This is a genomic window from Amycolatopsis bartoniae, assembly GCF_014191255.1.
Taxonomy (GTDB): domain Bacteria; phylum Actinomycetota; class Actinomycetes; order Mycobacteriales; family Pseudonocardiaceae; genus Amycolatopsis_E; species Amycolatopsis_E bartoniae.
On sequence record NZ_JACHWH010000001.1, the window covers coordinates 1 to 54,915 of the forward strand.

General features: G+C 70.5%; 60 protein-coding genes (1 of these 60 only partly in view). 37 read left to right on the top strand and 23 right to left on the bottom strand.

Features of this window, described 5'->3' with window-relative positions:
* The 5 genes from FHX82_RS00005 to FHX82_RS00025 all read left to right on the top strand — a co-directional run.
* Positions 1-480, top strand: a 480-nt coding sequence (locus tag FHX82_RS00005; protein WP_183176405.1) for a DUF4097 family beta strand repeat-containing protein, incomplete at its 5' end; no start/stop codon positions are given.
* A 169-nt stretch (positions 481-649) separates the two neighbouring features.
* On the top strand, positions 650-2,503 hold the full coding sequence (gene dnaK, locus FHX82_RS00010; protein ID WP_145939113.1) for a molecular chaperone DnaK: 1,854 nt from the start codon (positions 650-652) through the stop codon (positions 2,501-2,503).
* Complete coding sequence (gene grpE / locus FHX82_RS00015; RefSeq protein ID WP_145939112.1) at positions 2,500-3,210, top strand: nucleotide exchange factor GrpE; 711 nt, start codon at positions 2,500-2,502, stop codon at positions 3,208-3,210. Before dnaK ends, grpE begins: the two co-directional genes overlap by 4 nt.
* A 30-nt stretch (positions 3,211-3,240) precedes the next feature.
* The gene (gene dnaJ / locus FHX82_RS00020) at positions 3,241-4,413 is read left to right on the top strand and encodes a molecular chaperone DnaJ (protein WP_145939111.1); all 1,173 of its coding nucleotides are present in this window, start codon (positions 3,241-3,243) and stop codon (positions 4,411-4,413) included.
* On the top strand, positions 4,413-4,844 hold the full coding sequence (locus tag FHX82_RS00025; protein ID WP_145939110.1) for a heat shock protein transcriptional repressor HspR: 432 nt from the start codon (positions 4,413-4,415) through the stop codon (positions 4,842-4,844). The genes dnaJ and FHX82_RS00025 overlap by 1 nt, the downstream gene beginning before the upstream one ends.
* 205 nt (positions 4,845-5,049) lie before the next feature.
* Here FHX82_RS00025 and FHX82_RS00030 read toward each other — a convergent pair whose 3' ends face one another.
* Together FHX82_RS00030 and FHX82_RS00035 are read right to left on the bottom strand one after the other, a co-directional pair.
* Entirely contained in the window at positions 5,050-5,748 is a 699-nt protein-coding gene (locus FHX82_RS00030; protein ID WP_183176406.1) for a dienelactone hydrolase family protein, read from the bottom strand.
* A 7-nt stretch (positions 5,749-5,755) separates the two neighbouring features.
* Positions 5,756-6,928: a globin domain-containing protein gene (locus tag FHX82_RS00035; protein WP_183176407.1), complete on the bottom strand. Its 1,173-nt coding sequence runs from the start codon at positions 6,926-6,928 to the stop codon at positions 5,756-5,758.
* Positions 6,929-7,261: 333 nt separating this feature from the next.
* Here FHX82_RS00035 and FHX82_RS00040 point away from each other — a divergent pair, with 333 nt between their 5' ends.
* From FHX82_RS00040 to FHX82_RS00080, 9 genes are all read left to right on the top strand, one after another.
* A complete protein-coding gene (locus tag FHX82_RS00040; protein WP_145937234.1) occupies positions 7,262-7,717 on the top strand; it encodes a MarR family winged helix-turn-helix transcriptional regulator in 456 nt (151 codons plus the stop codon).
* Positions 7,718-7,789: 72 nt separating this feature from the next.
* The gene (locus tag FHX82_RS00045) at positions 7,790-8,353 is read left to right on the top strand and encodes a dihydrofolate reductase family protein (protein WP_145937235.1); all 564 of its coding nucleotides are present in this window, start codon (positions 7,790-7,792) and stop codon (positions 8,351-8,353) included.
* Between the two features lie 69 nt (positions 8,354-8,422).
* Positions 8,423-11,023, top strand: a complete 2,601-nt coding sequence (gene clpB, locus FHX82_RS00050) for an ATP-dependent chaperone ClpB (RefSeq protein ID WP_145937236.1) — start codon at positions 8,423-8,425, stop codon at positions 11,021-11,023.
* Positions 11,024-11,136: 113 nt separating this feature from the next.
* Positions 11,137-11,826 (top strand): TtfA family protein, encoded by a 690-nt coding sequence (locus FHX82_RS00055; protein WP_145937237.1) that lies wholly within the window; start codon positions 11,137-11,139, stop codon positions 11,824-11,826.
* Positions 11,823-12,587 (top strand): SDR family NAD(P)-dependent oxidoreductase, encoded by a 765-nt coding sequence (locus FHX82_RS00060; protein ID WP_145937238.1) that lies wholly within the window; start codon positions 11,823-11,825, stop codon positions 12,585-12,587. The genes FHX82_RS00055 and FHX82_RS00060 overlap by 4 nt, the downstream gene beginning before the upstream one ends.
* Before the next feature lie 28 nt (positions 12,588-12,615).
* Positions 12,616-13,164: an orotate phosphoribosyltransferase gene (gene pyrE, locus FHX82_RS00065; RefSeq protein WP_145937280.1), complete on the top strand. Its 549-nt coding sequence runs from the start codon at positions 12,616-12,618 to the stop codon at positions 13,162-13,164.
* 97 nt (positions 13,165-13,261) lie between these two features.
* Positions 13,262-13,651: a DUF2784 domain-containing protein gene (locus FHX82_RS00070; RefSeq protein WP_183176408.1), complete on the top strand. Its 390-nt coding sequence runs from the start codon at positions 13,262-13,264 to the stop codon at positions 13,649-13,651.
* 14 nt (positions 13,652-13,665) lie between these two features.
* A complete protein-coding gene (locus FHX82_RS00075; RefSeq protein WP_145937239.1) occupies positions 13,666-14,319 on the top strand; it encodes a TrmH family RNA methyltransferase in 654 nt (217 codons plus the stop codon).
* 9 nt (positions 14,320-14,328) lie between these two features.
* Positions 14,329-15,321 carry a glycoside hydrolase family 76 protein gene (locus FHX82_RS00080; RefSeq protein ID WP_145937240.1) on the top strand — a complete coding sequence of 331 codons (993 nt, stop codon included), beginning with the start codon at positions 14,329-14,331 and terminating at the stop codon, positions 15,319-15,321.
* Here FHX82_RS00080 and FHX82_RS00085 read toward each other — a convergent pair.
* Positions 15,293-16,309, bottom strand: a complete 1,017-nt coding sequence (locus FHX82_RS00085; protein WP_145937241.1) for a LacI family DNA-binding transcriptional regulator — start codon at positions 16,307-16,309, stop codon at positions 15,293-15,295. The genes FHX82_RS00080 and FHX82_RS00085 overlap by 29 nt on opposite strands.
* A gap of 120 nt (positions 16,310-16,429) precedes the next feature.
* Here FHX82_RS00085 and FHX82_RS00090 point away from each other — a divergent pair, with 120 nt between their 5' ends.
* From FHX82_RS00090 to FHX82_RS00120, 7 genes are all read left to right on the top strand, one after another.
* Positions 16,430-17,446 (top strand): substrate-binding domain-containing protein, encoded by a 1,017-nt coding sequence (locus tag FHX82_RS00090; RefSeq protein WP_145937282.1) that lies wholly within the window; start codon positions 16,430-16,432, stop codon positions 17,444-17,446.
* A complete protein-coding gene (locus FHX82_RS00095; protein WP_145937242.1) occupies positions 17,443-18,432 on the top strand; it encodes an ABC transporter permease in 990 nt (329 codons plus the stop codon). Before FHX82_RS00090 ends, FHX82_RS00095 begins: the two co-directional genes overlap by 4 nt.
* Complete coding sequence (locus FHX82_RS00100; RefSeq protein ID WP_145937243.1) at positions 18,429-19,229, top strand: ATP-binding cassette domain-containing protein; 801 nt, start codon at positions 18,429-18,431, stop codon at positions 19,227-19,229. The genes FHX82_RS00095 and FHX82_RS00100 overlap by 4 nt, the downstream gene beginning before the upstream one ends.
* Entirely contained in the window at positions 19,226-20,059 is an 834-nt protein-coding gene (locus FHX82_RS00105; protein ID WP_145937244.1) for a PfkB family carbohydrate kinase, read from the top strand. Before FHX82_RS00100 ends, FHX82_RS00105 begins: the two co-directional genes overlap by 4 nt.
* Positions 20,056-20,691, top strand: coding sequence for a nucleoside/nucleotide kinase family protein (locus FHX82_RS00110; RefSeq protein WP_145937245.1), 636 nt, complete (start codon positions 20,056-20,058; stop codon positions 20,689-20,691). Before FHX82_RS00105 ends, FHX82_RS00110 begins: the two co-directional genes overlap by 4 nt.
* On the top strand, positions 20,688-21,428 hold the full coding sequence (locus FHX82_RS00115; protein WP_145937246.1) for an SDR family oxidoreductase: 741 nt from the start codon (positions 20,688-20,690) through the stop codon (positions 21,426-21,428). Before FHX82_RS00110 ends, FHX82_RS00115 begins: the two co-directional genes overlap by 4 nt.
* 116 nt (positions 21,429-21,544) lie before the next feature.
* Positions 21,545-21,958, top strand: a complete 414-nt coding sequence (locus FHX82_RS00120) for a VOC family protein (protein WP_145937247.1) — start codon at positions 21,545-21,547, stop codon at positions 21,956-21,958.
* A gap of 327 nt (positions 21,959-22,285) precedes the next feature.
* Here FHX82_RS00120 and FHX82_RS00125 read toward each other — a convergent pair whose 3' ends face one another.
* The 4 genes from FHX82_RS00125 to FHX82_RS00140 all read right to left on the bottom strand — a co-directional run bounded on the left by FHX82_RS00125 (position 22,286) and on the right by FHX82_RS00140 (position 27,049).
* On the bottom strand, positions 22,286-22,975 hold the full coding sequence (locus tag FHX82_RS00125) for a DedA family protein (RefSeq protein ID WP_145937248.1): 690 nt from the start codon (positions 22,973-22,975) through the stop codon (positions 22,286-22,288).
* Positions 22,976-23,085: 110 nt separating this feature from the next.
* Positions 23,086-23,907, bottom strand: a complete 822-nt coding sequence (locus FHX82_RS00130; protein WP_145937249.1) for a YceI family protein — start codon at positions 23,905-23,907, stop codon at positions 23,086-23,088.
* Entirely contained in the window at positions 23,904-26,528 is a 2,625-nt protein-coding gene (locus FHX82_RS00135) for an MFS transporter (RefSeq protein WP_145937250.1), read from the bottom strand. Before FHX82_RS00135 ends, FHX82_RS00130 begins: the two co-directional genes overlap by 4 nt.
* Complete coding sequence (locus FHX82_RS00140; protein ID WP_145937251.1) at positions 26,525-27,049, bottom strand: MarR family winged helix-turn-helix transcriptional regulator; 525 nt, start codon at positions 27,047-27,049, stop codon at positions 26,525-26,527. The genes FHX82_RS00135 and FHX82_RS00140 overlap by 4 nt, the downstream gene beginning before the upstream one ends.
* A 224-nt stretch (positions 27,050-27,273) precedes the next feature.
* On the opposite strand from FHX82_RS00140, the gene FHX82_RS00145 reads away from it, so the two are divergent.
* Genes FHX82_RS00145 through FHX82_RS00160 form a run of 4 tightly spaced genes read left to right on the top strand, consistent with a single transcriptional unit; the run spans position 27,274 to position 29,848 of the window.
* Positions 27,274-27,699 (top strand): PPOX class F420-dependent oxidoreductase, encoded by a 426-nt coding sequence (locus tag FHX82_RS00145; RefSeq protein WP_145937252.1) that lies wholly within the window; start codon positions 27,274-27,276, stop codon positions 27,697-27,699.
* A 55-nt stretch (positions 27,700-27,754) separates the two neighbouring features.
* The gene (locus FHX82_RS00150; RefSeq protein WP_183176409.1) at positions 27,755-29,146 is read left to right on the top strand and encodes an FAD-binding oxidoreductase; all 1,392 of its coding nucleotides are present in this window, start codon (positions 27,755-27,757) and stop codon (positions 29,144-29,146) included.
* A 31-nt stretch (positions 29,147-29,177) separates the two neighbouring features.
* A complete protein-coding gene (locus tag FHX82_RS00155; protein WP_183176410.1) occupies positions 29,178-29,450 on the top strand; it encodes a type II toxin-antitoxin system Phd/YefM family antitoxin in 273 nt (90 codons plus the stop codon).
* Positions 29,450-29,848: a type II toxin-antitoxin system VapC family toxin gene (locus tag FHX82_RS00160; protein ID WP_145937254.1), complete on the top strand. Its 399-nt coding sequence runs from the start codon at positions 29,450-29,452 to the stop codon at positions 29,846-29,848. Before FHX82_RS00155 ends, FHX82_RS00160 begins: the two co-directional genes overlap by 1 nt.
* Here the strand turns inward: FHX82_RS00160 and FHX82_RS00165 are convergent.
* From FHX82_RS00165 to FHX82_RS00190, 6 genes are all read right to left on the bottom strand, one after another.
* A complete protein-coding gene (locus FHX82_RS00165; RefSeq protein ID WP_145937255.1) occupies positions 29,845-30,549 on the bottom strand; it encodes a DedA family protein in 705 nt (234 codons plus the stop codon). The genes FHX82_RS00160 and FHX82_RS00165 overlap by 4 nt on opposite strands.
* A gap of 43 nt (positions 30,550-30,592) precedes the next feature.
* On the bottom strand, positions 30,593-30,889 hold the full coding sequence (locus FHX82_RS00170) for a hypothetical protein (RefSeq protein WP_145937256.1): 297 nt from the start codon (positions 30,887-30,889) through the stop codon (positions 30,593-30,595).
* A gap of 5 nt (positions 30,890-30,894) precedes the next feature.
* Positions 30,895-31,926 (bottom strand): FAD-dependent monooxygenase, encoded by a 1,032-nt coding sequence (locus FHX82_RS00175; protein ID WP_145937257.1) that lies wholly within the window; start codon positions 31,924-31,926, stop codon positions 30,895-30,897.
* On the bottom strand, positions 31,919-32,176 hold the full coding sequence (locus FHX82_RS00180; RefSeq protein ID WP_145937258.1) for a hypothetical protein: 258 nt from the start codon (positions 32,174-32,176) through the stop codon (positions 31,919-31,921). The genes FHX82_RS00175 and FHX82_RS00180 overlap by 8 nt, the downstream gene beginning before the upstream one ends.
* Positions 32,177-32,259: 83 nt before the next feature.
* On the bottom strand, positions 32,260-33,384 hold the full coding sequence (gene nagA / locus FHX82_RS00185) for an N-acetylglucosamine-6-phosphate deacetylase (protein WP_145937284.1): 1,125 nt from the start codon (positions 33,382-33,384) through the stop codon (positions 32,260-32,262).
* 53 nt (positions 33,385-33,437) lie between these two features.
* Positions 33,438-34,010, bottom strand: coding sequence for a SigE family RNA polymerase sigma factor (locus FHX82_RS00190; RefSeq protein ID WP_145937285.1), 573 nt, complete (start codon positions 34,008-34,010; stop codon positions 33,438-33,440).
* Between the two features lie 134 nt (positions 34,011-34,144).
* On the opposite strand from FHX82_RS00190, the gene FHX82_RS00195 reads away from it, so the two are divergent.
* Entirely contained in the window at positions 34,145-34,420 is a 276-nt protein-coding gene (locus FHX82_RS00195) for a YciI family protein (protein ID WP_145937259.1), read from the top strand.
* Positions 34,421-34,436: 16 nt separating this feature from the next.
* On the opposite strand, the gene FHX82_RS00200 is transcribed toward FHX82_RS00195, so the two are convergent.
* Positions 34,437-35,312 carry an SDR family oxidoreductase gene (locus FHX82_RS00200; protein ID WP_145937260.1) on the bottom strand — a complete coding sequence of 292 codons (876 nt, stop codon included), beginning with the start codon at positions 35,310-35,312 and terminating at the stop codon, positions 34,437-34,439.
* Between the two features lie 51 nt (positions 35,313-35,363).
* On the bottom strand, positions 35,364-36,293 hold the full coding sequence (locus FHX82_RS00205; RefSeq protein ID WP_145937261.1) for an aldo/keto reductase: 930 nt from the start codon (positions 36,291-36,293) through the stop codon (positions 35,364-35,366).
* Positions 36,294-36,346: 53 nt separating this feature from the next.
* Between FHX82_RS00205 and FHX82_RS00210 the strand changes: the two genes are divergently transcribed.
* Entirely contained in the window at positions 36,347-37,174 is an 828-nt protein-coding gene (locus FHX82_RS00210) for an LLM class F420-dependent oxidoreductase (RefSeq protein ID WP_145937286.1), read from the top strand.
* A gap of 65 nt (positions 37,175-37,239) precedes the next feature.
* Complete coding sequence (gene fbaA / locus FHX82_RS00215; RefSeq protein WP_145937262.1) at positions 37,240-38,268, top strand: class II fructose-bisphosphate aldolase; 1,029 nt, start codon at positions 37,240-37,242, stop codon at positions 38,266-38,268.
* Here the strand turns inward: fbaA and FHX82_RS00220 are convergent.
* Complete coding sequence (locus FHX82_RS00220; RefSeq protein WP_145937263.1) at positions 38,243-39,361, bottom strand: hypothetical protein; 1,119 nt, start codon at positions 39,359-39,361, stop codon at positions 38,243-38,245. The genes fbaA and FHX82_RS00220 overlap by 26 nt on opposite strands.
* Positions 39,362-39,461: 100 nt before the next feature.
* Between FHX82_RS00220 and FHX82_RS00225 the strand changes: the two genes are divergently transcribed.
* The gene (locus FHX82_RS00225) at positions 39,462-39,875 is read left to right on the top strand and encodes a DUF3151 domain-containing protein (RefSeq protein ID WP_145937264.1); all 414 of its coding nucleotides are present in this window, start codon (positions 39,462-39,464) and stop codon (positions 39,873-39,875) included.
* A 19-nt stretch (positions 39,876-39,894) separates the two neighbouring features.
* Here FHX82_RS00225 and FHX82_RS00230 read toward each other — a convergent pair whose 3' ends face one another.
* A complete protein-coding gene (locus FHX82_RS00230; RefSeq protein ID WP_145937265.1) occupies positions 39,895-41,118 on the bottom strand; it encodes a lipase family protein in 1,224 nt (407 codons plus the stop codon).
* Positions 41,119-41,185: 67 nt separating this feature from the next.
* Here FHX82_RS00230 and FHX82_RS00235 point away from each other — a divergent pair, with 67 nt between their 5' ends.
* The gene (locus tag FHX82_RS00235) at positions 41,186-41,836 is read left to right on the top strand and encodes a TetR/AcrR family transcriptional regulator (RefSeq protein ID WP_145937266.1); all 651 of its coding nucleotides are present in this window, start codon (positions 41,186-41,188) and stop codon (positions 41,834-41,836) included.
* A gap of 119 nt (positions 41,837-41,955) precedes the next feature.
* Positions 41,956-43,806 (top strand): FAD/NAD(P)-binding protein, encoded by a 1,851-nt coding sequence (locus FHX82_RS00240; RefSeq protein ID WP_145937267.1) that lies wholly within the window; start codon positions 41,956-41,958, stop codon positions 43,804-43,806.
* On the opposite strand, the gene FHX82_RS00245 is transcribed toward FHX82_RS00240, so the two are convergent.
* Both FHX82_RS00245 and FHX82_RS00250 read right to left on the bottom strand, forming a co-directional pair.
* Entirely contained in the window at positions 43,781-44,407 is a 627-nt protein-coding gene (locus FHX82_RS00245; protein WP_145937268.1) for an HNH endonuclease family protein, read from the bottom strand. The genes FHX82_RS00240 and FHX82_RS00245 overlap by 26 nt on opposite strands.
* Before the next feature lie 80 nt (positions 44,408-44,487).
* Positions 44,488-45,168 (bottom strand): hypothetical protein, encoded by a 681-nt coding sequence (locus FHX82_RS00250; RefSeq protein ID WP_229880744.1) that lies wholly within the window; start codon positions 45,166-45,168, stop codon positions 44,488-44,490.
* Between the two features lie 41 nt (positions 45,169-45,209).
* Between FHX82_RS00250 and FHX82_RS00255 the strand changes: the two genes are divergently transcribed.
* A complete protein-coding gene (locus FHX82_RS00255; protein WP_145937269.1) occupies positions 45,210-46,496 on the top strand; it encodes an adenylosuccinate synthase in 1,287 nt (428 codons plus the stop codon).
* Here the strand turns inward: FHX82_RS00255 and FHX82_RS37940 are convergent.
* Entirely contained in the window at positions 46,489-46,929 is a 441-nt protein-coding gene (locus FHX82_RS37940) for an OsmC family protein (protein WP_373308623.1), read from the bottom strand. The two genes, FHX82_RS00255 and FHX82_RS37940, sit on opposite strands and share 8 nt — an antisense overlap.
* Here FHX82_RS37940 and FHX82_RS00265 point away from each other — a divergent pair.
* Complete coding sequence (locus tag FHX82_RS00265; RefSeq protein ID WP_145937270.1) at positions 46,816-47,727, top strand: LLM class F420-dependent oxidoreductase; 912 nt, start codon at positions 46,816-46,818, stop codon at positions 47,725-47,727. The genes FHX82_RS37940 and FHX82_RS00265 overlap by 114 nt on opposite strands.
* On the opposite strand, the gene FHX82_RS00270 is transcribed toward FHX82_RS00265, so the two are convergent.
* Complete coding sequence (locus FHX82_RS00270; RefSeq protein ID WP_145937271.1) at positions 47,720-49,372, bottom strand: Na+/H+ antiporter; 1,653 nt, start codon at positions 49,370-49,372, stop codon at positions 47,720-47,722. The genes FHX82_RS00265 and FHX82_RS00270 overlap by 8 nt on opposite strands.
* A 69-nt stretch (positions 49,373-49,441) precedes the next feature.
* A complete protein-coding gene (locus FHX82_RS00275) occupies positions 49,442-50,968 on the bottom strand; it encodes a DHA2 family efflux MFS transporter permease subunit (protein ID WP_145937272.1) in 1,527 nt (508 codons plus the stop codon).
* Positions 50,969-51,655: 687 nt separating this feature from the next.
* Between FHX82_RS00275 and FHX82_RS00280 the strand changes: the two genes are divergently transcribed.
* Positions 51,656-51,910: a helix-turn-helix transcriptional regulator gene (locus FHX82_RS00280; protein WP_183176411.1), complete on the top strand. Its 255-nt coding sequence runs from the start codon at positions 51,656-51,658 to the stop codon at positions 51,908-51,910.
* A gap of 9 nt (positions 51,911-51,919) precedes the next feature.
* On the opposite strand, the gene FHX82_RS00285 is transcribed toward FHX82_RS00280, so the two are convergent.
* Entirely contained in the window at positions 51,920-53,017 is a 1,098-nt protein-coding gene (locus tag FHX82_RS00285) for a glycerophosphodiester phosphodiesterase (protein WP_145937274.1), read from the bottom strand.
* 109 nt (positions 53,018-53,126) lie between these two features.
* Between FHX82_RS00285 and purD the strand changes: the two genes are divergently transcribed.
* The 3 genes from purD to FHX82_RS00300 all read left to right on the top strand — a co-directional run.
* Complete coding sequence (gene purD / locus FHX82_RS00290) at positions 53,127-54,386, top strand: phosphoribosylamine--glycine ligase (RefSeq protein ID WP_145937275.1); 1,260 nt, start codon at positions 53,127-53,129, stop codon at positions 54,384-54,386.
* Positions 54,387-54,469: 83 nt separating this feature from the next.
* Positions 54,470-54,853: a PE domain-containing protein gene (locus FHX82_RS00295; RefSeq protein ID WP_145937276.1), complete on the top strand. Its 384-nt coding sequence runs from the start codon at positions 54,470-54,472 to the stop codon at positions 54,851-54,853.
* Positions 54,837-54,915: the 5' end (the start) of a DUF3558 domain-containing protein gene (locus FHX82_RS00300; RefSeq protein ID WP_145937277.1), read on the top strand. Its footprint extends 503 nt past the window's final position; the window shows 79 of its 582 coding nt (coding positions 1-79); its start codon is at positions 54,837-54,839; its stop codon lies off the right edge, out of view. Before FHX82_RS00295 ends, FHX82_RS00300 begins: the two co-directional genes overlap by 17 nt.

Below are 54,915 nucleotides of genomic sequence, written 5' to 3' on the forward strand. Positions count from 1 at the left end.
ACGTCGGTCCACGAGCGCTACCACTACAGCGGCTCCCGGCCCGGCCCGGCGTACCGGCTGGAGGGCGGGCAGCTGGTGCTCGGCGGCTGCGGGCACGACTGCACCGTGGACTACGAGGTGATCGTGCCACGGAACACGAAGGTCGGCGGTACCTCGCGCTCCGGCGACGTGCTCCTCGACGGCGTGGCGGGCGCGGACGTCTCCACGAACTCCGGTGACCTCAGGGTGCTCGCCCCCGCGGGTCCGGTGCACGCCGACGCCAACTCCGGCGACATCGACATCACGCTCGCCTCCCCGCAGGACGTGAAGGCGGACGCCAACAGCGGGGACGTCAGGGTCGTCGCCCCCGGCAACGGGTACCGCGTGGTGGCGCACGCCGACTCGGGCGACGAGCGGATCTTCATCCCGACCGATCCCGCGGGCCCGCACCTGCTCGATCTGCAGGCCGACAGCGGGGATGTCGAAGTCCGCTCCGCCTGACGGGAACAACCCGGCGAGGCCCGTCGTTGGGACAGTCAGAAAGGTTGAGCGTCCCCGGCTCAAGTCTCCTTGACGGCGGCCGGAAGCACGAGATACAACTTGAGCGAGACCCGCTCAAGGCGGGCGCGACACCGCAGCTCAAGCAGCGTATATCAGGAGGAGAACCACCATGGCGCGAGCGGTCGGCATCGACCTCGGCACGACCAACTCGGTCGTCGCCGTCCTTGAGGGCGGCGAGCCGACGGTCATCGCCAACTCCGAGGGTTCCCGTACCACCCCGTCGATCGTCGCCTTCGCGAAGAACGGTGAGGTGCTGGTCGGTCAGCCCGCCAAGAACCAGGCGGTCACCAACGTGGACCGCACCATCCGGTCGGTCAAGCGGCACATCGGCACCGACTGGAAGACCGAGATCGACGGCAAGGCCTACACCTCCCAGGAGATCAGCGCCCGCGTGCTGATGAAGCTGAAGCGGGACGCCGAGGCGTACCTGGGCGAGGAGATCACCGACGCCGTGATCACCGTCCCCGCCTACTTCGAGGACGCGCAGCGGCAGGCCACCAAGGAGGCCGGCCAGATCGCCGGCCTGAACGTGCTGCGCATCGTCAACGAGCCCACCGCGGCGGCGCTGGCGTACGGCCTGGACAAGGGCGAGAAGGAGCAGACCATCCTGGTCTTCGACCTCGGTGGTGGCACCTTCGACGTCTCGCTGCTGGAGATCGGCGAGGGCGTCGTCGAGGTCCGCGCCACCAGTGGTGACAACCACCTCGGTGGTGACGACTGGGACCAGCGCATCGTCGACTGGCTGGTGGACAAGTTCAAGGCCAGCCACGGCATCGACCTGACCAAGGACCGGATGGCGCTGCAGCGCATCCGCGAGGCGGCGGAGAAGGCCAAGATCGAGCTGTCCAGCTCGTCCAGCGCCAACATCAACCTGCCGTACATCACGGTCGACGCGGACAAGAACCCGCTGTTCCTGGACGAGACGCTGTCGCGCGCGGAGTTCCAGCGGATCACCAACGACCTGCTGGAGCGCACCCGCCAGCCGTTCAACAACGTCATCCGCGACGCGGGCATCTCGGTCGGCCAGATCGACCACGTGGTGCTCGTCGGTGGTTCCACCCGCATGCCGGCCGTCTCCGACCTGGTCAAGGAGCTGACCGGCGGCAAGGAGCCGAACAAGGGCGTGAACCCGGACGAGGTCGTCGCGGTCGGCGCGGCGCTGCAGGCCGGTGTGCTCAAGGGTGAGGTCAAGGACGTCCTGCTGCTCGACGTGACCCCGCTGTCGCTGGGCATCGAGACCAAGGGCGGGGTGTTCACCAAGCTGATCGAGCGCAACACCACCATCCCCACCAAGCGGTCGGAGATCTTCTCGACGGCGGACGACAACCAGCCGTCGGTGCAGATCCAGGTGTTCCAGGGCGAGCGCGAGATCGCGGCGCAGAACAAGAAGCTCGGCATGTTCGAGCTGACCGGGCTGCCCCCGGCCCCGCGTGGCGTCCCGCAGATCGAGGTCACGTTCGACATCGACGCCAACGGCATCGTGCACGTGACGGCGAAGGACCTCGGCACCAACAAGGAACAGTCGATGACCATCACCGGTGGCTCCGCGCTGCCGAAGGAGGACATCGAGCGGATGGTCAAGGACGCGGAGGAGCACGCGGAGGAGGACCGCAAGCGCCGCGAGGAGGCCGAGACCCGCAACCAGGCCGAGACGCTGGTCTACCAGACCGAGAAGTTCGTCAAGGACAACGACGACAAACTGCCCGAGGACATCAAGGGCAAGGTCAAGACCGCGATCGACGAGGCGAACGAGGCGCTCAAGGGCACCGACACCGCCAAGATCAAGGAAGCGATCGAGAAGCTGAACACGGCTTCGCAGGAGCTCGGCACCGCGCTGTACGCGAACGCACAGCAGGCGCAGGGCGGCGAAGCGGGCGCGACCGCCGGCGAGGGCGGTGCCTCGTCGGCCAAGGCCGATGACGTGGTGGACGCCGAGATCGTGGACGAGGACGAGAAGAAGTGACCGGAAAGCACTCCCGGGAGACGGGCGAACAGGACATCCAGGTCGCCGAGCCCCTGGTGGTGCGGGACCGGCGCAAGATCGACCCGGAGACGGGTCAGGTGCGCCGTCCCGAGGCCGAGCCGGTGCCGGAGGAGGCCGTCGAGGCGCCCTCCTCCGGGCCGAGCCTCGGCGAGTCCATTGTGGACGAGGCGGTAGGCGTCCAGTCGGACGTGGAGAAGGAGCTCGCCGAGCGGACCGCGGACCTGCAGCGGTTGCAGGCGGAGTACGCCAACTACCGCAAGCGGGTCGACCGCGACCGGGAGGCCGTGGTCCTCGGGGCCAAGGCTTCGGTGGTGAGCGACCTGCTGCCGCTGCTGGACGACCTGGAGCGGGCCGAGCAGCACGGTGACCTCACCGGCGCGTTCAAGGCGGTGGCGGACAAGCTCGTCGCCGGCCTGCAGCGAGCGGGTCTCGAACCGTTCGGCAGCGAGGGTGACGCCTTCGACCCGAGCGTGCACGAGGCGGTGCAGCACAGCACCTCGCCCGACGTGAGCGGGCCGACGGTCACCACGGTGCTGCGCCGCGGCTACCGCTTCGGCGACCGGGTCCTGCGCGCGGCGCTGGTCGGGGTCACCGACCACGAGCCGGACGCGGCGCCCGCGGCCGAGGCACCGGTCGAGGGTGAACTGCCGGTGGAGCAACTGTCGGATGAGCAGCAACAGCAGTAACGGATCGACGAGGGAAGGAGGGGACGTCCGGTGAGTGCACGGGAGTGGATCGGCAAGGACTTCTACCGCGAACTGGGCGTCTCCTCTGACGCGTCGCAGGACGAGATCAAGAAGGCCTACCGCAAGCTGGCCAGGGAGAACCACCCGGACGCCAACCCGGGCAACGCGGAGGCCGAGCAGAAGTTCAAGTCGGTGTCCGAGGCGTACGGCGTCCTGTCGGATCCGGCGAAGCGCAAGGAGTACGACGAGGCGCGGCGGCTGTTCGGCAGCGGCGGCGCGGGCGGCTTCGGGTTCCCCGGTGCCGGCGGTTCGGGCACGTTCGACATGGGCGACCTGTTCGGGCAGGGCGCCGGTGCGAACGCGGGCGGCTTCGGTGGTCTTGGCGACATCCTCGGCGGCCTGTTCGGCCGCCGAGGTGCGGCGGGCGCCACCAACACCCGTGCCCAGCGCGGCGCGGACGTGGAGACCGACGTCCGGATCGACTTCGCCGAGGCGGTGAAGGGCGCGACCCTGCCGCTGCGGCTGTCGAGCCCGGCGACGTGCAAGACGTGCGGCGGCAACGGCGCGCGCCCGGGCACGAGCCCGCGCGTGTGCCCGGTGTGCGCCGGTTCGGGTCTGGTGAGCCGCAGCCAGGGGGCCTTCGCCTTCTCGGAGCCGTGCCGGGAGTGCCGGGGCCGCGGCAAGATCATCGACGACCCGTGTCCCGAGTGCGGTGGTGAGGGTGTCAGCACCCAGACCAGGACGCTGACGGTCCGTGTGCCGGCGGGGGTGGACGACAACCAGCGGATCAGGTTGGCGGGCCAGGGCGAACCGGGCCGGGGCGGTGCCACCGCGGGCGACCTGTACGTGCGGGTGCACGTCACGCCGCACCCGGTGTTCGGCCGGTCGGGCAATGATCTGACGATCACGGTGCCGGTGAGCTTCCCGGAGCTGGCGCTGGGTACGACGATCACGGTGCCGACGCTGGAGGGGAAGGTGTCGGTGAAGGTGCCGCCGGGCACTGCGAGCGGCAGGGTGCTGCGGGTGCGCGGCAAGGGCATCCAGCGCCGCGACGGCGGTCAGGGCGACCTGCTGGTCACCCTGCAGGTGGCCGTACCGTCCAAACTGGACGGAACGGAGAAGCAGGCACTCGAAGCGTTCGCGGAGATGTCCGCGAAGCACGACCCCAGGCCGGAAATCACTGAGATGCTCAAGGAGCGGTGATGACTTTCGGTGGGCTGCCCTCCGGGGCCGACGAGGACACCCCGGTGTTCGTGATTTCGGTGGCGGCGCAGCTGTCCGGGCTCCACGCCCAGACGCTGCGCACCTACGACCGGCAGGGCCTGGTCTCCCCGGGCCGCTCGCCGGGCGGTGGCCGCCGTTATTCGATGCGGGACATCGCGCTGCTGCGTGAGGTGCAGCGCCTGTCGCAGGAACACGGGGTCAACCTGGCCGGCATCAAGCGCATCATCGAACTGGAAAACCAGGTCGACGCGCTCCGTTCGAGGGTGCAGGAGCTCACCGAAGAGCTGGCCGCCGCCTACGCGGCAGCGGAACAAGCAGCCGCAGCGGTCCACGCCAGCTACCGCAAGGACCTGGTACCAGTAAGGCGGGAAACCGCACTGGTGGTGTGGAAACCAAAGCGCAGCCGGTAACCAGAACACAAACAGGAACCCGGCAGCGCAAACGCACCCACCACCTCCCCCACACCACCCCCTCCCCCGATACAAAGCCGCCCTTACGGTCGAGACGCCGGGTCAAGGCACGCTTTCCCGCCTTGACGCGGTGTCTCGACCGTAAGACACTTCGGCCATCGGGGGAACCCCCAACGCAAGCCGCGTTAGCGCCCGCCCCGCCCCCTCACCGCAAGTACCGCCCAAAAAACCCCAACACCCGCCGCCAAGCGTCCTCACTGGACTCCCGGTGATACCCCACCCCGGCAACCCGGGCAAGCACGTTCAACGGCCCAAGGTGCAGCTGATTGGCAAAGGAATGCCCAGCCTCGGGATACTCCTTCACATCATGTGGCACCCCGCGCGCGGACAACTCCCGCTCCAACCGCTCAGCCGCCCCACGCAACGACGGATCCCGCCGCCCGAAACTGGCCACCACAGGGCAAGCACCATCCAATATGGACAGATCTGCGGGCAACGGCCCGTAGTACGGTGCGGAGGCATCGAACCCCTGCGTGGCCCCGACGAGCGCGAAGCCCCCACCCATGCAGAACCCGACGACGCCTACCTTCCCGCTGCAATCCCCCCGAGCGGCGAGCAAGGCCCGGGCAGCGGAGATGTCCTCGAAAGTCCGCCCACGCCCGGCGGACAGATCACGAAAAACCGACCGCACACACCGAAAGAATCCACCCCGCGAATACAGATCCGGGCACAACGCCACGTACCCGGCCGTGGCGAACCGATCGGTGATGTTGCGGGCGTCCTCGGTCAGCCCGATCGCGTCGTGCACCACGACCACCCCGGGCCAGGGCGGCTCTCCGGAGACCTCTCGCTGCGGAAGCGCCAGGTAACCGTCGATCACGCCATCCGCGACAGGAATCTCCACGGCGCCCTCAATCGATCGTGAACGGGTCGTACCGGATCTGGTCCAGGGCCGTCCCCGCCACGAGCATCCGCGACACCGTCGCCCGGATCATCGCCGGAGACCCCGACACCAGCACGTCGTGCCCCGGCCAGGCGCCGTGGCGCGTGACGACGTCCGCCAGCGTTCCCTGCTCGCATCCCGCCACACCCGGCCCGCGCTCGATCACCGGCGTGACCGTGAGCCAGGGGTTGCACGAGGCGAGCATCCGCAGCCCTTCCAGCGCGTACAGGTCCTCGCGGGTCCGCCCGCCGTAGAACAGCCGCACGCGCGGGTTGTCCCCCCACTGCTGCAGGTTGTCGAGCATCGCCTGCAGCGGCGTGACGCCGGTGCCGCCCGCGATCATCAGCACGTCCCGGCCGGACTCGCGGTCGACGTGCAGCCGTCCCAGCGGCGGCCCGAACCGCCACACGTCGCCCTTCTGCGTGTGGCTCACGATCGCCCGGGACACCCAGCCGCCGTCGACCGCGCGGACGTGGAACTCCAGCGAGCCGTCCTCGCGCGGCGCGTTCGCCGGAGAGAGGTACCGCCACAGCCGCGGCCGCTGCGGCACCTCGACGCTCACGTACTGCCCCGGCCGGTACGGGATGGGCTCGTCGGGCTCGACGCGCACCATCGCGAGGTCCCAGCTCAGCCGCCGGTGGTCGGCGACCACGGCCGACCAGCTGGGCGGGTTCGTGTCGGTGGCGGCGGCCTCCTGCATCTGCCGCGCGATGATCGTGAACGCCTCCGCCCAGGCCCGCTCGACGTCGGGGGTCCAGTCGGGGCCGAGCTGGGCGCGCATCGCCGCGAGCAGCGCGGTGCCGATCGCCTCGTAGTGCTTGGGGATGACGCCGAACTTGCGGTGGTCCCGCCCGAGCTGCCGCAGGAACGGCACCAGGTCGTCGGGCTGGTCGACCATCTGCACGACGTGCACCAGCGCGCGCACCATCCGGTTGCGCTGTACCTCCATGTTGATGGGGAAGAAATCGCGGGTGGCCGGGGCCAGGGTGAAGAGCATCCCGTAGAAGAACTGCGTCACTTCCGGTAAGTACGGCTCCGCCTTGGCCCAGGAATCCTGGATCAGCCGCACCATGGCGGTGACGGCTGGAGGCGCCTCCCGGTGCACGGACCGGGGGACGGGACTGACGGGGTCTGCGGTCATCTGTTTCGAGGTGCTCCGGGGGTGCGCGGCGGTGCTCGGACACGATTATTCACGAACGCGCAATAGCACGGGTTCGGAGCGCAGGACCTGGCCAGAAGCGTCGTCACTGCGTGAAATGATCACGAATATTCCACCCCATTCGGTCAGGGCTAATCCGGAAAGGCGGCCAAGATTAGCTCGAAGAGTAACCGCTTCGCGGCGTTCCGCCCGCACAGTTGCTCCGTCCGGGTGGTATGAGCTGCCACGTCAGAGTGGCGCGGCTCACGCTTTCAGCCGTCGCCCTGGGTAACTACTCCTCGTATATTTGTATGTGACAACCAATCAGGAGGCGGCATGAGCCTGAGCGAGCACGCCGGGATCGAACTGCTGCACCAGCTGCGTCTCGCGGGCCAGCTGCAGCACGCGTGGGTCACCTCCTCGTTGCAGCACGACCAGCCGGGACTGCACCCGGCCGCAGCGATGCTGCTGAGCGACCTCGCCCAGCACGGTGAGTCCCGGCCGTCGGAGCTGGCCAAGCGCAAGATGGTCGACGTCTCGGTGATCAGCAGGCAGATCGCGCAGCTGGTCGCCGCCGGGCTGGTCGAGCGCCGTCCGGCCCCCGAGGACGGCCGCGCCGCGCTGGTCAGCTTGTCCGAGCAGGGCAGGACGGAGCTGAAACGCTGGCGCGAGAAGCACGTCGAATTCGTCCGTACCGCACTGGCCGACTGGACCGAGGACGAGGTGATCTCCCTCAGCGAGCGGCTGGCGGCGATGAACGAGGCGCTGCGGGGAGCCGTCGAGGGCCGCTGATCCGGGTATTTCCCCGTGTCGCGGAGGCGGCCGGACGGGCAGGATTGGGCGGGCAACCGAGAGGAGCCCACCATGGCCCGACTGGTCTACACCGGAATCGCCTCGCTCGACGGGTACACCGTCGACGCTGAGGGCAAGTTCGACTGGGCCGAGCCCGACGAAGAGGTGCACGCGTTCGTCAACGACCTCGAACGCCCCCTCGGCACCTACCTCTACGGCCGTCGCATGTACGACACGATGGCCGTCTGGGAGACCGAACCGGCGCTCGCCGAGCACGCGCCGCTGATGCGGGACTACGCCGCGATCTGGCAGGCCGCCGAGAAGATCGTCTACTCACGCACGCTGACCGAGCCCCGCACCACTCGCACCCGCATCGAGCGGGAGTTCGACCCCGAGGCAGTCCGGAAGCTCAAGGAGCAGTCGGACACCGATCTGGCGATCGGCGGTCCGGAGCTCGCCGCGCACGCCATCCGGGCCGGGCTGGTCGACGAGTACCACCTGTTCGCCAACCCCGTCGTGGTCGGCGGCGGCACGTCGTTCCTGCCCTCCGGCGTGCGCCTCGACCTGGAGCTGGTGGACGAGCGGCGCTTCACCGGGGGTGTCGTGTACTTCTGCTACCGAACTCGTCAGGGTTGAGCGGAACACACTCAACTTTTCTGACGTTGTACCTGGCGAGAACACAGGCTTTTCGACATGGAGAGTGGGATGGACGCTTTCAACCCGACGACGAAGACCCAGCAGGCGATCTCGTCGGCGGCGCAGGCGGCGACCGTGGCGGGCAACCCGAGCATCGCACCGGCGCACCTGCTGGGGGCCTTGCTCGCCCAGGGCGACGGCATCGCGGGCCCGCTGCTGACGGCGGTCGGCGCCGACCCGGCGCAGGTGCGCAAGGAGCTGGAGCCCATCACCAACGGGCTGCCCTCGGCCACCGGCGCGACGGTGTCCACCCCGCAGTTCGACACCCCGGCGCTGAAGTCGCTGACGCACGCCCAGAAGCTCGCCACCGAGCTGGGTGACGAGTTCGTCTCCACCGAGCACCTGCTTGTCGGCCTCGCCGCCGAAGGGGGGCAGGTCGCCGACCTGCTCAAGCGGCACGGCGCGACTCCCGAGGCGCTGCGCGAGGCGTTCACCCAGGTGCGTGGCTCGGCGCGGATCACCAGCCCGGATCCGGAGGGCACGTTCAAGGCGCTGGAGAAGTACGGCGTCGACCTGACCGAGCGCGCCCGCAAGGGTGAGCTGGACCCGGTCATCGGGCGCGACACCGAGATCCGCCGCGTCGTGCAGGTGCTGTCGCGGCGCACGAAGAACAACCCGGTGCTGATCGGCGAGCCGGGCGTCGGCAAGACGGCGATCGTCGAGGGGCTGGCCCAGCGGATCGTCGCCGGTGACGTGCCGGAGTCGCTGCGGGGCAAGCGGGTCGTGGCGCTGGACCTGGGGTCCATGGTGGCCGGCGCGAAGTACCGCGGTGAGTTCGAGGAGCGGTTGAAGGCAGTCCTCAAGGAGATCACCGACTCGGCGGGCCAGGTCATCACGTTCATCGACGAGCTGCACACGATCGTCGGCGCCGGTGCCACCGGCGAGGGCGCGATGGACGCGGGCAACATGATCAAACCGATGCTCGCCCGCGGTGAGCTGCGCATGGTCGGCGCCACCACGCTCGACGAGTACCGCCAGCACATCGAGAAGGACGCCGCGCTGGAGCGGCGCTTCCAGCAGGTGCTGGTCGGCGAGCCGTCGGTGGAGGACACCATCGGCATCCTGCGTGGCCTCAAGGAGCGCTACGAGGTGCACCACGGTGTCCGGATCACCGACGCCGCGCTGGTGTCGGCCGCGACACTGTCCGACCGCTACATCACCGCGCGCTTCCTGCCGGACAAGGCGATCGACCTCGTCGACGAGGCCGCTTCCCGGCTGCGCATGGAGATCGACTCGCGGCCCGTCGAGATCGACGAGGTCGAGCGGGCCGTGCGGCGCCTGGAGATCGAGGAGATGGCCCTCGCGAAGGAAGAGGACATCCCCTCGAAGGAGCGGCTGGAGGCGCTGCGCGCCGAGCTGGCCGAGAAGCGCGAGGAGCTGTCCGCGCTGACCGCCCGCTGGCAGAACGAGAAGGGCTCGATCGAAAAGGTCCGCGAGCTCAAGGAGCAGCTGGAGCAGCTGCGTGGCGAGGCCGACCGAGCCGAACGAGACGCCGACCTCGGCCGCGCGGCGGAGTTGCGCTACGGCCGGATCCCCGCGCTGGAGAAGGAGCTGGAGTCCGCGCAGCAGAGCACGGCGTCCAGCTCGTCGGGTGCGGACGTGATGCTCAAGGAGGAGGTCGGCAGCGACGACGTCGCCGACGTGGTGAGTGCGTGGACCGGCATCCCCGCCGGGCGGCTGCTGGAGGGTGAGACCGGCAAGCTGCTGCGGATGGAGGAGGAGCTGGGCCGGCGCGTGGTCGGGCAGCAGGAGGCCGTCACCGCGGTCGCCGACGCCGTGCGCCGCACGCGGGCGGGCGTCGCCGATCCCGACCGGCCGACGGGCTCGTTCCTGTTCCTCGGCCCCACGGGTGTCGGCAAGACCGAGCTGGCGAAGGCGCTGGCGGAATTCCTGTTCGACGACGAGCGCGCGATGACGCGGATCGACATGAGTGAGTACTCCGAGAAGCACTCGGTGGCGCGGCTCGTCGGTGCGCCTCCCGGCTACGTCGGGTACGACCAGGGCGGCCAGCTGACCGAGGCCGTGCGGCGCCGCCCGTACTCGGTGGTGCTGCTGGACGAGGTCGAGAAGGCACACCCGGACGTGTTCGACGTGCTGCTGCAGGTCCTCGACGACGGGCGGCTGACCGACGGCCAGGGCCGGACGGTGGACTTCCGCAACACCATCCTGGTGCTGACGTCGAACCTCGGCTCGCAGTCGATCGCGGACGCCTCGCTCGACGAGCGGCAGCGGCGGGACGCGGTGCTGTCCGTGGTGCAGCGGCACTTCAAGCCGGAGTTCCTCAACCGGCTGGACGACATCGTGGTGTTCCACTCGCTCGACACCGAGCAGCTGACGTCCATTGTGGACATCCAGGTGGACAAGCTGGCGCAGCGCCTCGCCCAGCGGCGGCTGACCCTCGACGTCACGCCGGGGGCCAGGGAGTGGCTGGCGCTGAACGGTTTCGACCCGATCTACGGCGCCCGTCCGCTGCGGCGGCTGGTGCAGTCGGCGATCGGTGACCAGCTGGCGAAGAAGCTGCTGGCCGGTGAGATCCGCGACGGGGACACCGTGCGGGTCGACATCCCGGACCTCGAAGCCGGAGACGCACTGACGGTGACGAGGGCCTGACGCTCGGAGGCCGCCCCGGCGACGCTGGGGCGGCCTCCGTAAAAACCCGAACGGGTAACGCCGACACGGCCCGCTGGCCTTGGTTCGAGACGTCGTGGCGATACCCTGGGCCCGTGGGTATTCCAGCGTGGGTCTGGTTCGTCATCGCCGCCATCGCACTGGTGGTGGGCCTCGTGCTGCTCGCGGCCGACCGGACGCGGGAGGGCTCCCGCAACCGGGAGCGGATGCGCTGGGCCGACCTGCGCGGATGGCAGTTCGTCGAGGAGGACGAGCGGCTCGCCCAGCAGTGGGCGGGCGGCGCGATCGGCTACTTCGGTGCCGAGGCCGCGGTGAACGTCGTCGCCGGTTCGACGTTCACCTCCGACGGGCGCCGCCCGGTGTTCGTGTTCGACATCGAGGCCGAGGGGCAGATCCCGGCCGTCGTGGTCGCCGTGCGCTGCAACCGAGTGCACCCCGTGCTGGTGGAGCTGTGGCTCGCGAGCGTGCCGTTCCAGCGGGCCGACATGCCCGAGCTGCTCGGCCCGGTCGGGCAGCGCTACGCCTTCGCGAACGACCCCGAGGGCGCCCGCCGTGTCATCACGCAGGAGCTGGTGGACGCCGCGGACGCGCTCGGCGGCGACGTCGGCGTGGCGTGGCTGGAGAACGAGTGGGTGCTGGCGAGTGTCGCCCCGCAGGCGGGCCCGTCCCGGCTGGAGCGGCTGCTGCGTGACCTCGGCGAGATCGCCGACATCGTCGACCCCTTCGACGACGAGGCCGTGGGCGGCCGCCACTGGCAGCCGGAGACCCCGGGCACGGCGCAGTGACCGTCGCGCTGGTCACCGGTGCCACCTCCGGGATCGGCGCCGCCTTCGCCCGCAGACTCGCGAGCGAGGGTCACAACCTCGTGCTCGTCGCGCGGAACAAGCCACGGCTGGAAGAGGTCGCGGCGGAACTGTCCGAAAAGCACGGAGTCACCGTCACGGTCCTGCCCGCGGACCTGGCGACCGCCGACGGCCGCGCGGTCGTCGAGGACAGGCTCGCGAAGGACCCGGTGGACCTGCTGGTCAACAACGCGGGCTTCGGCCTGGGCGGCGAGTTCTGGACCGTCCCGCCCGAGGAGCTGCAGGCGCAGCTCGACGTCAACGTGACAGCGGTGCTGCGGCTGACGCGCGCCGCGCTGCCGGGCATGATTGAGCGCGGCTCCGGTGACATCGTCAACGTCTCCAGCGTGGCGGGTTTCTTCTCCGGCCGCGGCTCCACGTACACCGCGAGCAAGAACTGGGTCACGTCGTTCACCGAGGGCATCGCCGCCGCCCTGCCGCGCGGGGTGCGGATGACAGCGCTGTGCCCCGGCTTCACGCACACCGAGTTCCACGAGCGCGCCGGCATCTCCAAGCCCGGCCCGAAGGCGTTCTGGCTCGACGCCGACCGGGTGGTTGCCGAGGGGCTCGCAGACCTGCGCCGCGGCAAGGTGATCTCCATCCCGAGCCCGCAGTACAAGGTGCTCGTCACGGTCGGGCGGCTCGTCCCGCGCGGCCTGGTGAGGCGGGTCAGCGGCCTCGTCGCCGGTCGCGACCGCACCTGAGGGCGTGTGCGAGACTGCCCGCGTGGGGATCGATCAGGACGCGAAACTGGAACTGGCCCGGCTCGTCACCGAACTCTCCGTGGTGCACGGCAAGGTCACGCTGTCTTCCGGCAGGGAAGCCGACTACTACGTCGACCTGCGGCGGGCGACGCTGCACCACGCGGCCGCCCCGCTGATCGGCAAGCTGCTGCGCCAGCTCACCGAGGACTGGAACTACGTCGCCGTCGGCGGGCTGACCCTCGGCGCCGACCCGGTGGCCACGGCGATGCTGCACTCCGCCGCGTGTGACGGGATGGTGCTCGACGCGTTCGTCGTCCGCAAGGCCGCGAAGCAGCACGGGATGCAGCGGCAGATCGAGGGCATCGAGGTCTCCGGGCAGCGCGTGCTCGCGGTGGACGACACGTCCACCACCGGCGGCAGCGTCCTGACCGCCGTCGACGCGCTGCGCGAAGCCGGGGCCGAGGTCGTCGGCGTGGCCACGGTGGTGGACCGCGACACCGGCGCCCGCGAGGCGATCGCGAAGGCCGGGCTGCCGTATCGGTACCTGTTGACCGCGGACGATCTCGGGCTCGTCTGACACTTCACCGCTCAGCGTCACACTTTTTAAGTCGACCTTTCTCAGGGAACCCGGAGTAACGTCAGGTGTAAGGGGACGGTGAAAGGGGGAGGTCGGGGTGTCGACAGCGAGGGTGCTGGCGGACTTGACGGTCGCCATCCACATCGCGGCGCTGCTCTACATCGGGTTCGGCGGCTTCCTGGCCTGGCGCTGGCCCAAGAGCATCCTTGTGCACATCTTCTTCGCGGTCTGGGGCGTCGCGGTCAACGTCTTCCCGATCCAGTGCCCGCTGACGGCGCTGGAGGACTACTTCCGCAGCCTGCAGGGGCTCGGGCCGCTGCCCGGCGGGTTCAACGCCTACTACCTGTACGGCACCGTGATCCCGCGGTCGCTGCTGCCGATGGTCGCGGTCACCGCGCTGGCCATCGTCGTCTTCTCCTACGTCGGCGCGTGGATCCGGTACAAGCACCGCGACGCCGCACCGGCGCACCGCGTGCACCACGCCTGAGCGAAAATCCCCGGGTGGAGCTGGAAGAGGCCGGGCCGACCGAGTGGACCGCGCGCGAGGAGGTCGGCGTCGGCCCGTGGACGGGTCCCTGGCCGGACGACGAGCGGTACGACCCGGAGCTGCTCGCGAACGGGGACAGGCGCAACGTCGTCGACGCGTACCGCTACTGGCGGCGTGAGGCGATCGTCGCGGACGTCGACGCGCGGCGGCACCCGTTCCACGTCGCGATCGAGAACTTCCAGCACGACCACAACATCGGCACGGTCGTCCGCACGGCGAACGCCTTCGCCGCGGCCGCCGTGCACATCGTCGGGCGGCGCCGGTGGAACCGCCGCGGCGCGATGGTGACCGACCGCTACCAGCACCTCGAACACCACCCGGACGTCGCGTCGCTGGCCGCGTTCGCGGCCGAGCGCGGGCTGGCGGTGGTCGCGGTGGACAACACGCCCGGGGCGGTGCCTGTGGAAAGCGCTTCCCTGCCGCGCGAATGCGTGCTCCTGTTCGGGCAGGAAGGGCCGGGGCTGTCGGCAGAGGCGCAGGAGGCCGCTTCGCTCGTCGTGTCCATCGCCCAGTTCGGCACCACACGGTCGATCAACGCCGGGGTGGCCGCGGGCATCGTGATGCACGCGTGGATTCGTCAGCACGCGGACCTGTCCCGATCCTGGTGAAATGGGGACATGTTCCGCGAGTGGGCCGCCGAAGCCGAGCGCGCCATCGTCACCCGGCACCTGCGCCGGGTCTGGCTGCTGCCCGGCACGATCCTCGGCCGCAGCGGCTGGCCACCGACGCCCGGCCAGCGCGTGCACTGGCACTGGAACTACTGGTGGCAGGCACATCTGCTGGACTGCCTGCTCGACGCCCAGCTGCGGGACCCGACGCCCGCCCGGCAGGCGACGATCGACCGGTTCCTCTCGTCGGTGCGGTTGCGCAACTTCGGGAAGTGGACCAACGACTACTACGACGACATGGCCTGGCTCGGCCTGGCGATGCAGCGCGCCGGGCGGGACGTTTCGGTGATCCTCGACGAGCTGCGCGGTGCGTGGACGCCCGAAGGCGGCGGTGGAATCTGGTGGCGGAAGGGCGATCGGTTCAAGAACGCCCCGTCGAACGGTCCGGCGGCGATCCTGCACGCCCGCGCCGGGGAGACCTCACGGGCACGAGAGTTGTTGTCCTGGATGGAATCCACGCTCGTCGACCCGGATACCGGCCTCGTGTGGGACGGCCTGCGCGTGGACGACGGCGAACTGGTGAAGGCGATCTACACGTACTGCCAAGGGGTCTTCCTCGGCACCGCGCTGGAACTGTCCGAACTGGACAGTGCCGCGAGGACGGTTCGGGCGGTGGCGGAACACTGTGCGCCCGACGGGATTCTCCGCGGCCAGGGCGGCGGGGACGGCGGGCTGTTCGCCGGAATCCTGGCGCGCTACCTGGCGCTCGCGGCGCAACGCCTGCCCGCGCCGGAAAGCGACGTCGCGCGGGACCTCGTGCTCGACTCCGCCCGCGCCTGCCGGGAAAACGCGACCGAGGCACTGGGCGGGCCGCTGTTCCCGTCGGAGTGGTCGAAACCCGCGCCGGACGAGACCTCGCGCGACCTGTCCGTCCAAGTGGGCGCCTGGCTACTCCTCGAAGCGGCCGCGACGCTCAGCAGCCACACGAATGGCGGTGCATGAGGCGCGGCGGCAGGCGCAGCGTCTCGGGCTGCCGGTTCGGGTCGGCGATCCGCGACAGCAGCAGCTGCACCGCCCGCGTGCCGATCTCCTCGATCGGCTGCGCCATCGTGGTCAGCGGCGGCTCGACGAGGTCCGCCCACTCGGCGTCGTCGTAACCCACGATCGCGAACTCCCGCCCCACCCGCAGGCCCCGCCGCCGCGCCTCGTGCAGCGCGCCGACCATCATCACGTCGTTCGCGACCACCAGCGCCGTCGGCGGGTCCGGCAGCTCCATCAGCCGGTACAACGCCGCCGCACCGCCGTCCTTCGACGAGTGACCGCTCACCACCAGCTCCGGGTTCCACGACAGCCCGCCGCGGCCCAGCCCCAGCCGGTAGCCCAGCGTGCGCTCCTCGCTCGTGCTCAGCCCCGGCGCGCCCGCGACCAGCCCGATCCGGCGGTGCCCCAGCGCCGCCAGATGCTCGGTCAGCGCCGAGGTCGACTGGATGTTCTCGCTGCCGACCTGGTCCACGTCCGTCCGCGTGGTCACCCTGTCCACCAGCACGACCGGCACCCCGAGCGACACCAGTTCGCTGATCACCGCGCCGTCGCCGGGTGAGGGCGTGAGCAGCAGCCCCTCGACACGCCGCGAGCGCAGCGTGCGCACGGTGTCCTGCTCGGTGGCGACCGTGTCGTGCGTGTCGGCGAGCAGCACGGTGTACCCCGCCAGCGCGGCTTCGCGCTCGATGGCCTGCATCAACGCGGCGAAGTACGGGTTGGCGAGCAGCGAGATCGCCACGCCGATGGACCGCGTGCCACCGGTGACCAGCGACCGCGCGATCGCGTCCCCCGTGTAACCCGTCCGCTCGATCGCGGCCAGCACCGCGGCCTTCGTCTCCGGCGCCACCGGGCGCGTTCCGTTCACCACGTGCGAGACCGTGGTGATCGAAACCCCGGCCAGCTCGGCGATGTCCCGCTGGGTCGGCCTGGCGGACTTCGGCTGCGGCATCCGTGCTCCCGTCGAGGTTACCGGCAAGCGTTTGCGCAAACGCTTGCGACAACAGCATAAAGATCTCTAGGTTCCGGGTTCAGCAAGGTCCAGCCTCGATGGGGAGGTCATGTGAGACGCCTGGGACAACGCAGTCTCCTGTGCCTGCTCGCCGCAGCCGCGCTGGCGGTCACCACGAGCGGGTGCACGGTCGAGCGGCACTGGGGCGGCAGCACCGGTGCGGGGAGCGGCGGCAAGGCCAAGGTCGGCCTGGTCACCAAGACCAACACCAACCCGTACTTCGTCGAGCTGCGCAACGCCGCGAGCGCGGCCGCGCAGGCACAGGGCGCTGACTTCGTCGCGCTGGCCGGTCAGTTCGACGGGGACAACGACGGCCAGGTCCGCGCGATCGAGAACCTCATGCAGCAGGGCGCCACCACGATCCTGATCACGCCGAACTCCTCCACCGGCGTGCTGGACGCCATCGACCGCGCCCGCAAGGCCGGCATCCTCGTGATCGCGCTCGACACCGCGACCGACCCGGCCACCGCCGTCGACGCCACGTACGCCACCGACAACGTCGCCGCCGGCCGCGAGCAGGGCCAGTACGTCAAGGCCGCGCTCGGCGGCACCGCGCCGAAGCTGCTCATGATCGACGGCACCGCGGGCAGCACCGTGGACACCTACCGGCACAACGGTTTCCTCGAAGGCATCGGCCTCAAGGACGGCGACCCGGCGATCGTCGGGCGCGAGCCCGCCAACGGTGACCAGAGCATCGCGCAGCAGAAGGTGGAGAACCTGTTGCAGCGCTCCACCGACATCAACGCCGTCTACACGATGAACGAGCCGACCGCGCGCGGCGCCTTCGCGGCGCTGCAGGCCCGCGGCCTGACCACGCAGGTCGTGATGGGCTCGATCGACGGCGGCTGCCAGGGCGTGGAGAACGTGCGCGACGGCCAGTACGCCGCGACCGTCATGCAGTTCCCGCGCAAGATGGCCGAGGAGGGCGTCACCGCGGCCGTCGAGTACGCGAAGACCGGCAAGAAGCCCAGCGGGTTCATCGACACCGGTTCCGTGGTGATCACCGACAAGCCCATGCCCGGGGTGCCCAGCCAGAACACCGAGTGGGGCCTGCAGAACTGCTGGGGGACGAAATGACCGCCACCACCGCACCCGCCCGCCGGCGGGAGACCCTGGGCGAGTTCTTCCTGCGCGCCCCGGCCGCCGGGCCCGCGCTCGCGCTCGTCGTCGCGATGATCGTGTTCTCGGTGTCCACCGACCGGTTCCTCGAACTGGACAACCTGTCGCTGATGGTCAACCAGGCGCTGGTCGTGGGCACGCTCGCGCTGGGGCAGACGCTGATCATCCTCACCGCGGGCATCGACCTGTCCAACGCCTCGGCGATGGTGCTGGCGACGCTGATCATGGCGAAGCTGTTCGCCGGCGGGACGCCGGGCGTCCTCGCGCTGGTGCTCGGCGTGCTCGTGACCGTCGGGATCGGGCTGGTGATCGGCTCGCTCGTCACGAAGATCAAGCTGCCGCCGTTCATCGTGACGCTGGGCTTCTTCACCATGCTGACCGCGGGCGACAAGCTCGTCGCGGGCGGGCAGGCGGTACCGGTGACCGAACACGGCGCACTCACCTGGCTCGGTACCCAGCGTTACCTGTTCGGCGGCATCCCCGTCACCTACGGCATGACCGTGGCGCTGCTGATGTACCTGGGCGTGTGGTACGCGCTCACCCGCACGGCTTGGGGCAAGCACGTCTACGCCGTCGGCGACAACGCCGAGGCGGCGCGGCTGTCCGGGATCAAGGTCAACCGCACGGTGGTCTCGGTGTACGTCGTCGCCGGGGTGGTCTTCGGGATCGCCGCGTGGCAGGCGCTGGGCCGCATCCCGAACGCCGACCCGAACGCGTTCCAGCTGGGCAACCTGCAGTCGATCACCGCGGTCGTGCTCGGCGGCACGTCGCTGTTCGGCGGTCGCGGCTCGGTGCTGGGCACGATGGTGGGTGCGTTGATCGTGACCGTGCTGCAGTCAGGGCTGTCCCAGCTCGGCGTGGACTCCCTCTACCAGGACCTGGCCACCGGCGCCCTCGTGATCGCCGCGGTGGCCGTCGACCGGCTCGCGAGGAGGCAACGATGACCCCCACCCTGTCCGCCCGCGGCCTGGTCAAGCGCTACGGGCACGTCACCGCGATCGACGGCGCCGACTTCGACCTGCTGCCCGGCGAGGTGCTCGCCGTGGTGGGCGACAACGGCGCCGGGAAGTCCAGCATGATCAAGGCTCTGTCCGGCGCGCTGGTGCCCGACGCGGGCGAGATCCAGGTGGACGGCGAGACGGTGCACTTCCGCACGCCGATCGACGCGCGCCGCTACGGCATCGAGACCGTGTACCAGGACCTCGCCCTGTCCCCGGCGCAGGACATCGCGTCGAACATGTTCCTGGGTCGGGAGATCCGCCGCCGCGGGGTGCTCGGGCTGGTCCGGAAGCTGGACACGGCGAAGATGCGCGCGGAGGCCCAGCGCGTGCTCGACGAGCTGGACATCAAGATCAAGTCGATCACGCAGCCGGTCGAGACGCTGTCCGGCGGGCAGCGCCAAGGCGTCGCGGTGGCGCGGGCCGCCGCGTTCGGCACGAAGGCCGTGATCATGGACGAGCCGACGGCCGCGCTCGGCGTGGCGGAGTCGGCGCGCGTGCTCGCGCTGATCGACCGGATCCGCCAGCGCGGGCTGCCGGTGGTGCTGATCAGCCACAACATGCCGCACGTGTTCGACATCGCCGACCGGATCCACGTGCACCGCCTCGGCAGGCGCGTCGCGCTGGTGTCGCCGAAGACCACGTCGATGAACGAGGTCGTCGGCCTGATCACCGGCGCGCTGGAGGTCGACGAGAACGGCGACGTGGTCGAGTCGGCGGTCTCCCGGGGGCTGTCGGCATGACCGTCCTGCTCGCCGGGCTGTGCACGATCGACGTCGTGCAGCGGGTGGCCGAGCTGCCCGCACCCGGCGAGAAGGTGCAGTCGCTGTCGGTGGACGTGGCCGCGGGTGGCCCGGCGACGAACGCGGCGGTGGCCGTCGCGGCGCTGGGCGGCCGGGCCGTGCTGCTGACCGTGCTGGGCTCGCACCCGCTCGCGGACCTGGCCCGCGCGGACCTCGCGAAGTGCGGGGTCGAGGTGGTGGACGTGGCGCCGGACTTCGCCGAGCCGCCAGCGCTGAGCGCGGTCGCCGTCCGGGACCGCGACGGGGAGCGGACGGTCGTCTCGCGCAACGCGGCCCACAGTCCGGAGTTCCACGGCGAGCCCTGGGCCGTAGCGGACGTGAGCGCGGTGCTCGTCGACGGGCACCATCCTGCGCTGGCCTTGGGCACGGCGCGCTGGGCGCGTTCGCGGGGGATTCCCGTGGTGCTCGACGCGGGCAGCTGGAAGCCGGTGCTCGACGAGCTGCTGCCGCTGGTCGACATCGCGGCGTGCTCGGCGCACTTCCACGCGCCGGAGCCTGGTTTGCCGGAGCGCGGGGTGCGGACGGTGATCACCACCGCCGGGCCGGATCCGGTGCGCTGGCGGACCGCGAAGGAGTCGGGCGAGGTGCCCGTGCCCGCGGTCGAGGCACGCGACACCCTCGGTGCGGGCGATGTGTGGCACGGGGCTCTCGCTTACGGTGTCGGAAGGTTCGAACTGCCGGAGCTGATCCGGTACGCCAACGAGGTGGCGGCCGAACGCGTTCGGCACGTCGGCCCTCGGGCGTGGGTGGGAAGGATGGAAGCGCGATGACGTCGTTCGAGGAGCTGCTGGAGCGGGCGGAGGGGCTGGTGGCGCGCGGGGAGCGGACCGTGCTGGGCATCGTCGGGTCCCCGGCCTCGGGCAAGACCACGCTCGCGTGGAGCCTGAAGAACGCGCTCGGCAACCGGGCGACGGTGGTCGGCATGGACGGGTTCCACCTGGCGCAGGTGGAACTGCGGCGGCTGGGGCGCACCGAACGCAAGGGCGCGCCCGACACGTTCGACGCGCACGGTTACGTCAACCTGCTGTCACGCATCAAGGCGGGCACCGAGCCGGTGTACGCGCCGGAGTTCCGCCGGGAGATCGAGGAGCCGATCGCGGGCGCCGTGCCGGTGCCGCCGGAGGTGCCGCTCGTGATCACCGAGGGTAACTACCTGCTGCTGGACAGCGAGCCGTGGAACCGGGTGCGCGGGCTGCTGGACGAGGCGTGGTTCCTGGCGCCCGACGAGCACGACCGCATCGAGCGGCTGGTCACCCGGCACCGGCGGTACGGCCGTTCGCTGGTGGAGGCGCGGCAGCGCGCGCTGGGCAGCGACCAGCGAAACGCGGACCTGATCGGCCCGAGCGCGGCGCGGGCGGACCTCGTGCTGGAGAACATGCCGCTGGTCAACTTCGCCATATGATCCTGGTCGTCACGGGCGGTAGCCGGGGCATCGGCGCCGCGCTGTGCGTGCTGGCAGCCGAGCGCGGGTACGACGTGGTGATCAACTTCGCCTCGGACGGCCGGGCTGCTGAGGAGGTCGCCTCGCGGGTGCGGGCACGGGGCCGCCGGGCGCTGACGGTGCGCGGGGACGTGTCCCGCGCGGACGACGTCGCGGAGCTGTTCGATGCGGCGGCGGAGCTGGGGCCGCTGGCCGGGGTGGTGAACAACGCGGCGATCACGGGGAACACGCCCGGGCGGCTGGACGAGCAGAGTCCGGAGACCGTGCGCCGGGTGCTGGACGTGAACGTGGCGGGCGTGATCTTCAGCTGCCAGGAGGCCGTGCGGCGGTTGTCGACGCGGTACGGCGGTGCGGGTGGAGTGATCGTGAACGTGTCCTCGACGGCGGCGCGTACGGGGTCTCCGGGCGAGTGGACGCACTACGCGGCTACGAAGGCCGCTGTGGAGACGTTGACGGTCGGTCTGGCGCACGAGGTGGCGCGGGAAGGCATCCGGGTCAACGCGGTCGCTCCGGGCCTGGTGGACACGGGCCTGCACGCCGCGGCGGGAATGCCGGACCGGGTTTCGCGGCTGGCGCCGGCGATCCCGCTCGGCCGCGCGGGTCAGCCGGAGGAGATCGCGGAGGCGGCGCTGTGGCTGCTGTCGCCCGCTTCGTCATACGTCACGGGGACAGTGCTCACCGTCGGCGGCGGCCGGTGAGTTGTCCACAGATTGTGAGCAATTCGCGGAGTTGTCCACAGTTTCGCGAGAAAGCGTTTACAGCGCGTCGGCGTCGGTAGCCTTGCCGTGGGGTAGACGAAAGGACGGCTGCCGTTATGTCCACGCTGATCGGCGTGCACCACCTGGCGCTCACGGTGACGGACGTGGACCGCAGTGTCCCGTGGTACGAGCGGGTGCTGGGGTTGAAGGAGGCCGCCCGCCGCGAGGACGCCGAGACGGGGATCCGGAAGGTCGTGCTGCGTGGCGGTCCCGGCGAATTCTCGGTGGTGCTGGTGCAGCACCCGGACACCGAACGAGGCGACTTCGACGAGCGGCGCACGGGCCTCGACCACGTGGCGTTCATGGTGGACTCGTACGCGGAGCTGAAGGAGTGGGAACGCAGGCTGGCGGAGTACGGCGTCACGTACAGCCCGGCCAAGGCCTCCCGCACCCTCCCGGGCTCGGCGGTGCTGGTGTTCCGCGACCCGGACGGGATCCAACTGGAGGTCTGGGCCGACCCGGAGTCCTAGAGGCTGGCGGCGACAGGCTCGCGGCAGCGCGGCTCGGAGCGGTGTAGCCGGGAGGGCGGCTGGCTCCGGCTCGCGGCGGCGACGCGCGGCGGGGCTGGCGGCGGCAAGTTCGCGGCAGCGCAGCTCGGAGCGGGCGGCTGGCGAGGTGCGGCCCGGAGGGCGGCTGGCTCCTACGCGCGGCGGCGGCTCGCGGCGACGCGCCGATTTTGACCTCGCCTGTGCCGGGCGGGTAGCGCTACCGATCAAGCGCCATCGAAGGGCGTCGCAGCCGCTCGCGAGGTTCCCGAGACCCGTGACCGAACTGCCACCGACCACCGGCGAGTGGCGTCAGGCGGCTTCGCGCAGTTCCGGGCCCGCGTCGCGGCCCGGGTCGTCCACCGGGCGGCGCATCTCCTGTCGGTAGCGCACCACGCCGAACGCCGTGCCGCCCACGAAGAACGCCACCGAGAGCCAGACGACCACCGTCTTGAGCCAGGGCAGCGCGTCCAGCAGACCGGCGCCGTAGTAGCCCAGCAGCACCAGCGTCGGCACCCACAGGAGACCGCCGAGGAAGGTGGCCAGCAGGAAGCGCTTCGGGTCCATCCTGGCGGCACCCGCGATCAGCGGCGCCAGCGTGCGGACCCACGGGATCCAGCGCGCGGCGACCACCGCGAAGAAACCCTTGCGGTCCAGGAAGGCCCGCGCCCGTTCGAGGTTCCCGCGGTTGAGCACCCGCCCGCCCCGCCGCGCGATGAAGCGGGTGCCCGTGTGCCTGCCGATGTAGTACCCGACCTGGTTGCCCACCACAGCCACCACCAGCGCGGCCACCGAAAGCAACCAAGCGTTGGCATCGGCGTCGTGCGAGGCGAGCACCACCCCGGCGGCGAACAACAGCGAGTCGCCCGGGAGGAACAGGCCGACGATCAGTGCGCACTCCACGAACACGAAGCTGAGCACGATCACCCACACCAGCAGCGGACCGGCTGTGTCCAGCCAGCCCACGCCGAGCCCTTCCGAGGCGGCGTAGACGACACTCACCCGGCGAAGCCTACGGGGCGGACGCAAGGCGCGGTCAGCCGAAGGGTGGATTTACGGTATCCGTTACCGAACGTGAGGCGCCGGACGAGCCCGCCCGGCGCCCCACGCACTCACATCTGCGGCAGCGTCTCGCCCTGCAGCGCCTGGATCTCGATCTCGATCTTCACCGTGGTGCCGATCGCCGCGACCCCGGCCCGGACCATCGCGTTGTAGTTGATCGCGAAGTCGTTCCGGTGCAGCTGCGCCTCGGCGTGGAACGCCGCCCGCACGCCACCCCACGGGTCCGGACCCCAGCCGCCGTACGTGACGTCGAGGTCGACCTCACGTCGCTCGCCGTGCAGTGTCAGGTCGCCCGACAGCTGCCAACGATCCGCACCACGCTGGTGCAGCGCGCGGCTCTCGAAGGTGATCGTCGGATACGTCTCGACGTCCAGGAAGTCCGGCGAACGCAGGTGGTCGTCGCGCATCTTGATGCCGCTGTCGAGGCTGGCCGCCTTGATCTCGGCCCGCACCGACGACTGCTCCACCGGCCTGCCGATGTTGATCCGGCCGTTGACGTCGCTGAACCGGGCCTTGATGCTCGAAATGCCCAGGTGCCGCGCCGTCGCGACGACGCTGGAGTGCATCGGATCGATCGTCCAGGGCCCCGGCGGCGGGGGCTCGATCGAACCGGCGACCGGCGTCAGGGGGATCTCCCCCAGCGAACCGGTGCCGTCCGACCCGATCTGCGCCGTGCGCGCCACCGGGTTGTAGCCCGCCGCGGTGAGCACCGCGGTGTAGACGCCCGTGGGCAGGGACGGGGTGTCCACCGCCCCCTTCGCATCCGACACCGCGCGTGCCACCTGCTGGCCGGTCATGTCGGTCACGGTCAGGACCGCGCCCTCGACCGCCCAGCCCTCGGCCGTCTGGATCTGTGCCTGCAAACCACTCATGCCTGCTCGCCGCCGAACTGGTCGATCACCTGCTCGTAACCGAGGCGGACGTCGTGCGTCTCCTCGCCACCCTGCAGGCTCACCTGGCTGGTCGCCGGGGGGTACCCGCTGGCGACCACCGTGTAATCACCCTCCGGCAGGTCGCTCACGACGTACCGGCCCTCGCCATCCGTCCGGGCGACCGCCGCCACATTGCCGTCGGCGTCCAGCACCGTGATGCGGGCGTCGGGCACCGCGCGGCCACCGTCGGTGCGGGCGGTGCCCGCGAGCACGACCGCGGAGGCCAGCTCGAGGTCCTGCCGCAGCACGCCGCTGTCGGGCACGGTCAGCATCGTCGCGACCGGGCGCATCCGCTCGGCGCTCGCGACCAGCGTGTACGCGCCGGCACCCACGCCGTGGAAGGTGTACGCACCCTCCGCGTTGGTGATCGACGCACCGGTGACCTCACCGCGCGAGTCGGTCAGGGTGACCGTCGCGCCGGGGAGCGGGGTGCCCCGCCCGGCGAGCCGGACGATGCCGCTCAGCTCACCCGAACCGACGAGCGTCAGGTCCAGCCGCGCCGGCCCCTGCCCGACGACCACGCTGGACGCCTGCGGCTGGTGACCGCCTGCCGACACGATCAGCACGTACGTGCCCGCGCCGGGCGCGTTGATCGTGTACCCGCCGTCACCGCCCGCCGTGCCCCTCGCGACCTGACGGCCGCGCTGGTCGATCAGTGTCAGCGCCGCGCCGTGCACCGAGGAACCGTCCTGCCTGCGGATGTGCCCGCTGATCGGCTGGCCGTCGGTGTCGACCGGGCTGCTCATCCCCGCCGTCGCGGTGGCGAACGGCGTGGTCTGGGCGGCGAGCTCGTACCTGCCGTGCCCGTTGGTCTCGCTCGGCGCCGCGTGGCGGCCGCCGACGAGCGCCGGCTCCCGGTCGTTCTGGTCGAGCGCGGCGTCCGCGTCCGCCCAGGTGTCCTGCGCGGCCTCGGCCTTCGCGTCGACTGTGTCCTGCGCCGCGCCTGCCGGGACGGTGCCGCCCTCGGTCGGCGCCGCGGCCGCACTCGGCCCACCGCTCAACGGAATCTCCTTCATGAAGGCCAGCACGATGCACGCCAGCACCGCGAACGCGGCGGCCACGTAGAACACGCCGTGCATCGAGTTGGTGAACCCGGTCAGGATCGGGATCTTGAGCGCCTCGGGCAGGGTCTGCAACGCGCTGGTGTTCGACTGCAGCCCGTTGAGCGCGCTCGCGTTGAACTGCGGAGGCAGGTTGCCCCCGAAGGCGTCCGCGATGCGGCCGGGCAGCAGGTTGAACAGGATGGTCAGGAACACCGCGACACCCAGGGTGCCGCCCATCTGCCGGAAGAACGTGGCCGACGCGGTGGAGACACCCATGTCCTTGCGCGGACCCGCGGTCTGCGCCGCGATGATCAGCGTCTGCATGCAGCCACCGAGGCCGAAGCCGATGATCAGCGCGTACACCAACGGCTGCCAGATCGGGCTGTCGTAGTGCACCTGCGCGTACAGCAGCGCACCGACCGCCAGGATCAGCGTGCCCACGACCGGCAGGATCTTGTAGCGGCCCGTCTTCGCGGTGATGCGGCCCGAGATCTGCGAACCGGTCATGATGCCCAGCACCAGCGGCAGCATCAGCAGACCGGACTGGGTGGGCGAGTAGCCGCGGACGACCTGGAAGTACTGCGGCACCATGGTGATGCCACCGAACATCGCGATACCGACGATGGTGCCGCCGATGATGACCAGGGTGAACGTGGAGTTCTTGAACAGCCGCAGCGGGATCAGCGCCGCGTCCTTCATCACGTACTCGATGAACAGGAACAGCACCACGCCGAACGCCGCGACCGCGTAGCAGATCACCGAGCGGGTGGAGGCCCAGCCCCAGGTGCGGCCCTGCTCCGCCACCAGCAGCAGCGGAATCACGGCGACGGCCAGCGAGAGCGCGCCGAACCAGTCGACCCGCTGCGGCTGCCTCTGGTGCGGCACGTTCAGCACCTTGAAGACCACGAACAGCGCGACGATGCCGATCGGGACGTTGATCAGGAAGATCCAGCGCCAGCCGTCCAGCCCGCCGAGGGTGTTGAGGCCGGAGAAGAAGCCACCGAGCACCGGGCCGAGGACGGTCGCCGAACCGAAGACCATCATGAAGTAGCCCTGGTAGCGGACCCGCTCCCGCGGCGGCACGATGTCACCGATGATGGTCATCGCGAGCGACATCAGACCACCGGCGCCGAGGCCCTGGAACGCGCGGAACGCGGCCAGCTCGTACATCGAGGTGGAGAACGTACAGGCGGCCGAGCCGATCACGAACAACGCGATCGCGGCGAGGAAGAACGGCTTGCGCCCGTAGATGTCGGACAGCTTGCCGTACAGCGGCGTCGCGATGGTCGCGGTGATCAGGTACGCCGTGGTGGCCCACGCCTGCTCGCTGAACCCGTTGAGGTCGTTGGCGATCTTCACGATCGCCACGCTCACGATGTTCTGGTCGAGTGCCGCCAGGAACATCCCCAGCAGCAGACCGCTCAGCACGGTCATGATCTGCCGGTGGCTGAGCCTCGGGCCTTCGGCGGCGGCCACACCCCCCGTTGGTGCCGCCGGTTGTCGGGTGGAACTCGTCATGCGTCAGCCCCCTTGCTCTGTGCCGACCCCTGGTCGGCCACGTGCGGAATGCTTGTCTCGATGCTGGAGATGAGGCGGTCCAGCAGCCTGGTCAAGGTGTGCCGCTCCTCCTCGGGCCAGTCGGCCAGCACCTCGGCCAGCCATTGGTTGCGCTGCCTGCGGTTCTCCTCGAAGACCCGCAGCCCCTCTGCCGTCGGCGCCAGCAGGCACGCACGGCCGTCCTCGGGGTCGGCCTGGCGCTCGACCAGGCCGTGCTGGACCAGCGAGCTGCTCTGCCTGCTGATCGTGGAGATCTCTGCGTGCAGCGCCTCGGCGAGCCTGCTGGTGCGCTGCGGCCCGTCGTGGATGAGGTGGAAGAGGATCGCGTACGCGGCTCGCTCGATCCCGTCCGGCCCCTGCTTCGCGACCTGCGACTTCGCCTTGTGGATCAGGCGCACGAAGCGGACCATCTGGACCCCGAGCTCGTCCGCGACGTCGAGCTCGGCAGCCGTGAAGGCTGCTTCCTGGGTGGCAGGTGCCATGGTCATCACTCTCTTCACACGCTTAATTGGCCGCTGCAACTAGTTGCCTTAAGCAAGGATGCACCCGAAGTGGTTGGTTGCGCCACTCAAATAACTGTCCTGTGTCGCAAAACACTTTAGTTGACCAAGGCAACTGAATTACTCTCGGGTGATCTGTCCGGTTCGCACCGTTCACCCTCTCCGCATGTTCCCGAAGCTAGCGCGGGGGTACGACAATTCCCGGCATGACGGCTGACTCCGCTCTCCTCAAGCTCCTCGCCGACCGCCCCTTCGGCGTCCTCGCCACCATCCGGCGGGACGGGCGGCCTCAACTATCCAATGTCACCCATTTCTTCGACACCGAAACCAACCGCATCCTGATCTCGGTGACCGACGGCCGCGCCAAGACCCACAACCTGCGCCGCGACCCCCGTGCCACCTACCACGTCAGCAGTGTGGACGGCTGGTCCTACGCGGTGGTCGAGGGCACGGCGGAACTCGCTCCCGTCGCGCGCGACCCGCACGACGAGACGGTGGAGGAGCTCATCACGCTGTACCGGAAGATCGCGGGCGAGCACCCTGACTGGGACGAGTACCGCGCCGCGATGGTCGCCGACGGACGGCTCGTGCTGCGCATCCCCGTCGAGCGGATCATCGGTTCGGCAAGGTGACAAAGTTCGGAAACTTTTTTCCGCTTTGTGGACTGCCCGGTTCTACGATGGATGCATGGGCAACGACGCACTGCTGACGAAACTCCGCGAAGCGCTCGGGAAGGACGCCGTCCTGACCGACACCGACGTCACCGAAAGCTACTCGCGCGACATGATGCCGCTGGCTCCGTCCGGGCGGCCGTTGGCGGTGGTGCTGCCCTCCGACGTCGAGGGAGTCCAGGCGACGGTGCGGGCCTGCGCGGAGGCGAAGGTGCCCATCGTCCCGCGCGGCGCCGGCAGCGGGCTGTCCGGCGCCGCGAACGCGATCGACGGCTGCGTGGTGCTGGTGATGACCAGGTTCGACCGGATCCTGGAGGTCGACCCCGGCAACCGGCTCGCCGTCGTGCAGCCGGGCGTGGTGAACCTCGACTTCCGCAACGCGGTGGAGAAGCACGGGCTGTTCTACCCGCCGGACCCGTCGAGCTACGACTGGTGCACCATCGGCGGCAACCTGTCCACCAACGCGGGCGGGCTGTGCTGCGTGAAGTACGGCGTGACCACGGACGCGGTGCTGGGCCTGGAGGTCGTGCTGGCGGACGGCTCGGTGCTGAAGACCGGACGGCGGACCGTGAAGGGCGTGGCGGGCTACGACCTGACCAAGCTGTTCATCGGCAGCGAGGGCACGCTCGGCGTCATCACGCAGGCCACGGTGGCGCTGCGCCCGCTGCCCCAGGCGCCCGCCACGCTCGTCGCCGGGTTCGACGACACCGAGAAGGCGGGCGAGGCGGTCACGCGGATCGTGCGCGAGGGCCTCGTGCCGTCGCTGATGGAGATCATGGACGCCAGCTCCATCAAGGCGGCCGAGCACTACCTGAACACCGACCTCGGCACCGGCGACGAGTGCCAGGCGCTGCTGCTGTGCCAGTCCGACTCCGGCGGCGAGGTGGCGCGCCGCGAGCTGGCTGTGATCGAGCAGATCTGCAACGACTGCGAGGCGACGATGGCCTACGCCACCGACGACCTCGAAGAGGGCCGGATGCTGATGCAGGCGCGGCGCGTCGTGCTCACCGCACTGGAGGAGTACGGCATCTGGCTGACCGACGACGTGTCCGTGCCGCGGACGCGCATCGCCGAGCTGATCCTGGGCTGCCAGCGGATCAGCGACGAGGTCGGGCTGCGGATCGCGGTGGTCGGACACGCCGGCGACGGCAACATGCACCCGACGATCGTCTACGCGCCGGGCTCGGAGGAGGAGTTCCAGCGGGCGCGCAAGGCGTTCGACGACATCCTGGAGGTGGCGTTGTCGCTCGGCGGCACGATCACCGGGGAGCACGGGGTGGGGCGGATCAAGCGCGAGTGGCTGGAGCGGGAGATCGGCCCCGTGGGAATCCGCGTGCACCGGCAGCTCAAGCAGGCGCTGGACCCGGAGAACCTGTTCAACCCCGGCTCGATGTTCTCGATGGCGTGAACGTACTACTTTTGCGTAGTACACTGGCTTCGTGACCGAGGTGCCAGTGCGCGAGCTCAACCAGGACACGGCCGGTGTTCTCGCGCGCGTGAAACGCGGCGAAGAGGTCGAGATCACCGAGCGCGGCAAGGTCATCGCTCGCCTCGTTCCCGCGCAGCCGAGTCCGGTGTCCGCGCTGATCGCCAGCGGCAAGCTGCGGCCACCCACGGTGACCAGCCGCATCCCGCGGCCCGCCGGGCCGGTGAGGACCGATCAGGAGGCAGGCGAACTCCTGCGCGAGATGCGCGACGACGAGCGGTACTGATGATCTATCTCGACACGGCTGCCCTGGTGAAGCTGATCCGGCGGGAGCCGGAGAGTGACGCGCTCGCGGACTGGCTCGACGAACGGAGTTCGACACTGCTGGTCTCCTCGGCGCTCGCCGAGGTCGAGCTGCCGCGGGCGCTCCGGCGGACCGAGCCGGAACTGCTCCCCGGCGTACCCGCGCTGCTCGGCCGGATCGGCATCTACGAGATCGACGAACTGGTCCGGAGCACGGCGGCCGGTTACCGCACACCCGAACTCCGTTCGCTCGATGCGATCCACCTCGCCACGGCACAGGCGATTTTCGGCGAGCAGCTGAGCAGCTTCGTCACCTACGACCGGCGGCTGCTGGCCTGCGCGGACGCGGCCGGGCTGCCGACCGCCGCGCCGGGGACCTAGCGGTCGATGCGCGGGATCCGCTGCGTGACCTCGGCGTCGGTCTCGGCGGCTGGGGCGTGGCGCTTCTCGCGGCGGTTGCGGGCGTACTCGACGATCAGCGGCACCACCGACACGAGCACGATCAGGATGAAGATCGCCTCGATGTTGTTCTTGATGAACGAGATGTTGCCCAGCACGTGGCCCAGCGCCGTGATGCCCGCGGCCCACAGGATGCCGCCGATGATCGTGTACGTGAAGTACTTCTTCGCGTCCATCCGGCCGACGCCCGCGATCCACGTGATGAACGTGCGCACGAACGGCACGAACCGGGCCAGCACGACCGCCTTCGGGCCGTGCTTCTCCAGGAACGCGTGCGTCTTGTCGACGTACTCCTGTTTGAAGAACCGCGAGTCGGGCCGTTTGAACAACGCCGGCCCGGCCTTGTAGCCGATGAAGTACCCGACCGCGTTGCCGAGCAGCGCCGCGACGCTCACCACCAGGCACACCAGCCACAGCGGGGTGTGGATCGAGCCCTGCGCGACGAACAGGCCCGCGGTGAACAGCAGCGAGTCACCGGGCAGCACCGGGAAGACGCTGCTCTCGATGAAGATGACCAGGCACAGCCCGACGATGACGTACGCGCCGAACTGGGTCAGCAGGTACTCCGGGTTGAACCACTTCGGCATCAGGGCAAGCGTGGTCGTGGTCTCGGCGAGGATCACACCGACAAACGGTACAGGGTGACCCTGTGTCGCCTCTGTGGGCTCAGAACAGAGTCATCAGGCCGATCACCGCACCGGTCGCCAGCCCGAGGAGCGCCGCGAGCAGCAGGACCCAGTACGCGGGCAGCGGACCGGCGGGCAGCTTGGGCCGGATCGCGGGATGACGCACGGTGGGCGGTTCGAGCGCGGCCCGCTCGCGCTCCAGCGCCTCGCCCCCGACACCGGACAGCAGGCCGTACTGGGGTGGCACGCTCGGCGCACGATCGGTGGGCGGCGCGCTCCTCGCCTGCGCGCGCAGCGCCTCGGCCAGCAGGCGCTCCGGGTCCGGACCATCGCTCACCCACTTCAGCTTAGTCGGGGCGGCGACCAGTCCCAGACCCGTGCGGTGCTCCGCCGCACGGCCGCTTCCGGAAGCCATCGGGTGGTCAGGGCCACCAAACCGTGGACGAGCGGGTTCGGCGAGACGGCCGTTTCCCCCTTGCGCCGGGCGGTGTGCGCGATCATCCGCGTGCGGGGCAGGCGCTCGCGGTCGTAGCGGGCGAGTGCGGCGGGTACTGGCTCGTCGCGCAGCGCCGCGGCGAGGGTGACCGCGTCCTCGATTGCCTGGCACGCGCCCTGACCGAGGTCGGGGGTCACGGCGTGGGCGGCGTCGCCGAGCAGGACGACGTTGCCGTGCACGTAGCTCGGGAGCGGGCCGAGGTCTAGGATTTCGTTGCGCAGCACGGTTTCCGTGGCCGCGAGCAGCTCGGGGATCGGCTCGTGCCACGTCCGCACCGCTTCCGGGCCGTCCGCGCGTGAGCCGAGCGCCCAGCAGGCCCGGCCGCCCGGAAGCGGGTGGATCATGAAGTACCGGCCGCGCCCCAAGGTGAAGCTGCCCTCCACCTCGACGCCCTCGGCGACACCGCGCCAGGCCGTGTACCGGCGCCGTGGCTGGGGCGCGTCCCAGAGCAGGTTCCGAAAGGTGCTGTGTACCCCGTCGGCCGCGACGACCAGGTCCGCGTACGGGACCGCCGTCACCCGCCGCCCGGTGCGGATGACATCGCCGGGGAGTTCGCCGAGCAGCACCCGGTGGAGTTCGGCGCGGTGGAAGGCCGCGAGCGGGACGTCGCGGCCTTCCCGGAAACGCCGCAGGTACCGACCCGACGGCAGCCGCTGATTGCCCGTGACCTGGGAGAACGCGGCGTGCTCGCGCACCCGGTCACCGATGCCCAGCTCGTCGAGCGCGCGCATCGCGTTGGTGGCGAGCGACAGCCCGGCGCCGACCTCCTTCAGCTCGGCGGCCTGCTCCAGCACCTCGACCGACCAGCCGATGCGGCGCAGGGCGATGGCCGCCGTCAGACCGCCGATGCCCCCGCCCACCACGACGGCCTCAGGCATCGCCGGGTCCCTTCGCTTGCTCGAACACGCCGGCCATCCACGAGAACGCCCGGTCGGCGTCCCGCAGCCGCGCCGGATCGGGCCCGGCGAGTTCGAGCCCAGCCCTGGCGAGCTGCCCGAACGAGGCGAGCGACGCGATCCGCGCGCGGATCACCCGCTCCCACGCGTGGTCCTCCATCCGGAAGTACGTGGTGCGCTCACCGCGACCGGTGCGCTTGCTGACCAGACCGGCGCCGACCAGCAGCCGCATGTTGCTGGTCAGCGACGCGCGGCTGGCTCGACCCAGTCGAGCACCTGCTCGCTCATGCCGGCAGATGCCAGTCCCGACTGGCATCAAGTCAACCACTCACCGCCACGCAGGACGCGGGACGGGCGCAGGTCGTCGTCGAGGATGACGATGTCCGCGGCCAGGCCGGTCTCCAGCGAACCGGTGCGGTCCTCGATGCCGAGCAGCTCCGCGGGCCGTCCGGAGGTCGCGCGCACCGCGTCGGGGATGCTCAGGCCCGCGCCGCGCACGAGGTTGCGGAACGCGACGTCCATGGTCAGCGTGCTGCCCGCGAGCGAGCCCGTCTCCGCGAGCGTGGCCACGCCGTCGTGGACGTCGACCTCCAGCCGCCCCAGGTGGTAGCGGCCGTCGGCGGCGTCGGTGGCGGACATCGCGTCGGTGATCAGCACCGTCCGGCCGCGACCCGCGTGCGTCGCGGCCAGGCGCAGGACCGTCGGGTGGACGTGCACGAGGTCGCAGATCAGCTCGACCGTGACGCGCTCGTCGTCCAGCAGCGCGCCGATCGGGCCGGGTTCGCGGTGGTGCAGCGGGCGCATCCCGTTGAACAGGTGGGTGCCGACGGTGGCGCCCGCGTCGATCGCGGGCCGGATCTGCTCCTCCGTGCCGTCGGTGTGCCCGATCGCGGCGATCACGCCGGACTCGGTGAGCTGGCGGACCGCCCGCACGCCACCGGCCAGCTCGGGCGCGATCGTCACCATCCGGACGTGCCCGTGCCCCGCGCGCAGCAGCGCGTCGACCGACGCCGTGTCCGGCTCCAGCAGCACCGCCGGGTCGTGCGCGCCGCAGCGGGCCTCGGCGATGAACGGGCCCTCCAGGTGGATACCGGCCAGCTCGCCGTCCTCGACCAGCTCGCGCAGCGCGGCCAGCTGGTCGACCAGCGAGCGGATCGGCTCGGACACCAGGCTGGCCAGCATGGTGGTGGTGCCGTGGCGGCGGTGCGCGGCGATCGCGCGCGCGATCTCCTTCGAGTCCGCGCTGGAGAACGAGCCGCCACCGCCGCCATGGCAGTGCGTGTCGACGAAGCCGGGGACGACGAGTCCACCGCCCAGCTCGACGTGGTCACCCGGCGGCGGGGTGCCGGTGCCGATGCCAGAGATCCGCCCGTCGGCGACGGCCAGCCAGCCGTCGTCCACGAGCCCTTCGGGGAGCGCCAGCCTGCCGCCGGTCAGCACGAAGTCCGTCACGCGCTCCAGCGTACATTGGTCTAAACCAAACACGGCAGGATTCAGCCGCTCATGGCCTTCTGAAGCGATTCAAGTGCCCGGCTCGCCGTCGACTTCACCGTGCCCTTCGAGATGCCCGCCGCCTCGGAGATCTCCGCCTCCGACAGCCCGCCGTAGTACCGCAGCACCAGCACCTCGCGCTGCCGCGGCGGCAGCTTCGACAGGGCGCTGACCACGGCCTGGTGCTCGTTGGACAGCATCGCGAGGCTCTCCGCCGAGCGCGCGTTGACCGCGTGCGGCGGGACGTACTCGCGGGCCGTCTTGCGCCGGCGCAGCACGCTGCGCGACCCGTTGACCACTGCCGTCCGCAGGTAGCCGACCGCCGCCTGGGCGTCGCGCAGCTTCCCCCAGTTGCGGTACAGCCCGGTGAACGCCTCCTGCACGACGTCCTCCGCCGTGGCGGGTTCGTCGACGAGCAGGATGGCGAGCCGCACCAGTCGCATGCGGTGGGTCCGGTAGAGGTCTTCGAGCGTCAGTGGTGCGGCGGGCTGTGCCGGCGCCTGTTCCACTCCGTCGATCGTGCGCAAGTGCCCGAGCGTCCGCTCGACGCTGCGCTCCGCGCTGCCTTCCGGCATGTAGTCCTGCCCGTCCTCGACCTTCGTCTGCACATGTCCTCCACGCGCGCCCAGGGTATCGGGTTGCACCGGGAACCCACACCGCGCGCACGGGTAGCGTGCGGGCAGAAATCGGAGGACGCGGAGGTAACGGGATGGCCTGGTTCCTGGTGGAGACGCGCTACGCGCAGGACAAGTACCGCGACGTGCGGCCGAGGCACCGGGAGTACCTGCTCGAACTCGCCGAGCAGGGTGTGGTCGCGGTCGCGGGCCCGCTGGCCGACGACACGGGTGGCGTGATCCTCGTCCAGGCCGACGACGAGGCGGCGCTGGAGAAGGTGCTCGACGCCGACCCGTACCACGTCGAAGGCGCGCTGGAGAGCCGGACGGTGCGCGAGTACAAGCCGGTCCTGGGCTCCTGGGTGCGGTAGGAGCCCAGGACGCAGTTCAGCGGGTCGCCGCGCGCCCGCCGTGGCCAGTGATCGCCGCCTCGCGGGAGCCGCGGGCCTTGATGTCCTCCAGCGCCGCCTTGTCGGCCGCCGGGATCAGCCGCCGGGAGCCCAGCTCGATGATCGGCGGCAGGAACGACCGCAGCAGCTTCAGCGCCAGCACCCACTTCGGCACGTGGATCGTCCGCGCGCGCTTCAGCACGCCGGCCTCCAGGTGGTCCAGCGCCACGTCCAGCGGGTACGTCTTGCCCATGGGCCCCATGGAGGCCCGCAGCTTGCCGAACACCGGGTGCGCGTCCGCGCCGTCCACCAGGTCGGTGCGGATCCACGTCGGGTGCGCGACGCCGACCTTCACGCCCAGGTGCGCGACCTCCGCGCGGAGGCTGTTGCAGAACGCCTCCACCCCGGCCTTGGCGGCGCAGTAGTTCGCCATGCCGGGCGCGTGGGTGATCGCCGCGAGGGACGAGATCGCCAGCAGGTAGCCCTTGCGCTCGATGACGTGCGGCAGCGTGACCCGGAAGGTCCGCCACACGCCGAGCAGGTCCACCTCGAACACCTTCTCGAACGCCTCGCGGTCGACCGACCGGACGAAGCCGGTGGTGGCGATGCCCGCGTTGGCGACGACGATGTCGATTCCGCCGAAGTGCTCGACCACCCCGGCCGTCGCCTTTTCGAGCGCGTCCCAGTCCGTCACGTCGGCTTCCCAGGCGTGCGCCGCGTCGCCGATGCGCTCCGCGACCTTGCGCTGCTCCTCGACTTCGAGACCGACCAGAGCGACCTTCGCGCCCTGCGCGGCGAGCCGTTCCGCGAGCCCGGCCCCGATGCCGCGCGCAGCTCCGGTGATGAGCACGACCTTGCCCTTTACATTGGCCATGACCAGCACCGTACCTCAACCTACCGGGAGTAAGCTACTCCTGAGTAAGCGCTACGCGGACGCCTCGGCGAGTGCTGCGAGGTCCGCCTGGCTCAGGCGCAGCTCCACCGACGCGATCAGGTCCGACAGCTGTTCCACGGTGCGTGCGCTCGCGATCGGGGCGGCGACCGTCGGCTGCGCGGCCAGCCACGCGAGCGACACCGCGGCCGGGGTGGTGCCGTGTGCGGCGGAGATGTCGTCGAGCGCCTCCAGCACCCGCTCGCCGCGGTGGTCCAGGTACGCGACGGCGCCCTCGTTGCGCGGGCTGCCGGTGTCCGTCTCCCGTGAGCGGTACTTGCCCGTCAGGAAGCCCTTCGCGAGCGAGAAGTACGGCAGTGTCGAGAGCCCTTCCTGCCGCACCAGCGGCAGCAGGTCCTGCTCGTAGCCACGCTCGACCAGGTTGTAGTGCGGCTGCAGCGCGACGTACCGGGCGAGGCCCTCGCGGTCCGAAATGGACAGTGCCTCGGCCAGCCGCTCGGCGGTGTAGTTCGACGCCCCGAGGTAGCGGACCTTCCCCGCGCGCACCAGCTCGTCGAACGCGCCCAGCGTCTCTTCGAGCGGGACGTCCGCGACGTCCCGGTGCGCGTAGTAGAGGTCGATGTGACCGGTTCCCAAGCGCCGCAACGAGTCCTCGGCCGCCTCGCGGATGTTCTTGGCGGACACACCCGGCCGCTTCGGCCAGCTGCCCACCTTCGTCGCGATGACCATGTCGTCGCGGCGGCCGCGTTTGGCGAGCCACCTGCCGATGATGGTTTCGGACTCGCCGCCGGAATTGCCGGGAGCGCGGTGCATGTACGAATCGGCGGTGTCGACGAAGTTGCCGCCCGCCGCCGCGTACGCGTCGAGCACCTCGAAGGACTGCTGCTCGTCAGCCGTCCAGCCGAACACGTTCCCGCCCAGGTTGAGGGGGTAGACGTCCAGGTCGCTGTTCCCGATCTTCATGTTTCCCACGCTAATACGGAATGAACGCACGCGCGGGAGCCGTTGTCCCGGACATGGTGAACGCACTCGGGAAACTCGGAATCTGGGCCCACTACAGCCAGGTCGGCGACGACGTCGCCCGTGAGGTGGAGCAGCTCGGCTACGGCGCCGTCTGGCTCGGCGGCTCCCCGCCCGCGGAGCTCACCGACGTCGAACGGATCCTCGACGCCACCGAACGGGTCGTCGTCGCGACCGGCATCGTCAACATGTGGACCGCCGACGCCGCGCCGGTCGCGGAGTCGTACCACCGGATCGCGGCGAAGCACCCCGGCCGCTTCCTGCTCGGGGTCGGCATCGGGCACCCCGAAGCGGTGCAGGTCTACCAGAAGCCCTACGACAAGATCGTCGAGTACCTCGACCAGCTCGACGAGGCCGGCGTGCCGGTGGAGGACAGGGCGCTCGCCGCGCTCGGGCCGAAGGTGCTGAAGCTGTCGGCCGAGCGCACCGCAGGCGCCCACCCGTACCTGACGACCCCGGAGCACACCCGGCAGGCGCGCGAGATCCTCGGCGAGGGCAAGCTGCTCGTGCCGGAGCACAAGGTCGTCCTCGACACCGATCCCGAGCGGGCGCGCTCGATCGGGCGGCCGAAGGTCGCGAACCCGTACCTCAAGCTCACCAACTACGTCAGCAACCTCAAGCGCCTGGGCTGGACCGACGAGGACATCGCGAACGACGGCAGCGACCGCCTCGTCGACGCGCTGGTGCTGCACGGGGACGCGCAGCAGATCGCCGACGGTGTGCGGGCGCACTGGGACGCGGGGGCGGACCAGGTGACCATCCAGGTACTGAACTCCGACCCGCTGCCGGTGTACCGGGCTGTGGCGGAGGTCCTGCTGTCGTAGTGGTCTCGCGGCGGACCCCCTACGATTCGGGCAACAAGGCGAACCACCTGCTAGGAGGACCAACGATGCCCATCGCCACCCCCGAGGTCTATGCCGAGATGCTCGACCGGGCCAAGGGAGGCGAGTTCGCCTACCCGGCCATCAACGTGACCTCGTCGGAGACCCTGAACGCGGCGCTGAAGGGGTTCGCCGACGCGGAGAGCGACGGCATCATCCAGGTGTCCACCGGCGGCGCGGAGTTCGCGTCCGGTCTCAACGTGAAGAACATGGTGACCGGCGCGACCGCGCTGGCCGAGTTCGCGCACGTGGTCGCCGAGAAGTACCCGGTCAACATCGCACTGCACACCGACCACTGCCCGAAGGACAAGCTGGACACCTACGTCAACCCGCTCATCGCGATTTCGCAGGAGCGGGTCGACCGGGGCCAGAACCCGCTGTTCCAGTCCCACATGTGGGACGGCTCGGCGATCGACCTCGACGAGAACCTCAAGATCGCGGCCGAGCTGCTGGAGCGGGCCGCGGCGGCGAAGATCATCCTCGAGGTCGAGATCGGCGTCGTCGGCGGCGAGGAGGACGGCGTCTCGAACGAGATCAACGAGAAGCTGTACACCGCCGAGGGCGACTTCGAGAAGACGGTGGACGCGCTCGGCTCCGGTGAGAAGGGCCGGTACCTGCTCGCCGCCACCTTCGGCAACGTGCACGGCGCGTACAAGCCGGGCGCGGTCCAGCTGCGTCCGGACGTGCTCAAGCGCGGCCAGCAGGTCGCGGCGGCGAAGCTCGGCCTCGCCGAGGGTTCGAAGCCGTTCGAGCTGGTGTTCCACGGCGGTTCGGGCTCGCTGCTGGAGGAGATCCACGAGGCGGTGTCGTACGGCGTGGTGAAGATGAACGTCGACACCGACACGCAGTACGCGTTCTCCCGCCCGATCGCGGACCACTTCTTCAAGAACTACGACGGCGTGCTGAAGATCGACGGCGAGGTCGGCAACAAGAAGACCTACGACCCGCGCAGCTACCTCAAGAAGGCCGAGACCGGCATGGCCGAGCGGGTCGTGCAGGCCGCGCAGGCGCTCAAGTCGGCAGGCCAGAAGCTCTGACCCGGCTCCTCGTCGCCGTCGCCCACCACGCCGCGGTGACGGCGACGAGGACCACCGGCAGCGTCCAGACCGCGAACGGCGGCGCGGCGCCGAAGCGGGACTGCACCCAGAGCACGCCGTAGCCGAACGCGGCCACGAGCACGCCCGTGAGTACCCCGCGCCGGGCGGCGAGATCCACCGCCAGCCCGACGAACACCAGGTAGAACGGGATCGTCGAGGCCGGGAAGGTGCCCAGCACCAGCAGCGGCCAGATCACCACGCGGTACGCGACGTAGGCCCCCGCGACGGCGGTGGCGGCCCACGCGTGCCCGATGGTGCGCCGCGCCAGCAGCAGCACCACGGCGGACATCCCGATGCCCCACAGGGGATACACCCAGTCCGCGATCGGCATCGTGAAGTGCAGCACCGCGGCGCGGTCCACGGGATGCCCGATCTGCTGCGCCGCGAACTCCAGCAGCGACGGCTCGGCCTCGGGCCGGCCCTGCTCCCACGCCCGCAGCCCCAGGACGCCGTACTCCTGCTGCCCGTTGGGGAAGAAGGCGTTCTCCAGGAAGAACGCCCACAGCCCGGTGAGCACGAGCGTGCGCACGCGGCCCGGCGGGGCGGATTTCAGCCAGCCGTCGATGACCCCGGCGAGCATCACCCCGGTGCCGAAGTACAGCAGCAGGTGCGTCGGGCTCCACGCGGTCAGGTCCAGGCCGTTGACGCGGTGGTTGATCACGTCGAGCGGTGCGGCGATCAGGAACAGCCCGAGCCCCCACTGCATGAGCCGCAGCGAGCGGCGGTCGCAGCCGAGGCCGGTGTAGGTGTGGATCGCCACGAGCACCACGACGATCCCGGTGCCGACGGTGTTGATCAGGTGCGGTGGGGCGAGGTCGTCGCGGATGAACTTGAAGTGCCACGACACGTCCCACGACGAGCCCAGCAGCTTGAAGCCGAACGCGACCAGCCAGGCGGTGTACGCGAAGCGCAGCACCCACTCCGGCGTCGGCTGCCCCGGCGCACCCCGCTGCCAGTGTTCCCGGAAGAACAGCCTGGTCTTCGCCACCGGGCTGCGGGGCACGACGAGCTCCCCCGCGATCGCCTTCGTCATGGGCACATCATGACTTGTCGCTTCGGCGACTTGGACGGGTATGTCCAGAAATCAGGGTTCACCCTGAGGTGGCGTTCCGGGGAAGGGCAGGATGGGAGTCATGACGCACGCGAACCTGCTGGGCCCCGAACCCACCCTGCTGCCCGACCGCCCCGACGCACAGGCCGCACTCGACGCCGGGACCGATCCCGCCGAGGTCGCCGCCGAGCACCCGGACTTCAGCGAGGCGTGGGCGGCACTGGCCGAGCGCGCGCTGGCGGCGGACGAGGTCGTCGCCGCCTACGCCTACGCGCGCACCGGCTACCACCGCGGGCTCGATCAGCTGCGCCGCGCCGGCTGGAAGGGCTTCGGCCCGGTGCCCTGGAGCCACCGGCCGAACCAGGGCTTCCTGCGTGCCCTCGCCGCGCTGGGCAAGGCCGCCCAGCGCATCGGCGAGAACGAGGAGTACGAGCGCTGCCGCACCTTCCTCGCCGACTCGGACGAGGCGGCCGCCGACGCGACCGGCTTGAAGTGAAACGTCAGGCGGACCATCGCTAGAACTCTCCACAGTTGCTAGTGGCGGCGGCGCCGTGCAGGCGCCCGTCCAGCCAGGCGAAGGCGAGGGGGTACGCGGCGACGAAGCCGCCCACGTGCGTCGGTGCGGCGAGCGTGTCGAACTGCACCGTCGCACCTTCCGCGCACCAGTCGCGCGCCATCTGGCGGCCCTGTTCGAAGGGCACGATGTCGTCGAGTGCGGAGTGCGCGACCAGCACCGGCGCCTTCGGCGGGATGGTGCCGATCCGCTGCTCGGCCACCACGGACGCGTACGGCTCCTCGCCGAGGTAGGCGGTGATGGGCCGCCCGTCCGCGGTGAGGTCCGCGGTGCGGGTGAAGGCGTGGTCGAGGATGGCGTCCCCGACGCACTCGTTCTCGACCTGCGCTTCGAGCGCCTTGCCCTTGTCGTTGAGCACGGCGGGGATGTCCAGCTGCGGGTAGGCGGCGTTGATGCTCGCCACCGCGAACATCAGGAAGCCGACCGCGTAGTGCCCGTCGAGGTTCTCGGCGACGGGGGTGAGATCAGCGGGCGGGGCACCGGCGTACGCGCCCTTCAGGTCCAGCTCCGGCGCGTAGGTGCCCTGCAGCTCGGCCGCGGCCGCGGAGGCGCCGCCGCCCTGCGAGTACCCGGCGATGGCGACCGGTCCGTCCGCGGGCAGGCCCGCCTCGGGCAGACGCTGGGCGGCGCGGATCGCGTCGAGCACCGCGTAGCCCTCGGCCTTGCGGTTGACGTAGGTGTGCACGCCGGGAGTACCGAGGCCCTCGTAGTCGGTGACCACCACGGCGTAGCCGCGGGCGAGGAGCCCGGAGATGAACGTGCCCTCGTACTCCTGGCCCACGGCGAGCGCCTTCGACGGGGCGCACTGGTCGCCCATCCCCTGGGTGCCCGCGGCGTAGCTGATGATCGGCCGCGCGCCGGGGCCGGTCCACGGCGCGGTCGGCGTGAGCACGGTTCCGCTGACCGCGATCGGCTGGTCGGCGCTGTCCGTGCTGCGGTAGAGGATCCGCTGCGCCTTCGCCGGCGCGGGCAGGAGCTTCACCGGGTCGAGGAAGAACTGCGCCGCCTGGTGTCGGATGATGTCGCCGGGCGCGCCCGCCGGCAGTGGTGACGGCGGGTCGTAGAAGTCCGTGGCACCGGCCGGTGCCGCGCCGACCGTCAGTGAGGCCAGTCCGATGATCGAAGCCAGTGCTGCCGCGGCTCTGCGGCGGAAGTTGGGTCGCATGCTCGCCCCCCGGTGAGCTAGTTTTCGACAAGATCGTCGGAAAAAGGATCGAGGTGAGAGAGCCCACATGGCAATCCCCCGGAAGCGTGGTCCGGGACGGCCGCGGAAGCTGCCCGTCGAGGAGCAGCGTGCGCTCGTGCTGGCCGCGGCCCGGCAGGTGTTCGCCACGTCGGGCGTCCAGGGCGCCACGATCGAGCAGATCGCCCGGCAGGCCGGGCTGAGCAGGCAGGCCGTCTACGAGCTGTTCGGCGACAAGGCCGCGTTGTTCGAGCAGACGGTGGCCGACCTCGAAGAACAGGCGTACGCCGCGATCGCGGAGCTCGGCTCGGGTGACGCCGACCTCGACCTCAAGTCCTGGGCGCGCAAGAACTACGGCAACCTGTTCGCCTTCGTCGCCGAACACCCCGAGGCCCTGCCGTTGCTGCACGAGGCCGAACGCACGGGTGAGCCCGCGCTGACGCGGCTGCGCGCCCGGCTCGCCGAGGTCTACCGGGAGGCGAGCGGCCGGCGCTGGGCCGAGTTCGGGGTCGAGCCGGGGCGCGCGGACACCGCGCTGGTGGCGATGTACTTCGCGATGGTCGAGGCACTGGTCGGCCTGCCGTGGCCGGACGAACCGCCGGAGCGCGACGCGCTGATCGACCTGCTCACCGAGTTCACCATCGGCGGCGTGCTGCGGCTGTACGGCCAGACTCCGGAAGTGATCGACCGGGTGCGGTAGCTACGGCGTGCGGGGCCAGCCAGGTGGCGTAGGTGGCGAAGCACTCGGCCAGGCAGCCGACCGCGTCCACATCGCGGACACCGCCTCGCGGGCGCGGAAATCGTCGTAACTTCGGAATCATGGCGCCGTGTCACCTCGCGATCGTGGGTGCGGGGCCGCGTGGGGTCGGTGTCCTGGAACGGATTTCGGCGAACGCGGCCGAGCTGCTCGGGCCCGGCGGCCTGGTGGTGCACCTGGTCGACCCGTTCCCGCCGGGACCGGGGCGGATCTGGCGGTACGAGCAGTCGCCGCTGCTGCGGATGAACTCGATGACCGAGGACGTCACGATGTTCACCGACGAGAGCGTGCGGATGGCCGGCCCGGTGCGGCCGGGCCCGTCACTGGCCGAGTGGGCCGACCAGCTACGTGGCGGCGCGCTGCGGCACGAGGTCGCCGAGGACCTGCGGGACGAGCTGGACTCCCTGCTCAGCACGTCGTTCCCGACCCGGCGGCTGCAGAGCGAGTACCTGGCGTGGGTGTACCGGCGGGTGCTCGACGAGCTGCCCGAGGGCATCGAGGTCGTCGAACACCGGGCCCGCGCCGTGCGGATCGAGGAGGGCCGGGTGCACCTGGAGGACGGCGGTTCCGTGCCCGCCGACCTGGTGCTGCTGACCGTCGGGCACCTGGACGCGGACCCGGACGCCGCCGCGGCGGGCCTGCTGGAGTACGCGGAGCAGCACGGCCTGGCCTACTACCCCGCCGGCTACACCGCGGACATCGACTACTCCGCGATCCCGCCCGGCGAGCACGTGCTGGTGCGTGGCTTCGGGCTGGCGTTCGTCGACCTCATGCTGCTGCTCACCGAGGGCCGCGGCGGGCGCTTCACCGAGCGGGACGGCGGGCTCGCCTACACGCCGAGCGGCCGGGAACCCGTGCTGCACGTGGGTTCCCGCCGCGGCGTGCCGTACCACTCGAAGCCCGGATACCGGTTGCGGGGCGAACCCTTGCAGCTGCCGAAGTTCTTCGACGCCGCCGCGATCGAGGCGTTGCCCGACGGGCCACTGGAGTTCTTCACCGACGTGTGGCCGTTGGTGGCCAAGGAAATCGCGTGGGGCTACTACAGCGAGCTGTTCACCGGGCATCCGGAACGGGTGCGCCTCGGTTTCCCCGAGTTCTCCACCCGGTTCGCCGAAACCCCTTGGGACAGCGAGGAAATGCACGGGCTCGTCGGCGAGGCCGTGCCCGCGGAGGAGGACCGGCTCGACCTGAACCGGCTCGACCGGCCGCTCGCGGGCGAGCGGTTCGAGGACGCCGAGCACTTCGGCAAGCACCTGCGCGCGTACGTCGAAGCGGACCTCGCACGGCGCGCGGATCCGGCCTACAGCGCGGATCTCGGCGGTTTCATGGCCCTGTTGTCGGTCTACCACCACCTGCCCGCGCTGGCGCAGTCCGGGAAGCTCGACGCCATCTCCCAGGTGTCCGATGTGGACGGTTGGTTCCACGGGTTCTTCAGCTTCTACGCCAGCGGCCCGCCGCCCCGGCGCCTGCAGGAGCTGCTGGCGCTGGAGCAGGCGGGCGTGGTCTCGTTCGCGGGCGCGGAACTGCGGGTGACCGCCGAGCGCGGCCGGTTCGTCGCGACCACCAGCAGCTTCCCGGGCGAACTGGAGGCCAGGACGTTGGTCGAGGCGCGGCTGCCGAACGCGAGCGTCGGCCTCGCGTCGGACGAGCTGATCCGCTCGCTGCGGGACTCCGGGGAGCTGACCGAAGAGCTGGTCCTCGACCAGCCCTCCGGCCGCATCTCCACGCGGATGACCGACGCCCGGCTGCTCAGGCCGGACGGCACGCCACACGAACGGTGGTTCTCCCTCGGCCCGCACACGAGCGCACGCTCGGCGGCGGCCTTCACCCGGCCGCGGATCAACGCTTTGTCGTTACGTCAGAACGACGCTGTCGCCCGCGAGATCCTCAACAGCGCGCGAGCATGTCGGTGAGCGCGGACTTCTCGGCGGAGTTGACCGTCAGCTTCCAGTGGTACTTCACGCCGATCCACATCTCCGCGTAGGTGCACCAGTAGCTGGTGAGCGGCGGCTTCCACTGGTCAGGTGAAGCGTCGCCCTTCGCCTGGTTGACGTTGTCCGTGACGGCGATCAGCTGCGGGTCCGACAGGTCGTTCGCGTACGCCTGCCGCTGCGCCGTGGTCCACGACGACGCGCCGGTGCGCCACGCGTCGGCCAGCGGCACGACGTGGTCGATGTCGACGTCCGAGGCGGCGGTCCACGTCGCGCCGTCGTACGGGCTGTACCAGCTGCCGGACGTGGGGGCGCAGTCCGAGCCGGTGACGACGTTCTTGCCGTCGCGCTTGAGCACGACCTCACGGGTGTTGCAGCTGTTGCCCTGGTCGATCCAGTGCGGGAACTCGTCGCGCGAGTAACCGGTGAGGCTGCCGTCGGCCTTGACGGTCAGCGAGGCGAGCTCCGAGCGGGCGGTGGTCTCCGAGGGGATGCCGGGGGGCGTGGCGAGCGCGGTACCGGTGAGTCCGGCGGTCACGATCGCGGCGGTGAGCAGGACGGTGAACGTACGGGAACCAGGCATGCGGCGAGCGTGACTGGCTCAGGTGACGAGAACAACACTCGTGAGTGATTTACCGACGTCCGTAGGTTTACGAAGAGTAGTCAGCCCACGCCGCGGACGAGTCGCAGGTCCTCGGTGTGCCGGTACCAGGTCCACCGCGTGACCGCGCGCGGGAACGGCACCCCGTCGCTCATCGGCCGCGTGGGCACGCAGCCCAGCTGGAACGCGCGGCCGGCGAGCGTGACGGGTCGCTTGAACACCAGCCCCTTGACCACCCGCACCGTCAGGCCCGCCCCGCCCTCGGTGTCCGGAGTCACCTCGATCGAGCGAGCAGTCCCACGCAGGGCTACGTCGTCATCACAGTAAGCAACCCCGCGGATGGCGCCGAGTGTGCCTCTGCCCACTAAAACGCCGCCGTTGTCGTCGCGGATGAGCGGCACGGGGTCGACCTCGCCGTTCAGCGCGACCGACAACGCGCGCCCCGGATCGGTCGGCAGACCCCACAGCGCGGCGACCTCCGACGCCGGGTCCGAAGGCACGAAACCGACTCGCACCGAGCCGAGCTTTTCCTTGCGCAGCAAGCGAAGCGCCACCGCGGCGAGATCCGCGTCAGTGCCCGCGACGACGAGCAGGTCGGTGTCCAGCAGCGGGTCGACCTCGTCCTTGCCCGGCCGCTCCCCGACGCGGTGCGCCGTCAGCCCGTCGACCTCCGGCAACACGGGCGCCGACGCTCCGCAAACCAGTACCTGTCCCCGCACGTCGCGGCCCTCCGTTACGCTCATGCACCGGCTTTCCAATCCTCGCCGAATACCTGGAGTGTCACATGCCGGCCATCGTGCTGATCGGTGCCCAATGGGGCGACGAAGGCAAGGGCAAGGCCACCGATCTGCTCGGCGACCGCGTCCAGTGGGTTGTCCGCTATCAGGGCGGGAACAACGCCGGGCACACGGTCGTGCTGCCTTCCGGCGAGAACTTCGCCCTGCACCTGATCCCCTCCGGCATCCTGACCCCCGGGGTGACGAACGTGATCGGCAACGGCGTCGTCGTCGACCCGGGGGTGCTACTGGACGAGCTGGACGGGCTGGAGAAGCGCGACGTCGACACCAGCCGCCTGCTCATCTCGGCGGACGCCCATCTGATCATGCCGTACCACGTGGCGATCGATAAGGTCACCGAGCGGTACCTGGGCAGCCGCAAGATCGGCACCACCGGCCGCGGCATCGGGCCGTGCTACCAGGACAAGGTGGCGCGCGTCGGCGTCCGCGTGCAGGACCTGCTGGACGAGAAGATCTTCCGGCAGAAGGTCGAGGCGGCGCTGGAGTTCAAGAACCAGGTGCTGGTCAAGGTCTACAACCGCAAGGCGCTCGAAGCGGACCAGGTGGCAGACGAGGTGCTGGCGGCGGGCGAGAAGTTCGCGCACCGCATCGCCGACACGCGACTGCAGCTGAACAAGGCGCTGGAGCGCGGCGAGACGGTGCTGCTGGAGGGTTCGCAGGGCACGCTGCTCGACGTGGACCACGGCACCTACCCGTTCGTGACGTCGTCCAACCCGACGTCCGGTGGGGCGAGCGCGGGTTCGGGCATCGGGCCGGGCCGCATCACGACGGTGCTGGGGATCCTGAAGGCGTACACGACGCGCGTGGGCTCGGGCCCGTTCCCGAGCGAGCTGCACGACGAGATGGGCGAGCGGCTGCGCAAGACCGGCGGCGAGTTCGGCGTCACCACGGGCCGCTCGCGCCGCACGGGCTGGTTCGACGCGGTGATCGCCCGTTACGCGGCGCGGGTCAACGGGATCACGGACTACTTCCTGACGAAGCTGGACGTGCTGTCGGGCCTGGAGAAGGTGCCGGTGTGCGTCGGGTACGAGGTGGACGGCTTCCGGACCGAGGACATGCCGATGACCCAGACGGACGTCCACCACGCGACGCCGATCTACGAGGAGCTCCCCGGCTGGTGGGAGGACATCTCGGAGTGCCGCACGTTCGCGGAGCTGCCGAAGAACGCGCAGGCGTACGTCGAACGCCTGGAGGAACTGTCGGGCGCCCGCATGTCGGCCATCGGCGTCGGCCCGGGCCGGGACCAGACGATCGTGCGGCACGAGTTCATCTGAGGTTCGTGGTCACCGGCGTCGGGTTGCGGAACAGGTCCAGCACCGGGCAGTGCTCGTCCACCCGGCGCTTGAGGTCCTCGTAGCGCTCTCGCTCCGCCGGGCCGGTCAGCACGCCGAGCTTCGCCGCCCAGAACTGGTACGTGATCACCTGGCACGAGCCCAGCGCGGCGAGCGCGTACTCCACCGGGTTGGCCGCCACGTCCGTCCCGCTCAGCGGTTGCGGCTCGTCCACCGAGAAGGCGTGGTCGCGCACCCGGCTCCAGCGCTCCCACGTCGTGGGACGCGGAATACGTCCCCACGCGACGCCGTTGCCCGGCGCATGACCATCGGAGTCGCACTCGCCGTTTCCGGCGCGGAGAACTACGTCGACGACATCGTGGAGCTGTCCCGGAAGGCGGCCGCCGCCGGGATCGGGTCGGTCTGGCTGGGGCAACGGCTGGACTACGACGCCGGTGCGCTCGCCGCGATCATCGGGCGGGACGTGCCGGGGCTGCACGTCGGCACGTCCGCCATCCCCATTCCCGGCCGCCACCCGGTGCTGCTGTCGTCGCTCGCCCAGACCGCGCAGGCCGCCACCCACGGCCACTTCCACCTCGGCCTCGCGCTCGGCGCACCCCACCTGATCGAGCAGATCTTCGGCCTGAAGTACGAACGCCCGATCGCGCTGCTGCGCGAGTTCCTCACCGCGCTGCGGCCGCTGCTCGAAACCGGGCAGGCCGACTTCTCCGGCGAACTGCTCACCGCCAGGACCGCGCTGCCCGCCGCGGTCCCCGGCGCCCAGCCGCCCGTTCCGGTGCTCGTCGCCGCGATGGGGCCGCAGGCCCTGCGCGTCACGGGTGAGCTGGCCGACGGCACGCTGCCGTACCTCGCGAGCCCGCGGACGCTGGAGGAGCACATCGTGCCGACGATCACCGCCGCCGCCGAGCGGGCCGGGCGGCCCGCGCCGCGGATCGTCGCGTTCGTCGCGGGCGGCTATGCGTCCGATGTGGACGCTGCTCGCGAGAAGGCGTTGGAGACCATGGCTTTCTACGACCCGATCCCGTCCTACCAGCGCGTGATCAAGCTGGGCGGGGCGTCGCGGGCGGGCGAGCTTGCCGTCCTCGGCGACGAGAAGACGATCACCGACGAGGTGCGCCGGTACTTCGACGCCGGCGCCACGGAGGTCGTGTTCACGCAGCTGGAGCTGGGTGAGCCGCAGCGCACGTTCGAGGTGCTCGGCTCGCTCAGCTGAGGCGCGAGGTCAGGGTGGCCGAAAGCGACAGCTCCTCCAGGTCCAGCTCCCGCAACACCTTGCGCAGGACGTCGTCGTCGAGGTCACCCGCCTCCCGGCATTCGAGCACCGCTTCCCGTTGTGCCAGCAGGAGTTCCCGGCGGGCCCGCACGAACGCCGCGTGCGGGCTCTCCTCGCGTTCCTCGTTCGTCAGGGAGATCGCGGCGACCGCTGCCTGGTAACGGGACTCGACGAGCCCCCGCAGGCGCGCGATCAGCCGGTCGGCGCGCTCCTTCGGAATGTCCAGTTTGGACAGCATCTCGGGCATCAGCTCGTCGAGCCGGTCCAGCGCCGCGTGCATCGCCTGTTCGCGCGCGTACTTCTCCTGCTCCTCGTCGCGCTCCGCCTCGACCTCGGGATCGACGCCGAGGCGGCGGATCAGCACCGGCAACGTCAGGCCCTGGATCAGCAGCGTGCCGATCGCGACGACGAACGCGAACAGCTGGATCTCCTCCCGGCCGGGGAACGGGGCACCGGTGTGGGTCACCAGCGGCACACCGGTGGCGGCGGCGAGCGTGACCACGCCGCGCATCCCGGTCCAGGACAGGATCGCGAAGTAGCGGAACGGCGGCCGCGTGCGTTCGCCGCCGAACAGGCGCATCGCGTGCGGCAGCACCCCGGTCAGGAACACGTACGGGATGCGGACCCCGATCGTCACGAGGAGCACCACGACCGCGGCGACCGCCAGCGTGAGGTTGCTCGCCGCGGCGGCGTCGGTGTTCTCCAGCACGAACGGCAGCTGCAGGCCCATCAGCGCGAACACGAGCGTTTCGAGCAGCACGTCGAGCGACGCCCAGATCGACGAGTCCTGCACGCGCGTGGCGGACCCGGCGTGCAGCGACTGGTTGCCGAGGTAGAGCCCCGCCGCGACGACGGCCAGCACGCCGGACCCGCTGAAATCGGCCGAGAACGGGTGCAGGTGCTCGGCGACCACGTAGACGGCGAACGGCACGATGATGCCGAAGACCGACTCCATCAGCGGGTCGTCGAGCTTGCGGCGGACGAACCCGATGATCACCCCGGCGGCGAGCCCGACCGCGATGCCGAGCACGGCGGCCACCAGGAAGATCAGGAACCCGTGGCCGATCGAGCCCGCGGTGCCGAGCACGGCGGCGAGGGTGATCTTGTACAACGTCAGCGCGGCGGCGTCGTTGACGAGGCTTTCGCCGGTGAGCACGGTCATCAGCCGCCGCGGCAAACCGAGCCGGCGCCCGATCGCGACGGCCGTGACCGCGTCCGGCGGGGCGACGACGGCGCCCAGCACCAGCGCCGACGCGAGGGGGAGCGCGGGCAGCAGCAGGTGCACGACGAACCCGACGACGAACGCGGTGACCACCACCAGCACGACACCGAGCGCGATGATCGGCCGTGAGGCGGCGCGGAACTGGGCGAACGAGCTCTCCAGCGCGGTGGAGTACAGCAACGGCGGCAGCACGAGGGTGAGGATCAGCTCGGGTTCGAGCTCGATCCGCGGCACGCCGGGGATGAACGACACGGCCAGCGCCACCACGACGACCAGCAGCGGAGCGGACAGGTTGTAGCGACGGGCCAGTGCGGTCAGCCCGAGCGCACCGGCGAGGACCGCCATCAGGGTCAGCAGCTGCATGCACTGATCCTTACCCAGGAAAAGCGCCCCCACCCGGCGGGCAGCCGGGTGGGGGCGCCCAGGACGAACTCAGTGCATCGCCGGGGCGATCACCGGCTCCTGGTCGTCGTCCTCCTTGCGCACCGGGGGACGCTTCGGCAGGAACAGGGCCGGCACCAGGCAGACCGCGATCAGCACCAGCGCCCACAGGAACGTCGACGCGAAGGCGTCCGCCGAGGCGCCCGCCGCCGCGTCGTGCGTCTGCGGGTTCATCAGCAGCGCGGTGGCCGTCAGCTGGCCCTGGCTCGTCGGCACGCCGAACTTGCCCGCCAGCAGGCTCGCCAGGATGACCGACATCACGGCGGAACCGATGCCGCCCGCCGCCTGCTGGACGATGTTCATCGTGGTGGAGGCGCGCGCCACCGACCGCTGCGTGAGCGTCTGCAGCGCCGCCGCGCTGATCGGCATCATCGTGAAGCCCATGCCGAGGCCCATCACGAACAGCCCGGCCAGCAGCAGCGGATACGACGTGTCGGCGCCGACCTGCGTGAACAACGCGAGCCCCGCCAGTATCACGATGATGCCGGGCACGACGATCTTGCCCGGCCCGATCTTGTCGGCGAGCCTGCCGCCGATCGGCATGGTCAGCATCGCGCCGAGACCCTGCGGTGCCAGCAGCAGCCCGGCCTGCAGCGCGGACTCGCCCCGCACGAGCACGAAGTACGTGGGCAGCAGGAGCATCGCGCCGAGGAACGCCGCCATGAAGAACGTCAGCGTGATCATGGCGACCGAGAACGTCCTGTCCCTGAACAGCTTCAGGTCCACCAGCGGGTTCGCGATCCGCGTGGCCCGCAGCACGAACGCCGCGATCAGCGCGACCCCGGCCAGCGCGGGCAGCCACACGCCGACCGACGAGACACCACCCGCCGTCGGGACCTTCGACACGCCGAAGATCAGCAGCGCGAGCCCGGGCGAGAGCATCAGGATGCCCGGGAAGTCGAACTTCTCCGCCGGCCGCGGCTGGTCCTTCGGCAGGATCCGCCACGCCAGCAGGAACGCGATCACGCCGATCGGCACGTTGATGTAGAAGATCCAGCGCCAGCTCACCGCGTCGACGAGCCAGCCGCCGAGGATCGGGCCGCCGATGGGGCCCAGCAGCATCGGCACGCCGAGCACGGCCATCACGCGGCCGACGCGGTGCGGGCCAGCCGCCCTGGTCATGATCGTCATGCCCGCGGGCATGAGCATGCCGCCGCCGAGGCCCTGCAGCACGCGGAACGCGATGAGCGACTCGATGTTCCACGCCATGCCGGCGAGCATCGAGCCGAGCAGGAACAGGCCGATCGACAGCAGGTACGGCCGCTTGGTGCCGAACCGGTCGCACGCCCAGCCGGTGACCGGGATAACGGTGGCGAGCGCCAGCATGTAGCCGGTGACGACCCACTGGATGGTGTCGAGGGACGTCTTGAATTCGAGCGTCAACGCCTGCAGCGCGACGTTCACGACCGTGGTGTCGAGGATGGCCATGACGGCGCCGAGCACCACGACGCCGGCGATCTTGAGCACGCCGGAGTCGAGCTTGTCGGAGTCCGCGGGTCTTGGGTCAGCAGTGGTCATGGAGATCCGTTCCCAGTGGCGAAAAAAGGCAAGGCGGCAGCCGAAGAAGCACCGCCGCCTTGCGAAACCCCCTCAACCCGCCGATGACAGTATCGAAACGGAAAAAGCAGACGCTACAGATTTTCGCGGGTGTGCTGATTCGGTCACGTCCCGGTCACCGGCGGCAACGTCGTGTCCGGTCGCTACTGTTGCCGTCAGCCACCGAGCTTCCCCGTGCGGCCGCCGGGGAAGTGCCCCGGCGATCGGCAGGTCGAAAACCTGCCGGCTCGCGGGAAAGGTGGTGAGCCCATGGGCCACAAGCGCCATCGGCGCCGGCCTGGGCCGAGGGCGACGCTCCTGGTCGCCGTCACGCTTCGGATGAAGGTGACGGCGACCGGGGTCGCGGTGATCGCAGTACTGGTGCTCCACGGTTTGAGAGCCCTGCACCAGTTCTGATGCCTCACCCGCCTGGGGCCGCTCCAGTGGGGCGGTCCCAGGTGCCTTCCCTACCGTCGCGGTATGACGCGGTATGACGCACCCTAGCACTGTAGTGCGTCGTGCGATTGACTGATCTCTCAAGGACAACTGTTACGAGCGGCCACGCTACCAGCTCTTTCACCATGGTCATACGGCTCTGATCACGGTAGCACAATCGAAGTAGCATGATCAACTCTGGTGCAATCATGGTTGTACAGCCAAGGTTGCCGCGTGCCCACGCCGAACCGAACCGCGAGACAGGCGATCCTTGAACTGGCCGTCCGCGTCCGGGAGCGGCGAACGGCGCTCGACCTGACCCAGCAGGATGTCGCTTATTCCGCAGGAGTGACCGAGAGCTACCTGTCCGGGCTCGAACGTGCCAAGCCGAAACGCCTGGAGCTGGCCGGCATCCTCGCCGTCGCCGAGGCGCTCGACATGGAGGGCGCCGACCTGATCCGGGGCCTCAAAGCAGACCCACTGCCTTAGTCCGCCCCACTACGAACCGGTCACCGCGAGCAACGCCGTGTCCGGCTGGTCGGCGAAGAAACCGTCGATACCCGTTGCCAGGAAAGCGGATTCCTCGGTGAAGATGTCACCCCACTCCGCCGGGTCCGCCGAGCTGCGCAGGTTCGCGGGCAGGAAGCTGTTCTCGTTGCGGAAGGTGTACGGCGCCACCTTGAGCCCCGCGTGGTGCGCGTCCCGCACGAGTGCCGTCGGCGCGGCCAGGTTGCCCGCCGCGTCGCGAGGGATGATCTGGTTCTTGTCCGGGCCCAGGTAGTCGGCGTACGTGGAGATCTCCTTCAACCCCTGCGGCGTCACGAGATCCGCGTACGTGCGCTTGTCGCCCTTCACGACGAAGTCCGCCGGAGCGCCCGTCGCCGACGTCAGCTGCAGCAGCGGCACCCGCACCTGCTTGCTCAGCGCCTTGAGGTTGCTCACCTCGAACGACTGGATGACCACCGGCGCGTTCGGCCGGTTGAGGCCGTTGCGGTCGAGGATCTCCACCAGCTTCGGCTCGGTCGGGTTGCCGATGGTGCTGAAGTACGTGGAGTGCTTGACCTCCGGGTACGTCCCGAGCGTGCGGTGCAGCTCGCGGCCGAGGCGCTTCGTCAGGTCGAGCACCTCTTGGTAGGTCGCGATCTGCCAGCGCCCGTTGTAGATCGTGTTGTGCGGCCGGACGTCCGGGATCCGCTCGGTGGCACGCAGGGTCTTCAGCTCGGCGAGCGTGAAGTCCTCGGTGAACCAGCCCGTCAGGCTCACCCCGTCGACGACCTTCGTGGTGCGGCGGGAGGCGAACTCCGGGTGCTGCGCGACGTCGGTGGTGCCGCCGATCTCGTTCTCGTGCCGCGCGACCAGCTGGCCGTCCTTGGTGGGCACGAGGTCGACGTCCACCCAGTTCACGCCCTGGCGGAACGCCAGCTCGTAGGACGCGAGCGTGTGCTCGGGCCGGTAGCCCGGCGCACCCCGGTGGCCCACGATGACGGGGCCGGAGTCGCCGGTGCGCGTGTCCTCCGCCGCACCGGACGAACCGGCCGCGCCCAGGAGAGCGAGCCCGGACAAGAGCGCCACCGCCAATCGTTTCCGTACCGTCATCCGGTCACTGTCGCGGGGCCGGAAGTCGGGCACGGCACAACGGATCGACGGGGCGCTGTCGGGCGGGTGAACGGAACGTGCGAAAACGCCCTTGGTTACGCTCGACGCCGTGCGTGTCCTAGTCATCGGGTCCGGTGCCCGCGAACATGCCCTTGTCCTCGCCGCCTCCCACGACCCGGCGGTGACCGCGCTCGCGTGCGCCCCCGGCAACGCGGGGACGGCGGCGGTGGCCGAGCAGCTCGGGGTGAACGTCGCCGACCCGGCGGCGATCGCCGCGCTCGCGACGAGCTGGCAGGCCGACCTGGTGGTGATCGGCCCCGAGGTGCCGCTGGTCGCCGGTGCCGCCGACGCGGTGCGCAAGGCCGGTGTCGCGTGCTTCGGCCCGTCCGCGGCGGCCGCCCGCATCGAGGGCTCGAAGTCGTTCGCCAAGGACGTGATGGCCGCCGCCGGTGTCGCCACCGCGCACAGCGAGACGGTGGACAACCCGGCCCGCCTCGACGACGCGCTCGGCCGCTTCGGGCCGGTCTGGGTGGTCAAGGACGACGGGCTCGCCGCGGGCAAGGGCGTCGTCGTGACGGGCGACTACGACGCCGCGCGCGCCCACGCGATGACCCTGCTCGACGGTGGCCACCCGGTGCTGCTGGAGTCCTATCTGGACGGTCCCGAGGTGTCGCTGTTCTGTCTCGTCGACGGCCGGACCGTGGTGCCGCTGGTGCCCGCGCAGGACTTCAAGCGCGTCGGCGACGGCGACACCGGCCCCAACACCGGTGGCATGGGCGCGTACGCCCCCCTGCCGTGGGCGCCCGAGGGCCTGGTCGAGCAGATCGTGGCCGACGTCGTGCAGCCCGTGGTCGACGAGCTCGCCGCGCGGGACACCCCGTTCAGCGGCCTGCTCTACGCCGGGCTCGTGCTCACCGCCGACGGACCGCAGGTCATCGAGTTCAACTGCCGCTTCGGCGACCCAGAGACCCAGGTCGTGCTCGCGCTGCTGGCCACGCCGCTGGCCGGGCTGCTGCACGCCGCCGCCACAGGCAAGCTCGCGGACCACCCGCCGCTGGAGTGGCACCCGGGCGCGGCGGTCACCGTGGTGGTCGCCGCCGACGGCTACCCGAGCGTGCCGCGCGCGGGTGACGTGATCACCGGCGCCGAGGCCGAGGGCGTGCTGCACGCCGGCACCCGCCGCCGGGACGACGGCGCGGTCGTGGCCCACGGCGGTCGCGTGCTGTCCGTCGTCGGCACCGGGCCGGACCTCGCGGCGGCCCGCGAGCAGGCGTACGAGCGCGTCGGGAAGGTGCACCTGGCCGGTTCGCACCACCGCACCGACATCGCGGCACGCGCGGCCGAGGGCCAGGTGACGGTCCCGGCCTGATCGGCCGAAGGCGGCCCACGCCCGTCCGGACGTTGGTAGCCTGCTGGGGACGGCTACCGTCCGTACCCGGGAGAGTGCGCACCATGGCAGAAACCACCGTGAGCGCCCTGAGCACGGCTGTGCCCGACGTGCCCGGCGCGATGGACATCACCGTCGAACCGGGCCAGGTGCTCCAGGTCGCGAAGATCGTGAACGACCAGGCGGACGCGCTGGCCGACCGCGTCCGGCAGCTGCTGGCCGGGCTCACGATCGAACCCCCCGCGCAGGACGTCGTCAGCGCCACCGCGGTCGACGCGTGGAACAGGCTGGTGGCGCACGGCGACGGGTCGTACGCCGCCCGCGTGCAGCGCTACATCGACCAACTGCGTGAGCTGGCGACCCACCTGCGCACGGCGGCGGCGACCTACGACGCGGGCGAGGACGAGAAGATCGCGGCGCTCGGGGACCGCCATGCCGCCGAGAAGTAGCGCGGTGTTCCTCGCGGTGCTCACGCTGGGTGGTTGCACCTCCAGCGTCGAAGGTGTCGCGC

Bases quoted from the DNA above. Each gene is read 5' to 3' on its own strand.
- FHX82_RS00270 (WP_145937271.1), bottom strand. From the start codon at position 49,372: ATGCAGCTGCTGACCCTGATGGCGGTCCTCGCCGGTGCGCTCGGGCTG.
- FHX82_RS00150 (WP_183176409.1), top strand. From the start codon at position 27,755: ATGGGCAACGACGCACTGCTGACGAAACTCCGCGAAGCGCTCGGGAAG.
- FHX82_RS00275 (WP_145937272.1), bottom strand. From the start codon at position 50,968: ATGACCACTGCTGACCCAAGACCCGCGGACTCCGACAAGCTCGACTCC.
- FHX82_RS00115 (WP_145937246.1), top strand. From the start codon at position 20,688: ATGATCCTGGTCGTCACGGGCGGTAGCCGGGGCATCGGCGCCGCGCTG.
- FHX82_RS00095 (WP_145937242.1), top strand. From the start codon at position 17,443: ATGACCGCCACCACCGCACCCGCCCGCCGGCGGGAGACCCTGGGCGAG.
- FHX82_RS00110 (WP_145937245.1), top strand. From the start codon at position 20,056: ATGACGTCGTTCGAGGAGCTGCTGGAGCGGGCGGAGGGGCTGGTGGCG.
- FHX82_RS00175 (WP_145937257.1), bottom strand. From the start codon at position 31,926: ATGCCTGAGGCCGTCGTGGTGGGCGGGGGCATCGGCGGTCTGACGGCG.
- FHX82_RS00220 (WP_145937263.1), bottom strand. From the start codon at position 39,361: ATGACGAAGGCGATCGCGGGGGAGCTCGTCGTGCCCCGCAGCCCGGTG.
- FHX82_RS00285 (WP_145937274.1), bottom strand. From the start codon at position 53,017: ATGACGGTACGGAAACGATTGGCGGTGGCGCTCTTGTCCGGGCTCGCT.
- FHX82_RS00145 (WP_145937252.1), top strand. From the start codon at position 27,274: ATGACGGCTGACTCCGCTCTCCTCAAGCTCCTCGCCGACCGCCCCTTC.
- FHX82_RS00040 (WP_145937234.1), top strand. From the start codon at position 7,262: ATGAGCCTGAGCGAGCACGCCGGGATCGAACTGCTGCACCAGCTGCGT.
- FHX82_RS00160 (WP_145937254.1), top strand. From the start codon at position 29,450: ATGATCTATCTCGACACGGCTGCCCTGGTGAAGCTGATCCGGCGGGAG.
- FHX82_RS00240 (WP_145937267.1), top strand. From the start codon at position 41,956: ATGGCGCCGTGTCACCTCGCGATCGTGGGTGCGGGGCCGCGTGGGGTC.
- FHX82_RS00230 (WP_145937265.1), bottom strand. From the start codon at position 41,118: ATGCGACCCAACTTCCGCCGCAGAGCCGCGGCAGCACTGGCTTCGATC.
- FHX82_RS00235 (WP_145937266.1), top strand. From the start codon at position 41,186: ATGGCAATCCCCCGGAAGCGTGGTCCGGGACGGCCGCGGAAGCTGCCC.
- FHX82_RS00210 (WP_145937286.1), top strand. From the start codon at position 36,347: ATGGTGAACGCACTCGGGAAACTCGGAATCTGGGCCCACTACAGCCAG.
- fbaA (WP_145937262.1), top strand. From the start codon at position 37,240: ATGCCCATCGCCACCCCCGAGGTCTATGCCGAGATGCTCGACCGGGCC.
- FHX82_RS00135 (WP_145937250.1), bottom strand. From the start codon at position 26,528: ATGACGAGTTCCACCCGACAACCGGCGGCACCAACGGGGGGTGTGGCC.
- FHX82_RS00080 (WP_145937240.1), top strand. From the start codon at position 14,329: ATGTTCCGCGAGTGGGCCGCCGAAGCCGAGCGCGCCATCGTCACCCGG.
- dnaK (WP_145939113.1), top strand. From the start codon at position 650: ATGGCGCGAGCGGTCGGCATCGACCTCGGCACGACCAACTCGGTCGTC.
- FHX82_RS00195 (WP_145937259.1), top strand. From the start codon at position 34,145: ATGGCCTGGTTCCTGGTGGAGACGCGCTACGCGCAGGACAAGTACCGC.
- FHX82_RS00245 (WP_145937268.1), bottom strand. From the start codon at position 44,407: ATGCCTGGTTCCCGTACGTTCACCGTCCTGCTCACCGCCGCGATCGTG.
- FHX82_RS00225 (WP_145937264.1), top strand. From the start codon at position 39,462: ATGACGCACGCGAACCTGCTGGGCCCCGAACCCACCCTGCTGCCCGAC.
- FHX82_RS00025 (WP_145939110.1), top strand. From the start codon at position 4,413: ATGACTTTCGGTGGGCTGCCCTCCGGGGCCGACGAGGACACCCCGGTG.
- FHX82_RS00250 (WP_229880744.1), bottom strand. From the start codon at position 45,168: ATGAGCGTAACGGAGGGCCGCGACGTGCGGGGACAGGTACTGGTTTGC.
- FHX82_RS00035 (WP_183176407.1), bottom strand. From the start codon at position 6,928: ATGACCGCAGACCCCGTCAGTCCCGTCCCCCGGTCCGTGCACCGGGAG.
- FHX82_RS00120 (WP_145937247.1), top strand. From the start codon at position 21,545: ATGTCCACGCTGATCGGCGTGCACCACCTGGCGCTCACGGTGACGGAC.
- FHX82_RS00100 (WP_145937243.1), top strand. From the start codon at position 18,429: ATGACCCCCACCCTGTCCGCCCGCGGCCTGGTCAAGCGCTACGGGCAC.
- FHX82_RS00105 (WP_145937244.1), top strand. From the start codon at position 19,226: ATGACCGTCCTGCTCGCCGGGCTGTGCACGATCGACGTCGTGCAGCGG.
- FHX82_RS00255 (WP_145937269.1), top strand. From the start codon at position 45,210: ATGCCGGCCATCGTGCTGATCGGTGCCCAATGGGGCGACGAAGGCAAG.
- FHX82_RS00200 (WP_145937260.1), bottom strand. From the start codon at position 35,312: ATGGCCAATGTAAAGGGCAAGGTCGTGCTCATCACCGGAGCTGCGCGC.
- FHX82_RS00295 (WP_145937276.1), top strand. From the start codon at position 54,470: ATGGCAGAAACCACCGTGAGCGCCCTGAGCACGGCTGTGCCCGACGTG.
- FHX82_RS00140 (WP_145937251.1), bottom strand. From the start codon at position 27,049: ATGGCACCTGCCACCCAGGAAGCAGCCTTCACGGCTGCCGAGCTCGAC.
- FHX82_RS00045 (WP_145937235.1), top strand. From the start codon at position 7,790: ATGGCCCGACTGGTCTACACCGGAATCGCCTCGCTCGACGGGTACACC.
- FHX82_RS00085 (WP_145937241.1), bottom strand. From the start codon at position 16,309: ATGCCGCAGCCGAAGTCCGCCAGGCCGACCCAGCGGGACATCGCCGAG.
- FHX82_RS00180 (WP_145937258.1), bottom strand. From the start codon at position 32,176: ATGCGGCTGCTGGTCGGCGCCGGTCTGGTCAGCAAGCGCACCGGTCGC.
- FHX82_RS00190 (WP_145937285.1), bottom strand. From the start codon at position 34,010: ATGCCGGAAGGCAGCGCGGAGCGCAGCGTCGAGCGGACGCTCGGGCAC.
- FHX82_RS00265 (WP_145937270.1), top strand. From the start codon at position 46,816: ATGACCATCGGAGTCGCACTCGCCGTTTCCGGCGCGGAGAACTACGTC.
- clpB (WP_145937236.1), top strand. From the start codon at position 8,423: ATGGACGCTTTCAACCCGACGACGAAGACCCAGCAGGCGATCTCGTCG.
- FHX82_RS00205 (WP_145937261.1), bottom strand. From the start codon at position 36,293: ATGAAGATCGGGAACAGCGACCTGGACGTCTACCCCCTCAACCTGGGC.
- FHX82_RS00130 (WP_145937249.1), bottom strand. From the start codon at position 23,907: ATGAGTGGTTTGCAGGCACAGATCCAGACGGCCGAGGGCTGGGCGGTC.